Source organism: Nitrosospira sp. TNL300, from assembly GCF_055385915.1.
This window is the reverse complement of the sequence record NZ_AP041005.1, coordinates 230,686-287,566: the sequence shown is the minus strand read 5'-3', so window position 1 is coordinate 287,566 and position 56,881 is coordinate 230,686. Positions and strand designations below refer to the sequence as shown.

The following is a 56,881-nucleotide window of genomic DNA, read 5'->3' as shown; positions in this document are numbered from 1 at the left end:
TGCAACGAAGTTCTCGCCATACCTCCGAATTTTTTCATGTACTTTTACCTAGCGCCTCTTTAAAGTTTCAGGAAGAACACATTGCAGGGTGTGAATGTAACTATAAAAGCCATTAAAAGCATGATTTTACTCGATTCGGCCCTGAAATCGATACATCATCGAGATTCACGCAAGAATGTTTATTGCAGATGTAGCGCCCGCTGGATGAATGTGGAAGCAGCAGTTGAGATTTGATTAAAATCTCATCTCAACGGCTCGGACGTCGCCTCGTTCTGTACGGAACCCTCATCTGCGAATTCGTCCAGGCTCTCCGGCGGCGGGTCGCCATCATAGATCAAATGCTTGCGCTGCTGTAAAAAACCTTCGCGAACAAAAAGATAAGGGTCCAGCGCGGCTTGGTCCCGAATACGCATAGGGCCGGACAACCTCGCCCGCCTGTCAATGATACTTAAAACCGTGATTGGAGCTACAACTGCACTGCTGGCGACAGTACCCGCATAAAACAAAAGGTTGCTGAAAACGCTCACAGGAATGCCGGGCGCATCGCGATAACTGCTGGGGCCGATCAGAGGGACAAAAAGATAGGAGCCAGTACCAACGCCCCAGACACCGAGTGTCTGTCCGAAATCTTCATCATGTTGTGGCAACCCCATAGGACCTGCCATGTCGAAGAGTCCGCCCAGACCGATGGTCGAATTGACCGCAAAGCGAAGGGTGTCCTGGAATCCCTGCCGTACTTTACCTTGCAGGAAATCATTCAGAATAACATTGGGGTATGCAAGGTTGTCGTAGAAATTGCCGATCGAACGCTGCAGGGGGTCGGGCACATGCTTTATATAAGCATCAGCAACCGGGGCCAGAACGGCGCGGTCCACCCTGTCGGTAAAATTGTAAAACTGTCGATTGGCTCTTTCATTCGGATCGATTGTATCGATGTCCGCATCGTTCTTATGCAGCGTCGCGCAACCGGTAAACAGTGATATGCATGCCAACAACAGGAAGGAAGTTCGCATATTTGCCACCATCCGTAAAGGGAAGGCTATGTCCCTGTTAATCTGTCCGTCAGAATCAGAATCCGCATGGAATGGGAATGTCCACAAACCGCTACAGGTGCGAAGTATACAATTATTGCCGGACTAGCGCACAAATTGAGCCTTTGCCCCTGTTGCCGGCGCCCGCAGCAGTGCGGGCAGTATCACCAGTGTACAGATAAGCGTAAAAGCCAATCCCACGGTAAGCATTATTCCCATACTTGCAGTGCCCCTGTGCGACGAGAACATCAGGCTTGCGAAATCCACCAGCGCCGTCAGGGCGCTGTAAAAAATCGCACGCGCAGTGCTGGTGTGGATCAGAATCTCGCTTACCAGTTCACTATTCAGGCTGCGATGCACCATATGCAGGCTGCTATCGATCCCCAGGCCAAGCAAAAGCGGGAGAGCAATGATATTGGCAAAATTGAACGGAACATCCAGAAGGACTGTGAACGCAGCGGTGAACAGGCTGGATAGCAACAGCGGGAGCAGGACCAGCAGCGTGTACTTTACACTGCGCAACAACACCAGCAGGGCGACGATAATTCCAGCGAGCGCAAGCAAAAACGCCTGTACGAATGCGTGCACTACCGCCTCGCCTGCTTCAAGGGTCACCACTGGCGCTCCCGTCACCTCGGGCGCCACTTTCTGCACGCTTCGCACGAAACGCCGCAATGCATCATTGTCGTTCAGGTCTTCTGACGGATAAATTGCCAGGCGATATTCACCTGACTGGGCATGCCAGCGGCTGCTCAATGATGCCGGCAGATCCTGCTCGCCAAACAGATTGGCTTCCGTCGCGGTGCGAAGGTTCTCCAGCGCGGCAGGCAATGTAACCAGCAGATCTCCTTCCAGCGACCGCAGCAAGGCATCCTGCTCGGCTGGGCTGGCTGTATCAAGCTGTTCAAACAGGGAACTCAGGGATGACCTGAGCTTGCGTGCGGCCGGCACTGCCGCATGCTCCGGACGCGCGGCAATAAAACTGTCCAACGCGGCGGCCAATGCGGCGAGCGCCTCACGCTGTTTCCGGAGGGAACTGTCCACGCGGCGATCCTGCGCCACTATCTCGATCGGTCCCACGGTCAACGCCATTTCCTCGATGAGTTGCAGCTTTTCTTCCTGATCCGCCGGCACGAAATCGGGGAGACTGACCACCTTCTCCACTTCAGGAAGCTTGCTCAATGCATGCGTCAGACGCCCCAGTTCCTTCTGGTCTTCTGCCAACGCAACGGAATGCCACGGCGAAAGATCGGGCTCTGCAAGGAGCTCACGAAAGGCCTGTATCGCTTTTCCTTTCTGATCCTGCAAATTCAGGAGATTGTAGTCGAACCGCACTTGAGGCAGCAGAAGAAGAGCGCCAATCGACGCGGCAAGCGTGACGGCGTAGGTCAGCCTGTGCCATTTCAGGGATAACTCCAGCACTCTGCCAACCGACGCTTTCGGCGGAGCGATTGCTTTGGCTTCGCGCCGGGTTGGAAGGTAGCGCAACAGGGCGGGCGCAACCGTAAGAGTTACCAGAAGGCTGATAATCATGCCTGTGCCGGAAATTAACCCCAATTCCGCCACGCCGCTGTAATCCGTAGGGATGAACGCGTAGAAGCCGATTGCGTTAGTGATGGTGCAAGCGGTAAGGGCGGCACCAGCGTCCCCGCCAGAAACATGCAGGGCCTCGGTAGAGGGGTTGCCGCTTTCCAGAACTTCGCGATAACGCAGCAGAAAGTGAATTGCGAAGTCGGCCCCCAGACCGATGTACAACACGGCAAACGCAATGGAGATCAGGTTGACATGTCCCACCGCGGCGGTGGCAAATGTTGCCGTTAGAACCAGGCCCATGGTGAGACACACCAGTACGTTGATGATCAACCCAGCCGCTCGCATCGCAAAATAAAGAACCACGGCGACCAGGATGAAGGTGATTATTCCCGCGTATTCCATGCCGAGCAGCGAACTGCTCAGTTCGTCATGCGATAACGCCACTTCCCCGGTAATACGCAGGCGGACTGCTCCATCCTCCGTAATTCCGGCATCTCCTGCCGCAGCGGATAGCGCCTTGATGGCCTGCTCCCCGGGAAACATCTGATCATAATTGAGCTTCGGCTTGACCAGGATCAGTTCCCGGTATTTGCTTTTTTGCGGTTCACCGCTGAAGAGGGCTTGCCACGACAGCGCACGCGGCGACCCTTCCAGTCTCGCTCCCAGCGTGTCGCTCACTGCGCTCAGCACCGGGCTGAGCTCCATGGCGCGGCCCTTCTGTAATTCCTCTACCGCCCCCTTCAGCACATCGGCGAAAGCCGCGAGGGTAGGGTTTCCGGCAATATGGGCCATCAAAGGCTGCGCTGCAGCGACGCGATCGGTTACCTGCTGCAGTTCCGGAACGCTTTCATAGAGCAGGCCATTGCGCGTGAAGAAGTCGCCTCCCGTCGGGGGATAGACATCCTCGAAATTGAGAGTGTCTTTTTTCAGCCGCACGGCAAGGCGTTCGGTTGCCTGATGGACCTGCTCAGGCGCCGGTGCTTCCAGCACTACCAGAAGCGTGTCGGCATCCTGCGGAAATGTCTTGTTGTAGTGAGTGATATTGACACGAAACGGCAGATCCCTGGAGAGCATGTCGGTTGTGTCGGTATTGATGCCGAGATTGCGCGAGACGTAGACGCTGCATCCTGCGGAAATCAGCAGTGCTGCAAAAAGAACCCAGGCGCCATGACGATAGCAAACGGTGGCCCAAGCTGCAAAAATACGGTAAACGCGGCTTTCCGAATCGTTGTTTGTTGTGGTCATGCTTGGGAAGCAATGTCGGAGAATCGATCCGTGCTCAGAGGATGGTTTCGGGGGTTAGCAGCGAGGTAAAAAAGAATCCCGGGTCGTTGGCGAGACAGAATGCAAAAAGGGAAACCTGAAGTGGCGGTTTTTCCTCGGGCCCATCAAGATGCCGTCATACCCGTGAAAGCGGGTATCCAGTTTTTTCAATGTAATAATATTATAAATCAGTGGATTTCCGCTTTCACGGAAATGACGATCAAGGTTTTGCCCGAAGGTTTCCGCCCTTTATTACAAAACCGCCCTCTTTTGCCCATGCAGTTCTCTGGATTGTCACTGATTTTATTCCGGATGAAGTGGGTACGGACTCGAAGGCCGGCGGGACAGGCGGTTGATGGAAAAAGCTGGAAAAACCGGTTCAAAGATTTGTAGTGAGATTTGCAGTGTTCAGTCTTTTCCTGCCTGCTCGATCTTCTGCTTGAGCATGTCGACGAGCTTTGGAAAACCATCACGCTGAAGAATGGCACGATACTCGACACGCTTTAACGCCAGATCGCTGACACCGTCCGCCAGAATATTCACTATACGCCACCCGTCCTTTCCCTGCCGCAATATATAGTCGAACCGCACCGGTTCGCCGTTGGCCTGGATTAATTTGCTGCGTATCATTACCTGCTCCCGGGGCATGGATTGACGCTCGAGAAATTCAAACCGCTCGCCATCGTATTCCTTGAACTGACTTGCGTAAGTAGCTATGCTGAGCTTGCGGAAAGTACCTGTAAAGGTTCGCTGCTGTTCGGCATTCAATTGCGTCCAGTTCGCTCCCAGCGAGGTACGCGCAATGAAGTCAAGATCATGGGTCTGATTGATGATGGGAGCCAGCAATTCGTAGCGCCCCTCGTAGCCGAGCTCCGGGCCCTCACGCATCGCTTTGATGAGCGCTTCCTGCAACTGTTCGACGACTTGCTCCGGCGTTCCCGGCTCCTGGGTTTGGCCCCAGGATGGAGATGCCGCCAGAAGCATCAGGGTAATTATTTGAAGTTGCAACAGTGACTTCAGTGCACTCAGGATCTTCATGTTGATAATCTTATAGCAGTTTGTTCATGCACGTGACTGACAGGGCCGGACGGGTCCAGCCCTGATCCGATCGGCCCCGCTCCCGGTAAAGTTGTCAAGTTGTCTCGATCAAACCCAGCGCGCATTGACTTTTACGGTTGCTGATCAACGCAGTGTCGCCGTTTCGGCAACGTGCAACGCTATCGCTCTATCTTGACCGGAATTCCTGCAAGCGTCGCCGGGGTTTTCAGTTCCTCTCGCGCCCATTTCGGTGCAGGCTCCGCCACCATCGGTCCCGCTGTTTTCGGCCCCCTGATGGATGTGATCAATGCTTTCAGCGGATGCTGCAGCATATCTTCCACGGCCGTGGCTTCATAGCCGCAATGCGCCATGCATTGGGCGCACTTCGGATTGCTGCTATTGCCGTATTTATCCCACGGAGTATCATCCAGCAGTTCCTGGAAGCTGGATGCATATCCTTCATCCGGAAGCAGATAGCAAGGCTTTTGCCATCCGAAAATGTTGCGTGTCGGATTTCCCCAGGGCGTGCACTGATAGTTCTGGTTGCCCGCGAGAAAATCGAGATAAAGCGACGAGTGATTCAGCTTCCATTTACGGGTCTTGCCTATCTTGAAAATACCCCTGAAGAGATTCTTGGTATCCTTCCCCTTAATGAAGATATCCTGCCTGGGAGCACGCTCATAACTGAATCCGGGCGCGATCGTCGCACCCTCGACCCCCAGGTCCATCGCATAGTCGAGGAACTCCGCAACATCTTCCGGCGTTTCGCCCTGGAACAGGGTGCAGTTGACGGTAACCCTGAATCCCTTTGCAACCGCCAGTTTTATAGCCTCGACCGCACGGTCGAACACTCCGTCCTGACAGACAGAGGCGTCATGCCTTTCCTTCAGGCCATCCAGATGGATGGAAAAGGTCAAATAAGGAGAAGGGGTATAGTCGTCAATCTTCTTTTTTAACAAAAGCGCATTGGTACACAGATAAACATATTTCCTGCGCGCAATGATGCCTCTGACAATCTCCGGCATTTCCTTATGTATCAATGGCTCCCCACCCGGGATGGAAACCATGGGCGCTCCGCACTCATCGACCGCTTCCATACATTCATCATATGACATCCGTTTGTCGAGGATGTGATCGGGATAATCGATCTTACCGCAGCCGGCACAGGCCAGATTACACCGGAACAGGGGTTCCAGCATCAAGACCATAGGATATTTTTTTACTCCTCTCAACTTTTGCTTGAGCAGATAAGTGCCGACAGCTATCTGTTGACGTAAAGGAACTCCCATGTATAAATCCTCCAAAAAACTTCCGTAAACTTTATTAATGTCAGGTTGGGATCACCTGATTTCTTCCAGTTATTTTGCAGGTGCTGAAGTTGTCTGAAGTTGCACTTGGACACTTCAATCCTGATTCGTTTTTGCGAAATCTCGAAAAAAATAATCTGGGTTCGTCACTCGGGCCAAGGCAATCAGGCGATAAACCTTGCTGAAACTACCTGTACTTTTTCCTTCTGCTGCTTTCATCCTGTCTTTCGATCCGACAGTTACTTGTCATTCTTCCTGGTCGGATTGCTGTAACGTTTTATCCTGTAAGCATGTTAACACGTATGTTTCCCAAACTAAACTCACAACTCATCCAGGGTTAAACTGCATAGAGAACCATAATTTACGGCCACTTTTCCTGAGCGGAAAGAGGCCGCAACCCCAACAAGGCTGCTCAGCGGTTGGTCAATCGGGCTCGTCAGAAGTCGCGGTTCAATGCAGTTGGCATTTAATCGAAGGTGGAAAAAAAGGGCGCCGAAGCGCCCCTTTTTCCGTTGAACAACAATCAGAAATTGTGGCGAAGACCGATCGTGAAGGTGCTCCGGTTGGCGCCGGGAGGTGCATAACCGGGTGCGGTGTAGTTCACCGTTGCACCGGGAGCGGTAATCAGATCATTTACCGCGGCGGCATTCGGATTGGTTACATATACATGCTGATAACCACCGAACACGCTGGTACGCTTGCTCAGGTTGTGAATCGCACCGACGGTAAAGCTGTCCGCCTTGCGTGCAGCCGCGCTATTGACGCCGCCAGCATGGGCCTTGGTCATACCGCCCTGCGCCACCAGTGTGGTGTTGCCCCATCTGTATTGGGCGCTGGCAAACCAGAGATTGCCGTCTCCGCCCCAGTTCATGGCGGAGTTGCATTGACCGGAAACCTGTCCGGAATCGAGCGGATTCGCCGTCAGGGAGGCGGCGGTGCTACATGTGGCGGCCCCAAGCGCATTGTTGACGTTTTCATACTGGCCGCTCAGCTTGAAATTTTCCCAAGCCCAGGAAGCGCCCACGCGCCATATCTCTTCGGATCTGAGACCGATGCTTTTCTGGATGCCGTTGGCATTATCCCGCGAATAGCCGCCGAAGATATCGAGGCCCATGCCCATGAAATCCGCGTGGTACTTGGCTGCCGCCTGTCCATCGAATTCGCCGTTGCGGCCGCCAGTATTGCCATTGCTGCCCAGGCCGCCGGGAAGGAAGCCGGAAATGAGGCTTCCGTTCTGGAGGGGATTGAGAGTATTGGCATCACCGGGCATCAAGAGACCCGAGAAGGTGAATCCTTCGATGCTTGCGGAGTCATAACGAATGGCGCTGTTGACGAAAGTATTCGCCCCAGAACCCATACCATTAGCCGAACCGGTCATGGTACCGCCGGCGCCATTGGCTTGCAGGGTTGTGTAGGCGAAAGGATCGATTGTCATACCCCCGGCGAAGTCCTTGAAGGGGGACTGGAGACGGCCAAACCTGACATCGCCCCAGTGACTGTGGGAGAGGCCGACCCACTGCTCGCGAGGTGTGGTGGCAGAACCGGAGCCGGTGTTAAGTCCGAATTCGAGGCGGGCATTTGCTTTCAGGCCATTACCCAGATCTTCTGTAACCTGCAAACCCCAGCGGGAAGAGCGGGAATTGTCCTGGAGTGCCCCCTGGCTGGGCTGACTGGCAAAATCAACGAGGCTGTATTCGGCTTGTGCCCGACCAAAAAGCGTAACGTTTGTCCCCTGAGCGGATGCAACCACCGGGGCCGCGAGTGCACCGGCGACGGCCAGCGCAATCAGTTTCTTTTTCATGTGGAAAATCTCCTTTAAAGTTGAAACGGTGGGGCCTCGCACCGACCCTATTTCGGTGGGAGTTTATTCCCGCTGCCTGGACCTCCCTAAAATGAGAGGGTTGAGAGATTGTGCCTAACGTAACAACGCCTAGCAAGGAAATAAAGAGAGTTTGGGAACTGGATAAGAATATGTGTTGCTTTTTTGCAACAAAAGCAGGCGGAACCTATGTGGGTCAGATGCAACCCGGACGATTGATAGATTGCTCTACCCGAACAATCTCGCCAGCTCAGCCCCAGGATCAGGAGCACGCATGAAGGCTTCGCCTACGAGGAAGATGTCTACTCCGTGCCCGCGCATCAGTGCAACATCGTCAGGTGTGAGTACCCCGCTTTCGGTGATGGTCATGCGGTCTGCCGAAATGCGGTCGAGCAGATGCAGGGTCGTATCCAGGCGGGTTTCAAACGTATGCAGGTTGCGGTTATTGATACCGATCAGGGGAGACACCAGTTCCAGCGCGAGTTCCAGTTCCGCACCATCATGAACCTCGACCAGAACGGCCATCCCGAGCGCATGAGCCAGCGATTCCAGCTTGCGCATTTCCACTACTGCCTCTTCCTCCTGCCGGTGGCTCCCGACTGAAATGAAAGGATCTTGGAAGGCGGCGACAATGATGAGGATGCAATCCGCACCCATGAGCCGCGCCTCGGCCACCTGATATTCATCCAGCATAAAATCCTTGCGCAGGGCCGGCAGATCGCAGGCGCTTCTGGCCTGCTTCAGATATTCCGCGCTGCCACGGAAATATTGCTGGTCTGTCAGAACCGACAGGCAGGCCGCGCCATGCTGGGCATAGCTCACGGCGATAGCCGCGGGGTCGAACTGCTCGCGCAACACACCCTTGCTGGGACTGGCCTTCTTTATTTCCGCAATGACGGCCGGCAATCCCAGGGCAAGCTTCTTGCGAAGCGCGCCAACGAAATCCCTCGGCGGCGGTAACGCCTCCGCCTGGCGAAGAAGCACAGCAAGAGAACCTCGCGCTTTCAATGCCGCAATCTCCTGTCGCTTTGTCGCCAGAATCTCCTGAAGAATATTAGCCATGATCAAACAAGAGAAATCTCACCGCGGTTCTGCCGGTTTGAGAATTCCACCAGCTCCTGCAATTTTTCCCTCGCAGCACCGCTTTCTATAACGGCATGCGCTTTTTTTACACCTTGCGCGAGCGACTCTGCGACACCTGCCACATAAATCGTCGCACCTGCATTCAGCAATACGATATCCTGCGGCGGCCCAGGCTGATTATTCAATACCGCTCTCAGCATCTCCGCAGACTGAGCGGTGCCATGCGCTTGTATCGTTTCAATGGCAGCCGTTTTCATGCCGAAATCTTCCGGCCTGACGGTATATTCGAGGACCTCTCCGTGCCTGAGTTCGCCTACCAGCGTCTCGCCAGCTATCGTGATCTCATCCAGCCCGCCCTGGGTGCTGGTGCCATGAACCACCATGACGTGACGGCTCCCCAGACGATGCAAAACGCGGGTGATGATACCTACGAGATCGGGATGAAATACGCCCAGCAGTTGATTTTTTGCTCCAGCGGGATTAGTCAGCGGCCCGAGGATATTAAACAGGGTGCGGACCCCCAGCTCGCGTCGTACGGGGGCGGCATGTTTCATGGCACTGTGAAAATTGGGCGCGAACATGAAACCGAGACCGATTTCACTTATGTTCTCCGCTACTTGAGCCGGTGCCTGGTCGAGGTTGACGCCCAGCGCTTCGAGCACATCGGCACTTCCCGATTTGCTGGAAACAGAGCGTCCGCCATGTTTCGCCACCCGTGCGCCGGCAGCCGCGGCGACGAAAGCGGCGGTGGTGGAAATGTTGAAAGTATGCGCACTATCCCCTCCTGTTCCGCATGTATCGACGAGGCGGCGGTCATCCTGCACTTCCACGCGGGTGGCAAATTCGCGCATTACCTGTGCCGCAGCAGCGATCTCGCCCACGGTTTCCTTCTTCACACGCAACCCGGTGATAATCGCTGAAATCAGCGTGGGGGACAGCTCCCCGCGCATGATCTGTCGCATGAGCGACAGCATTTCATCATGAAAGATTTCACGGTGCTCGATGAGGCGCGTCAGTGCTTCCTGTGGATTCACAGTGGCCTGCTGCTGAATGATACTGCCCCATCAACCCTTTCAGCCCTCTGACTGGGATTCATGCCACCTCATTCAGTTTTCACTGTTCAGGAAATTCCCGAGCAATGTGTGTCCATGCTCGGTCAGAATGGATTCCGGGTGAAACTGCACGCCTTCGATGGGCAAGGTCTTGTGACGCACCCCCATGATTTCTCCATCTTCGGTCCAGGCGGTGATTTCCAGGCAGTCGGGCAGGGTTTCCCGTTCAATGACAAGAGAGTGGTAACGGATTGCGGTGAACGGATTGGGCAAACCGCGAAACACTCCTGCCCCGTCATGAAAGATAAGCGAGGTCTTGCCGTGCATGGGTTGCATCGCATGGACAATTTTGCCGCCGAAGGCCTGCCCTATGCTCTGATGACCGAGACAGACACCCAGCAGAGGAATCTGCTCATTGTAGCGCTCGATCAGGGGCATGGATATTCCAGCCTTGCTCGGCGTGCATGGGCCAGGCGAAATCACGATGCGCTCAGGCTTTAACTGTGCAACATCCTGAGGCGTGATTTCATCATTGCGAAACACTTTCACTTCCTCGCCCAGTTCGCCAAAATACTGGACCAGGTTATAAGTGAAGGAATCGTAATTATCGATCATCAACAGCATAGTAAGAAACCCACCCGATGAAGTCCGCCCTGAAAGACATACGCCCGCCCGCCTATATCTTATTTTACGCTGAAGCTGAGGGATACAACAGGATAGCGAAGAAACCTGTATTATCTCTTCTCCAAATCCGAGGGGCAAGGCCAACAGAATTCGATGGTCTCCTCTTCGCCCATCACAACCAGCTTGCCGTCTGGTCCCAGCGCGGCCTGAACCGCAATCCATTAGGCTGCCCGCACAAGCCCCGATACCTGCGCTTCGTCCATCTCACCCTTGAATCTTCTACCCAGCGTTACGCTGTCCGCAGGCAATCCCGTATCCCGGGCTTCGCCAGCTGCCTTGCCATCTATATATACAGGCGATTCGGCAAAATGATAGATCGCGCTGCTGGCATCGTACGTCCCCTTGGGATCGGCTGCCGATGTTGCATTTTCATTACCGTAATAAAGGAAAATTTCGGTTTGGACCGAGAGTCTGGGTACTTTCACCCAGATGAGCGCCAGCTCGTTTGCGACATCCCATTTTTCAAAATGGAACTTGATCTCGGTCTTGTCATCTCCCGCGACCAGGCGTACATCACCGCCATTATCGCTTGCCGAGAAAAAGTCGAAGTTGCCTGTATGCAGGCGGATCAATACGGGTACGTCCGCTACCTCGCCTGATGGGCCTGTCAGCGTGATTCTCTTGCGGCTTGTCCAGTCCTCATTCCACCACGCATTAACTGGAAAAAGACCATGTCAACACCACAAAGGCGAGCAGAAACGGCAGGAAACGCATGCAAATTAACCCCAATAAACAGGGGGGAATTATCTATGCATCTGATTACAGGCATTGGTAATGAACCGAGCCGAACGGATCATGTGACTGCCATGTGACTGCATGTGGGAAAAGAATGTGGAGGTCATGATCCAGGTTTAACAAATCTCTCATCAAAATGAAAAGGAAGGCGGCTAACGTTTGCGCAACTCATCCCGCGGCTGAGTCCATCCCCCGGAACAAAGGAGAAATGACATGATCCGCCGAACATCCTTCCATTCTGTGCTGACAATCTTATTTTTCTTCCTTGTCTTACTGGTTATTGCGCCTGCCCTGGCCAGCGAAAAAAATGGCGGCACGGAAAGTACCCGCTTCCATAACGCCTCTCCTGATAATTCCAGCGGCAATATCATCCCGTCCAGCTACGCCACGCAGGCCAGGGCCGCAGGACTGGACCTCATCACCTGGAGTCTGGAGCGCTCCGGAATACTGGCTGACGGCGATAACAGCTTTTATTACCGATGAGTAGCGTCCTCCATCCCGACAGGAAAAACAATCCCGATCGCACCAGCAGCAACGAATCCAGCAATGCATCCCTGCATGATCTGATCGAAGCCGGCAGGCTTTCCCGCCGGGCCTTCCTCCAACGCTCGCTGGGCCTTACGGCTGCCGCATTCGGTGGCTCCCTGCTCGATGGTCTGGTGCAGTTTGCTTACGCAGCACCGGCGCCTGTGAACGGCATCGGTTTCGATTCAGTGCCTGCCAACCTATATCTTTCACCCGCGGATGAGGCCGTTACCGTTCCCGCCGGCTATACCGCGCGCGTACTGGTCGCCTGGGGTGACTCCCTCACCCAGGCGCCGCACTGGAATCCGGGGAGCGCAATGACCGAGACGATACAGTTGCACACCTTCGGGGCCCATATCGATGGGATGCATCTGTTTCCCTTCCCTCCCATGGGATCATCCGGATCACCCGGCGTCGCCAATATCCGCGGTCTGCTGGTGACGAACCACGAGTATGTCGATCCTCCCCTGGTCAATAATATCACTCCCGCATCCAGCTATACGACCGCCTCGATCACTCTCGAGATGGTGCGCGCGCAGCAGGCCGCGCACGGCATCAGCGTGGTCGAGGTATGGAAAAAGAATGGCATGTGGGAAGTCAAGCGTACTTCCGCCTTCAACCGCCGCATTACCGGCAACTCTCTCTGCAAGCTGAGCGGACCCGCCGCCGGACATGATCTGATAAAAACAGCCGCCGACCCCAGCGGCATGAAAGTCCTGGGCACTCTCAACAACTGCGCCAACGGCCATACCCCCTGGGGCACTTATCTCACGTGTGAGGAAAACTGGAACGGCTATTTCTCCAATGAGACCGGAGATGTGGCAGGCGTAAACGATCCAGAGCAGAAGCGTCAGATTCTAGCCGGGCAAGCGCGTTATGGTATCGGCAAGGGCGGGTCCGGTTACCGCTGGCACGAAGTGGATGCGCGTTTCTGCGCCGACCTTAACCCGAATGAACCGCATCGCTTCGGCTGGGTCGTGGAAATCGACCCGTGGGATCCAAGAAGCACGCCGATGAAGCGCACCGCGCTGGGACGTTTCAAGCACGAAAACGCCAGTTGCGTCGTGGATTCAGATAATACGGTTGTGATATATATGGGGGATGATGAGCGCAACGAATATCTTTACAAGTTTGTCTGCACCAACAAATATAATCCCCGCAACCGCGCGGCCAACCGCGATCTATTGGATTCCGGCACGCTTTTCGTGGCAAGGTTCAATGCGGATGGCGGCGGGAAGTGGCTGCCACTGATCTGGAACCAGAATGGACTGACGCCGGAAAATGGTTTTGCCGATCAGGCCGAAGTATTGATCAAGGCGCGCCAGGCGGCGGATCGCGCAGGCGCCACGATGATGGATCGTCCGGAATGGATAGCAGCGCACCCCGCCTCGCGTGAAGTCTATATGACGCTTACCAACAACAACCGCCGTGGAAGCAACCCGCCGTCCGGCAACAGCATCAACGGAAGTACGCCCGCCGGCAGTGCGCGTCCTCCCGTAGATGCTGCGAACCCCAGGCTGGACAACCGTTACGGTCACATCATCCGTTGGCGCGAAAACATGGGCAAGGTCGACGCTCTGGATTTCGAATGGGGCATTTTCGTTGAATGCGGTGACAAGCTGGACCCGCAGCCGCATCATCGAGGCAATATTAACGGCGACGATTACGGCGCTCCGGACGGCCTCTGGTTCGATCAGGATGGCCGCCTGTGGATACAGACCGATCAGGCAGGCGATGCCAACGGCGACTGGGCCAATATCGGGGGAAATGTCATGCTGTGCGCTGATCCTTCCACGGGCGAGACGCGCAGGTTCCTCACTGCGCCGAAGTACTGCGAGGTTACCGGGGTTACAAGCTCCCCGGACAGCAAAACCCTGTTCGTCGGCATCCAGCACCCCGGGGAGGATTGGGAAACACATTTTACCCAGAACTCGACCTGGCCCGACAGCGGTCAAAACGGCCCCACTACGGCCAGCGGTTCACCTTCCAAGCCACGCTCCGCTGTGGTGGTCATCACTAAAGATGATGGCGGCGTGATTGGCACCTGAGTTGCCGCACGTCCGTGACCAGCGGCATCTGCAGCATTGCGGAGCGGAGCGCTTGTAAGCTGATCGATGCCGCCCTTCGTCCATGAAGAATCATTTGCTTGACCCCCTCGGCGAAAGTGCGGTATCGAACATATCTTTTACCTGAGGATTGTCAAAATGCCTCTCCACGTACAAGCGGTCCGAAGGCTTTATCGGAGATTCCTTTTCTGAAACCACAGTCCTCTCTGGTTGACATGTTTTCCATCTCGAAAGAAATACTGAATATGAAAAAACGAAGATATATTGATCTGTACGGTTACACCCAGGATGAGTTTGATCACTGGCTGGAAAAAGGTATTAACAAAAAGCTTCGTTCTGCCGGAAAATCCAGGTCGGAATTGGACATGCACACTATCTTTGCGGCTTATCACGACGAAACCCGCAAACTTCCCCGCCGCAGGCTCCGCGAAATGCGCACTGCCACCTGATCTCCGCTTTCCAAATCGCCTGTCAACCCGGTGGAGTTTCCGGGCGACTTTCAAGACATTCAGATTGACATCCTCCCCCGCCTGAAGTCGGGGGATTCCTGCGGCGCTAAGACGTGGCATTGAGCCACCCCTGAGACGCTTCGGTGGGTTCCTGCTGCTGGCGATCTTGCCGCATCGCTCACTTCACAGGCGAACCGGGCGTGTCCCGCCCTTAAAATGTTGATCGCGCCGACAACATCGGCGTTTCCCTCGAACCGCATTCGACGCACAGGAATCGCGCCTGCGTCTGCCGATTGTCCTTTGATACATGCCCACAGCACGGGCAGGTACGGCTCGTGTTCTGCGGCGGCACGGCGATGAGGTGGCCACCGTTCCACCCAGCTTGTAGTCCAGCTGGCGGCGAAACTCGAACCAGCCTTGATCGAGGATGGAGTTGTTCAGGCCAGACTTGGCCCGAACGTTTCTACCCGGATTCTCGATTGCTTTTGGCAGACTTGCTCATATTGCGAACCTGCAAGTCCTCGATGCACACCATCGCATGGTTTTGGCTGAGCTGTCGTGGCCTTGTGCAGGTAGTCGCGGCGGGCGTTGCCGATACGGGAATGGATGCTTTCGCCCGTCTCCAGTTGTTGCTGAACTTCTGTTTACGGCTTATGACCTGTTGCGCCTTGCGCAATGCCTTTTCGTGCCGCCTGAAACTGTTGAGCGGCGCAAGGTGACTGCCATCCGAGAGGTGGCGAACCGGATCACACCCATATCGATGCCAATGGCACTGTTGGACTTCGGTATGGGCTTTTCCACTTCACGCTCGGTCTGGATGGATACAAGCCACTTGCCGCATGACAGGCTGACAGTGACGTTCTTCACCGTACCCGACACCTTGCGGCTGTTGTAGTAACGCAACCAGCCCAGCTTGGGCAGGAAGAGGCGATTGTTGGCCTGGTCGAGTTTGATCTGTTTCGGGTCGGGATAACGAAAGCCCTCGCTTTGGCCTTTCTTCTTGAAGCGCGGGAAGTCCGCACGCCTGGCAAAGTTGCTGTAGGCACGCTCCAGATCCTTGAGCGACTTTGCAGCGAATGCACGGGCGCATCCTTCAACCACGGCGTCTCAGTGCCATTGCGCCATACGGTGAGCAGCTTGCACAGCCCGGCGTAGCCGAGCTTCTTCTCCCCCTGCTCAAAGCGCTCTTTTTGCAGCGCCAAAGCCTTGTTGAACACAAACCGGCACGACCCCGCGAAGCGGCGCATCTGGTGCTGCTGATCGCCGGTTGGCATCAACTCGTATTTGAAGGCTTGGAGGCGTTTCAAGGCTTAATGGCTCTGCTTATAAATAGTGTCAGCGACCGCCTGTGTCGGCCGCCCTTACATCAGATGCTCATCTCGGAAATTATTACATATAAATCCGAAAGTTATTTGATGGCATGATTTATGCTTACATATCTGATGCCCACTACACTTGTGCGGTGGAAACTACAACATGGAAATAAGTAAAAAAGAGGGAAACATGAATAGACTTATCACAGGCGCGCTCACTGGCGCTGTATTGATGACAGCTCCGTTAGCGGCTTCCGCACTCGTCATAGACATAAACACGTATCTCACCGGCAGTTCCGGCGGCAGCAATGTCACGGTTGCCACGCTGACACTGACTCAGAACGGGAACAACGTGGACTTCAGATTCGAGAATTCTATAGGGAACCTCGGGACAATCGCGAATAACGCGTTTATTGCCGGCCTTTTGTTCTCCTATGATGGCTCGCCTCTGCTTACGAGCAGCTCATTCGTAAATTTCGGCGGTACGCAACTGGTAGCGGCCGCTGATTTCGGAATAGATCCTTCGGGGAAAGACGCAGGTTACGATTTTTACCTGGACCTGGACTATCCCACCAGCAACAATAATTCAGCGCTCCGGTTTACCGATGGCGAATACAGCACGTGGACCGTCAGCGCAGCAGACGGGGTATCTGCTGTCCTGGTAAGCGATTTTACTACCTCGGTCACTGCTAATGGCAATGACAAACCTGCCTCGCTCGCGATGGTTCATATCCAGGGAACAGGAGGAGGTTCCTTGAAGTATGTTGGCAGTGAAGCTGTCCCTCCGCAGGAGGACCCGGGAACAGTTCCGGAACCAGCAACGCTAGCACTGCTGGGCCTGGGGATGGCCTCTCTTGCCTGGATGCGTAAACGCAAAAAGTAACTTCCCGTTTTTTGTACGCCACAAACCCGCGCAGGCGGGTTTGTATTTTGAAAGAAACTGGCTGGTCTGCGGATATCGCATGGGGCTGATTCATGGGACTGATTGCTGCCGCTGAATTCCACCACTTGAACCAGACAGTAACCTGTGGCCACCGTTAAAGGGGACACGCAGTCGCCCGTTCTTAAACCCGGCTTCCTTCTATACTTTTACCATAAGTTGAGAAACACCAGTGTTGAGAATCTCACGTTCGGAATTTCTCTGTCTCGCGCAATATGTCATGCACTCTCTTGCTTGTAAGCAAGGTCAGGAAGTTCTGGATTCGAGCCCCTGAACGCAGGCGTGCAAGCACAGCGACATAAATTCTTTTTACTTTTTCCGCAGGATGCCCTGTTTTCTGCGCCAGCTGATCAATAGCGTAAAGATCCTCGGATGCCAAGGGCAAGCGTTCAGTAGTGGCTATGAAATCTTCTTTCATCATCAGGCTCCATGGTTACCCTAAAGCCAGGATGTTCAAATGAGCTTTCGCACAGCCTATTGAGGAAATCCTGAGTTCTTTATAGACCCGTGTAATTACAGCTGCAAGCTCATGCTAAAAGAATGAAAGACGATTTCTGCCGCCAGAAACCGAGAGAAAAGTGCAGGGGGGCACAAACCTCTTCCCCCTCAAAAGCATTTGAGCAATAACTACAAATTTTCCGATGTTCTGATCAAGCAAGCTGTCGAGGAGGCTGCCCATTATTCCCCATGCCTGATCACCTCGGTCGAGATAAAGGCAGGCTTGAGTTTCTTCATCTCATCGGATGTTCGCGCTGCTTCCGACAGATTTTGCGATAAGGCAGCGGTTGCCTTGGAAACGTCGTCCCCTGCTGGGTAGCGCCGGAGGTGGTAGCCGTGACTGCGCTAGCATCGGCTACCGGAGTACCTGTGGAAGTGCCTGCCACCGCGATATTATCCGCACCCAGCACGACCTGTGCCGCAATATTGAGGTTATTGGGGCGAATGCCAGCATCTCCCGCGTTCACCGTTCCCCTGGGGGCGATCAGATCGATGTCGCCTGCCGGTAATTCAGCATTGTAGAGGTTTCCCCGGCTGACGATCCCCGCGGATGTAGCAAGATCAATATTGCGTCCCGCTGTCACCTCCAGCCACCCCAAACCCCCGACTCAGATTTTTGCCAGGCCCGCGCGGTCGTTTCCTGCGGCAAAAGCGATATCCCGCCCGGCCCGCTGTCACACGGCTGACGTCGGAAGGGCTGGCATGCTGCGCCAGGATGCCTACATCGCGCACGTCCTGCCCGGCCCTCACCCAGAGCGCCTTGGAGAGCTCGAAAGGATTGCCCTTGACACCCCCGGCTACCGCGTAAACACGCGCCGGTTGGGGGTGGCAGGAGGGAAAGCAGAGCCGGTTTGTAGCTTCCCGAACTGATGTTGAAGTTGAGCGACGTCCTGTATGCATTACCGGGCGGCTGGTCCGGACCACCGGCATCGTGACCTGGCGACAACGCCCTGGTACCGCCAGCGGCGTCATGTTCGTCATGCTGGAAGACGAAGCCGGGATAACGAACGTAGTGCTATGGAACCAGATCATCCTGAAGCACCGCCGCGAAGCCTTGAACTCAAAGCTTCTGACAGTGTACGGCGTATGGCAGTCCGAAAGTGGCGTCAAACACCTCATCGCCAAATGGCTGGTTGATCATAGCCACCTGCTCGGCAATCTCGTAGTGGAAAGCAGGGATTTTCATTAGGCCTCAATTAAGCCTCAATCTTGTGAAACTTTGTTGGGATCACCCAGGACGGAATATTTGCAAAAACATTTTTCACAGGATTTGCTATAAATCATATGCTACATTGCAAGTTGGAATATTTGGTTCAAATAATCCGGAGAAAAGTCCATGAATATTTTCAGACGTCATCCCTTGTTATTGAGTTGCGGCATTGGATTCGCCGTATTTTCGGGCGCCCTTGCAGCCCAGGGTTTCGATCAGTTGAAAGACATCACGGGAAGCGGTCTCGGCGGCGCAGCCTCGTCATTGGGACTGTCATCCATAACGTCCGGGAGCACGGGCAATGCTGCAGGAATCATTGAATACTGCATGAAAAACAACTATCTGGGTGGCGACAACGCTTCTTCGGTCAGGGATCAGTTGATGGGAAAGATTACCGGCGGCGGAGATCAATCAGCCCAAAATAATCCCGACTATATCAACGGCGCGCAGGGTATCGTGAGCGGCAGTGCTGGTCAGAACGTGGATTTGAGCATGGCCGGCATGAAGGCTTCCGCAGTGAAAAAGGTGTGCGAGACGATCCTTGAACAGGGCAAGTCCATGCTTTGAAAATCTGATCCGGATGGTTTCAGTCTCCCATAAAGGCTCTCGCCGCTTCACTCTCTAGTTTGCCCACCAGCACCTGCTGGCGGAAGTTACCGCCAGCAGGCTGCAAGGCGACCAAGACTGCCAGATGATCGACAGCAAAACGGGGTATCGCTCATCCCTTGCTTGCGGCACAGTCCGGGTACCTGAGTCCGCTCTCCCTGAGAGATTTCGTCTCGTTCTCTTGTTCATGTTCTTGCTCCTGTATTCGGTCCTGCGACCCGAATTGTGGAGTACAGTGCGGAATTTCTGACCCCACTTCCATGAATGAAAATCGCGCCGGAACACCGTCTCGCGTCGCTTATCTGTTCCGTCCAGAGTGATTGTAAATATATATTTCGCTAGATTTCACTATTCGATTCAACATACCAAACCGCTGCACACTTGTGCCAGCAAAATTTGCATTACTTTTCAGTTTTCCGGTTAGTAGTAAATCCCCGACCGGGTAAGGCAAAGTGTCTCGGCTTATCGTCCCAGTCCCTGACCTTCAAGACAGTTCTAGCTCCTATCCGACTTATGACATAAAATCATTGGCGAACCAACTTGTAAGAAATTTTCATGAAAATATAGTCCGATGGAAAGCACCTCCAGGACGCACGAAGGCAACCAACGTCAATGAGTTACTAACTTAGCCCTCTGCACTGCTACCGCTATCTCATTCGCATCAATCAGAGGCGACCCATTTTTATTTGAGGAATGACAATGGATCATATAAAGAATGAAGAGCAGTCTCTTGAAAATGTCGGCACGCTTTTATCCAGCGAATCCATTCTCGGCGAACCTGAGCCCTGGGAAAGCTGGGAAACCCAACTGTGCTTGTGGAGCATAGGTATCGGTATTGCCGGGCTTGTCATCCTGGGCGTGCTGGTCGACTTGTTCCTGCTCCCCAAATAAGACGGATGCAAGCTGATCTCGAAGTTCGATTGACACATGACGGCAGCAGATGGATCGCACATCACCCCGCCTTCGAAGCACGCGGAAACACGTTGCTCGAGCTGGACCAGGATGTGACGAGATGCCTGCTGGATCGGCAACTATTCCAGCAGAATAATCAGGTCATGGTCTTCATGGCTTTTGATTACACCTGCATTCCAGCCTGGATACGGCAATACGCCTATCACTATTTCAATCGCTACATCCGGTTGGATCTGAAATCACCCACGCAGAAAGCGCAATAACAAGGGAATCAAGGGCAAACAAGGGGAATAAGCGAAATGAACAGAAAGTGGTATTCCGGGATGGCAAGCACGGAAGACTGGTGGGCTGTGTGGCTGGGGCTGATCATGTTTCTTGCAAGCGTGAGTTCCCTCTGGGGATGGGATCTCACTGGCTGGATGGCGAAAACCAGCACCTGGGTTTGGGGAAAATTCTCGATTGAAACGGCATTGAAACCCAGCGGCAAGGTAGCGCTGCATCCCGCAATGTCGTTGCTGGTCACCTATCTGGTATTCACCACGTTGACCTGCATTGCCGCATGGGCGATGAAACTCGATGTAAAGCGATTCTTCGCCGCATGGACCGTGCTTTTTATGCTGACCTGGATTGTCTGGATCATCGGGCAGGAAGCCCATTTCAAGGTGCCGGTTCATGAGTTCGCCAAGCATGACCTGTCCTGGGGATTGTCCCTTGGCGGCGGTTTCTCCTACCTGCTCGCCCTCGTGATCGGACTGATTATCGGAAATTTCTTCAAGGGAACAGCTGCTTTCCTGAGTGAAGCCGCGAAACCGGAATGGTTCATCAAGACCGCCATCGTGTTTCTCGGCATCAAGATCGGCGTTATGTCCATGGAGGCGGCGGGCTTTGTCCAGGAACTGGTCTTGACGGGTATTGCCGCCACCTTTGTCGCCTACATGCTGTTCTGGCCTATCGTCTATGCGCTCGCCCGCAAAGGGTTCAAGCTGTCGCGCGAGGCCTCGGCCGTACTCTCTTCCGGCATTTCCATTTGCGGCGTCTCGGCGGCAATTGCCACCGCCGGCGCGATCCGCGCCCGTCCCGTCATTCCCGTCGTCGTCTCGATACTGGTCGTGATTTTTGCCATGTTCGAGCTCATCATCCTCCCAGGGTTTTATGCTGCCGTAGTTCCCGGCCAGCCCATCGTCAACGGGTCTGCCCTAGGGCTGACGGTGAAAACCGATGGTGCCGATGCAGCTGCCGGGGCGATACTCGATGAACTGATGCGGGCGAATGCTCAGGCTAATGGCATAGTGTGGAAGGAAGGCTGGATCCTGATGGCCTCGCTCACTACCAAAATCTGGATCGATGTGTTCATCGGCGTCTGGGCGTTTCTGCTGGCGCTGGTATGGGTATACAAGGTGGAGCGCCGGCCGGGGCAATCCAAGATTGGGCTTTCGGAAATCTGGCATCGGTTTCCCAAATTCGTGCTGGGCTACCTGATCGTGTGGTTTTCGTATATCGCGCTTGCTTCCAGCGGACCGGAAATTGCCAAGACCTTGCATACGGCTGCCACGCCGGTGGAAGGTTCCATGCGTACCATGATGTTCATGCTGACCTTCCTCAGCATCGGCACCATCACCGATTTCAGCAAGCTCAAGGGGATGGGTAGATTGGCGCTACTGTATGCAATTGCCCTGTTCGGGATCATTGCACCGATTGCTTATGGGGTAGCGTGGATATTTCATCGGGGAATGGTGCCGCCGGTTCTATGACGACGATGAGGAAACTTCGTCCGGCTCCAATTTTTGAATAGCCAGCCGGGATGAAGCCAGGAGCTTTGTATACTATTCCTCTACGCTGATACCGGAGCCACCCATTTCCTTTGGAAGGTCCTTCATCTTCGGCAACCCGTCCTTGATGCGCAGTACCGTTTCCTGATAGTTGACATGAATGCCAGGACGGTATGGAAAATCAGGAATGGCTGCTGCGTACACATCCGTAAGTCCCATGCCCGGATGCTCGGTGAAGAGATGACCGCCGCAGGTTTTGCACCATTTGCGATAGCTGCGCGGCGTCTTGTTGTAGGTGCCGATGTTTTCCGCTCCTGATATGACCTGCACCGCTTCCGGTTTCCATAAGGTGAAGGCGTTGACAGGCGAGGCCGACCAATGGCGACACGATTCGCAGTGGCAATAACCCATCGCTTCCGGCTTGCCGCTGACGGTAAGCTGAACCGCGCCACAAAAACAACTGCCTTTGTAGGTTTTTTCGTTGTTCATCGTAACAATCCATGTGCTGTAGCAGTCACATGATAATCTCAATTTGTCGATTATTCCCTTACTGCAGTCATGCAAAACGCTTTCGCTGATGGGTGAATCGAAATTGAAGCTGGCGAAGCGCGAAGAAATGCTATTGTCTTGTGCGGGGGTGCAGACGATGGCGGGACGAGTGCAGGTGCGCTGGGAATCCGGGAGTGCGGCCACGCCGATAGGACAACTGGCCTACTTCATTGAATTTCTCACACTCACCGGGCTGTGGTCACGCTGGCAGGAGAGTTGCCCACTGTCCTACGCCAGTCCCAATGCGCCGGGCAAAGCCGATGTGTTGGGTACCTGGATGCTCTCGATGCTCTCTGGTCACAAGCGCTATGCCCACGTCACTGCTATTCGGTGCGATGGGGTCAACCCCGGGCCTTTGGGCATGAACAAGGTAATCTCGGAAGATGCCCTGCGCAATGCCATAAAGCGCATCCCGGAAGCGGCGGGATGCACCTGGCTGGATGAGCATCTTGCTGTCAGCGTCGCCCCGCTGCTGGATGCTGCCTGGATTCTGGATACCGACACCACCATCAAACCGCTCTACGGCGAGCAGGAAGGGGCGGTTGTTTCCTACAACCCGAAGAAACCTGGTCTCCCTTCGCATAGCTACCATACTTACCTCATGGCGGGCCTGCGTCAGGTGCTGGGTGTCGAAGTGCGTGCCGGCAACGAGCATGCAGCGAAGCACACCCAGCCAGGACTGCTGAAGATCCTTGATGATCTGCCACCGGGCCGCAAGCCGAAGCTGGTGCGCGGCGACAACGCCTTTGGCAACGACTCGCTGATGAGCGCGCTGGAGGAACGTGAGCAATCCTACCTCTTCAAGCTCAAGCTCTCGAAGAATGTCAAGCGTCACATCGGCAGTCTTTTTCATCAGGCAGGCTGGACGGATGCCGGCCAGGGTTGGGAGGGCAAAGGACGGTCAGCTTGCGCTCACCGGTTGGGAAACGAAACGGCGGGTTGTCGTGCTGCGCCGCGCGCTCAAGGGCGAGATCATGATCGCTGGGGAAGATGACGGCCAGCAGTGGCTGGGCTTTGTCGAAGCCGACCGCAAGGCTGGCCGGCAGATCACCGGCTATGAGTATGCGGTGCTGGTGACCAACACGGACTATGAGATTCTCAGTCTGGGCCAGCTCTACCGAGACCGGGCGGATGCCGAGAATGCCTTTGACGAGTTGAAGAACCAATGGGGCTGGGGCGGCTTCACCACGCACGATCTGCACCGCTGCCAGCTTGCCGCCCGGATGGTGGCGCTGGTCTATAACTGGTGGAGCCTCTTCGTGCGGCTGACAAATCCCAAGGCCAGGTGTGAAGCGATCACCAGTCGTCCGTGGCTGATGTCTTCGGTGGGACGCCGCACAGAACACGCCGGGCAGACGACCATCACCCTGACCGGGCTGCATGCCGATTTCGACAAGGCCCGGGTAGCCCTGATGCGTGTCTCCGCCTTGCTTCAAGGATGGAGGACTCATGCTGCAGAGCAGTTGAATCCGACGACCGTCTAGAACCTCGTCTGTGATCACCTCAAGCAGGTCATCGCCAGTATGGGCCACCTCCAGCGCATCGACTCCTTCAAAATAATGCCGATAGCATCGCGCAACTGCGGTTTTTAGGATGATGGAATACGTAAGCTCCACAGTTAAATAGAAGTCTGACCGGTTATGTTTCTTCTGCAGCCTGGTCCAGATATCTCGCTCCTTCCACCGGTTTGAGGAATTACCAGAATCTGTGTGCTGATGCGCTCCTTGAGAGTCGGTACATGCGAGATCACGCCGATCAACTTACCGTCCTGCTGCAGGCTCGCAAGAGTTTCCAGAGCAGTATCCAGTGCCTCTTCGTCCAATGTGCCGAAGCCTTCATCCAGAAAAAGCGAGTCCACGCGAACATTTCTGCTGGCCATATGAGACAACCCCAACGCCAGCGACAAACTGACGATGAAACTCTCGCCACCTGAAAGGTTTTTCGTGGATCGAATCTCACCCGCTTGATAGTTGTCAACCACGTTGAGTTCCAAGGGCTGCGTATCGTCGCGAATCAGCAGGTAGCGATCGGTCATTTTCTGCAGTTGCCGGTTAGCATGACCAATCATCATCTCGAAGGTCAGCCCTTGGGCAAAATTCCGGTATTTCTTTCCGTCCGCTGAGCCAATTAATTCGTGCAGATTTTCCCATCGGCGGCACTCTATTTTTTGGGCCTCGATAGCGGTTTGCTTTGCCTCTAACCGTTCCTTGGCAGCAGCATTCTCGTTCAGTTTGTGTTTGAGACGGGTAGTAGTATCCCATAGCTGTTTCAGGGACTCCTCGTAATCCTTGAATTGCGGTTCCAGTTCCTCAAGAGATTTGTCGGTAATCTTCTTGGCAGCTTCCGTAGCCAAGCGCGATTCTCGATCCTTTTGTCTGGCCTTGAGATCTATTTGGTGATCGTCCAGATTCTTTGCCTTTGCAGATAGCGCATCCCTTTGCCCAACAGTGAGTCTAGCTTCAAGAAACTGTTTTTCATCCGAAAAACCGGCTAATCCAAGTGCTTCTGTAAATTCGGCTTCCAGTTCCTTCAGTTCCGGGTTTCTTTGACCAATGCGCCTTTTCAGAGATTCAATTTGAGTCTTCGCAGTATTCAATTTCTGCTGAAGATCAGCATACAGACCTCTGGCTTTCTTTTCGGCCTCCTCTGAAACGGAAATACTCTTGTTCAAACGCCGTTCTTCATCATCAGGATTTTTATCACCGTACAATTCTTTCCGCTCATCACATCCAGTGGCGTAATCCTTTTTGAGGGATTCCAGATATTCCCGTTTTTCATTCAATGCATTGCTTTGAGTTTCAATAACTGCGTCCAACCGTTTCAACTCGCTACCGAAATCTCCAATCTGTTTCTCAATATCAGTCTTTTTCTTGACCTGTGTCTGCCATGTTTTAACGCGCTCTCGAAGTGATTCCAGCAGTGACAAAACATTGGAATCTGGAATTTCCGCAATGCCGAGCGGTTGGAGTTTGGCTGATACAGTCTGTTTCAGTCCGGTAATATCAGTTTTGAGTTTTTCCAAATATTCCTTCAGCTCGGCAAGGGCTTGCTCGGCAGTTTTTTTGTCATTAATCGCTGTTATTTCCTGTTTTTCACCGTCCATCAAATTTTTACGGGCTGTGACTTCAGCTTCCTCAAAATTTCTGATGGCGGTTTCATGATCCTCAGCCTTGCTTATCAGTTCAGTGAGCCCCTCAATCCTCTGTTCGATTTCATCGGGAATGGGAACGTTGCCTTCTGCAAATGGGTGCTCCGTTGCACCACAAAGCGGGCATGGTTTCCCATCTTCCAATTTAGTTCGGTGATCTTCAAGTTCCGCTATTTTTTTCAGAAAAACCATTTCTCGAAGCAAGGTTTCCTTTTCTGTGCGGTATTCACGCAACCACCGGTCGCCCAATAACTGGTTTAGTTTATCTTTGCCTTGCTGGAGATTCTTTGATGTGTTCTCCAGTTCCTGTTTCCGAGCCTCACATTGCTTCTGGCAGTCAGCGAGTTTTTTTGTTGCCTGTTCCAGAGCCGTCACTGCCTTCTCTTTATCGGCCTCTTTTTTAGCTATTTCTTTTTGCCTGGAGAGCAAATTGTCCAGTTGTTCCTCAACACCGGTTAGGCCGCTTATCAGCCACTCATCCTGGGCATGCTCCTTGAGATAATCTTCAGCAACCTTCAGATTCTTTTCAGCATCGGTGCGTTTTACCTGTTCTTTCAGCTTGGCCTGTTTGTCAACATCGATCTTTATCGCGTCCTTTCTGCAGCTGTCTTCATCTTTCGAAATAGCCTTTTTCTGGTCAGAAAGCGTCTGATCGAGGGAACGGACCTTCCTGATGAGCGATGTAGCAGCTTCCAGCTCCGCTTTGGCTCCAATGAACTGCTGCTCAGCCGATTTCAGTGATTCGGCCTGTTCCTTGGCAGAGGATGCCAGTTCAGGAAGGACTGCTTCCTCAGCTTTCAGTGCCTTCTGCTCATCCGCATGTTGCATTCGGATTGCTGTCAGCGTCGCATAGGAACCCTCCAGTGACGCTGCCTGAATTGCCAGGCTGAGTTTGTCACGCTCTGGTCTAAAAATGTCGATGTCGGCTTGCAGTTTGCTCGCTTCCGCTGTCAGGTTGTCGATTTCCTTCCTCAGTCCATCTACGGCCTTCACCCACGTAATGGCTTTGTCCGTATCCATTAATTTTCTGGTCAGATCGAGCTCTTCTTTCTGTTTTGACTCGAGTTCCTGCTGAATATCTTTTTCCTGTTCCTGCTCCAGAATCACGATACCTGCTGTTTCAGCCTGAAGCAGGTTCAGTTTTTCCCGCTCTTCACGCTGGCGCTCATGGACGCGGATGGATATTTTGCTATAAATCTCCGTGCCCGTTATCTGCTCCAGGATCGGCGCCCGCTCATCAGGTAACGCCTGCAGGAATGCGGCAAAGCCTCCCTGAGCCAGCAACATGGATCGGGTGAATTGGTCAAAATCCATACCGGTAGCCACCTCGATCTGTTCGGCGACCCCCTTGATCCTGGATTCGAAAATCGCACCTGAATCGGCATGAGCAATCTCATGCTTCGGAGCCTGAAGTTCACCATCCGGTTTTTTACGTACCCGGTGCTGGCTCCAGTGGCAACGAAAACGACCAGTCTGCGTTTCAAACGTTACTTCAGCAAAGCATTCGCCGATCTGACGAGACATTATCTCGTTTCCGCTTTTGGTGACCTTGCTCAGCCGAGGCGTCCGCCCGTAGAGAGCGAGGCAAATGGCATCGAGGATGGTTGTCTTCCCGGCACCCGTCGGACCAGCGATGGCAAAGATACCGTCGGAGGTAAAGGCCGGGTGCGTCAGGTCGATTTCCCATTCACCCACCAGCGAGTTCAGATTCTTGAATCTTACCTGCAATATCTTCATCGACAGCCTCTCTATTCCGCTTGCATGTCGTCCTCATAGAGAGACGAAAGCGCTTCCTGATAAGCACGAAGTAATTCCGGTCGCTGGTCTTCAGGCACTTCATGTACGGTCAGGCATCGCTCGAATACGTCGTTCACACTGAGATCGTCCAGTGTTTCTTCTTCATGGATTTTTCCAAGGACACGATCGATAATATAATTGTTCTTCACCCGCAGAATTTCCATTTGAGTGCCGGTAATGGCGATTTCCAGACGCTCGCGCAGATCGCCGATTACTTCTTCACCTTCGTAGATGACTTCGAGCCATGCTTGAGAGCCGGTCGCTGACAGTTTACGAATCTGGGTGGAGATACTGCCCCAGTCTCCCTTGATACGTTCGAGCTTCTGAAACACCGGCACATTGATCAATTGAACAGACGCTGCGGTACTGTGGAATTCAACCTGGCAAAAGCTCTTCTGTTGTTTAGCCTCCCCGAACCCCATGGGTAGAGGAGAGCCGCTATATCGTATGATTTCGGAACCGTTTACCTTCTGTGGGACATGGAGGTGGCCAAGCGCCAGGTAGTTGAAGGATGCAGGAAAAATCCCGGCACTCACATGCGCCAGGGAGCCGACATAAAGATCCCGCACGCCGTCACCCTCGACAGTTTGCCCTCCAGCGGCGAAAAGGTGGCCCGTGGCAATGATGGGAATATCGATTCCAAGCTCCACGCGCTTCCGTTCGGCCAGGGCGGCTATGGCAGCGTAATGATTGCGAATACCGACGAGCAGCTTCCGTTCCTTATCTTCGACACTCTCACCGGCTTCCGCCACGCGGATGTCTTTGTCACGAAGATATGGCACAGCGCAGACAATCAGTTCGGGCACATCTTGCTCATTTCGGAGCACCAGTACTTCATCTTCAAGGGATTCGGACGTGCTACCGATGACATGGACATCAAGGGCTTTGAGCAGCTCCTTGGGTGCATTGAGAAATGAGGGGGAATCGTGGTTACCCGCGACGATGATCACATGTCGACATGATGAAGCTGCCACCTTCCAGAGGAAACGATAATAGAGTTCCTGGGCACGATTGCTTGGAGCGCTGGTATCAAAGATATCACCGGCTACCAGAAGGGCATCAATTTCGTTCCTCTGAATCGTCTTTGTCAGCCAGGTCAGAAATGCCTCGAATTCCTCGTACCGCTTTCTGCCATATAAGGTCCGGCCAATATGCCAGTCGGATGTATGGAGGAGTTTCATACTGTTATCCAGCCGTCGTCGTCGCAGGGACGGAGCGTTCCATGTATTCCTCACGCCAGTTTTTTAATGCCATCATATCGACCAGAAGATTGTCTGGCTCAGGTGCGGTTTTAATATCACTCTGTGACAGAGGGATAGAAGCTGGTTCACCGGTCCCCTGGATTCTAACTTATACAGCTTGTACTTCAGTCGGATGCACAAACCGCTCAAACTGATCTAATGGCAGAGGCCGGCTGAACAGATAACCCTGGTAAGCAGTACAACCGTGGCTAGCAAGAAAATCTTTTTGTGCTCCGGTTTCTACTCCCTCGGCAATTACCGCCAACCCCATACTTTTTGCAAGGAGCAGAATCGCACGGACGATCGTTGCGTCGTTATTATCGGTTAGCATGTCTCTTACAAAAGACTGATCAATTTTTACCCAATCCAGCGGCAGACGTTTCAGATAGTAGAGTGAGGAATAGCCGATGCCAAAGTCATCCAGGGAGAAGCCCACGCCCTTGGCTTTGAGTGCCATCATTTTTGCAATGGTATCGTCCATGTCGTGGACCAGGATGCTTTCGGTAAGCTCAAGCTTGAGTCTTTGTGGATTGGCACCGGTATGGTCGAGTATTGAAATTATTTGCTCGACAAAATCGGGCTGACAAAACTGGAGAGAACTGACATTCACCGAGAGATTAAGTTGTGCTGTCTCCGGCTGAAATGCCCAGCTTGCCAGTTGGCTGCATGCGGTTTCCAGCACCCACTCGCCCAAAGGAAGAATCAGGCCGGTTTCCTCTGCCTGCGGAATGAATTCGGACGGGGGCAAAAGACCCCGGCGTGGATGCTGCCACCGCACCAGCGCTTCAGCACCGATAATCCCGCGGCTGTCCACCTGCAGCTGATAGTGGAGAACGAACTCGTTTCTCTCCCAGCTTTTGTATAACTCCGACTCCAGAGTAGCTCGCGCATTCATTTCCGCTTGCATCTCTGGATCGAAAAAATGCATGGCGTTGCGGCCTGATGCTTTTGCTTGATACATCGCGAGATCCGCTCGTTTCAGCAGTTCGTTTGTTGTGTGCGACTGATCGCTAAACAGCGCAATACCGATGCTGGGGGTAATGTGATGTATGTATGGATCGAGATTAAATGGCTGAATGAAGGCGCTGCGTATCCTTTCACAAATGGTCCTTATCTGAGCAAGGGCCTCATCATGATCTTCGCTAAAGTCACCCATCAATATCACCACAAACTCGTCGCCCCCCAAGCGAGCTACTGTATCGTTTTCGCGCACGCAAAAGGACAGGCGGGACGCGACCTGCCGAAGCAGCAGGTCACCCATGTCATGGCCGAGCGTGTCATTCAGCAGCTTAAAGTTATCGAGGTCGATAAACAGTAACGCACCCATGCGGTGGTTACGAGCACTGGCTGCTAATGCATGCCCGAGACGATCCAGCAAGAGCCGTCTATTGGGCAAACCCGTCAAGGAATCGTAGAAGGCGAGGTGCAGGATTTCGTTCTCAGCGCTCTTGCGCTGGGTAATATCTGTATTGATCGCGAAGATAGACTGAGGCTCTCCATCGTCATTTCTGACCAGCGTCCAGTGTGCTTCCACGATCAGCGTACTTTGGTCCTTGCGTCGCTGCCTAAGTTCTCCTCTCCATTCGCCAGCACTGAGTAGCGACCGGTTTGCCTCATCAAAAACGGCAACATTGTCATATAACATGTCAGCCGCTCTTCCCATCACCTCTTCTGACATCCATCCATAGAACCGTTCCGCACCCTGGTTCCAGAACTGAATACGATGATCAATGCCGCACACAATGATTGCATCTGTCGCCTTGTCGAGCAGAGAAGCTTGTTGGCGAATGCGGGCATGGGCTTCCTGCCGCGCCTGCTCAGACTCTTTGCGTTCGGTAATATCGCGGAAATAAACAGTCAAGCCTTCTTCGGACGGATAAGCGTGTACCTCGAACCATCCATCCAGTGGAACGTAGAATTCCTCAAACGTCACTGTCTTGTTTTCTATGAGCGCCCGATGGTATTCGCGATCGAAAGTTGTTCCTGCTGCCTCTTTGAATTCTTCCCAGATCACCCTTTCCAGAAGATCCTCGCGATTACGCTGTAGCAGATTCTCCGCTTCCTTATTCACGTAAGTGAAGCGCCATTCCCTATCCAGGGTATAAAACGCATCAGTAATACTTTCCAGAATCCTCTCTGTGCGAAGCTTCGCATTTGAAAGCTCGCGTGTTGTTGCCTTCTGCTCCTCCATGGCCAACAGCAGTTTTTTATTTACACGTCCCAGTGCCGCAGCCTTCTCTTTGTTCCCCGAAAGGACAAAGGAAACCATGGCAGTCAACATACTGACCACGATTCCGCTCAGCAGAACGAGAAGTGCCTCGTAATTTTTTATTGCTTTTTCAAATGCAGGACGGGAGGATGCTTCGATCGCCCATGTTTGACCATATAAAGATACAGGTATGACGCGTTTAAATTTAGATACGAGCAACGGTCCAGATCGATGTTTTACGCTGTCGAAAAGAAGAGAATCTTCTGCCATTGCTTCCCCGTCGAAAATTCTTAAGTCGAGGATATCAAGCTCCCTCCGAAGGGTGGCGCGTACGAAGTCATCCATTCTGAACGGGGCATATACATAGCCACCAAGTGATGCGCGCCTTTCTTCCACCGTTTTCGGCAGATTTGCAGCACTATAGTAGGGGAGATACATAAGGACGCCTGCCTGGATATCTTCACCGGTTTCCTGTACGAGCTTCACCTTGCCGGTAAGTGCGGCTTCTCCGGTATCGCGCGCGCGGGACATGGCGGCGCGTCGAACAGCATTTGAAAACATGTCGTATCCAAATGCGCGCAGATTTGATCCCGTAAAGGGTTCGAGATATATAATCGATGTATACTCTTGCCGTGGGGTTTCAGGCCAGATTTTATAGGATGGGAAGCCTTCCGCACGCACTTCTTCAGTATTGGCGGCAAGCCGTGACGGTGGGATATATTTGGCGAAACCGATACCGTGAATGCCTGGATATCGATCGTTTATTCGGAGCGCATTCACGTATGTGCGCCATTCTTTTCGCGAAACAGAGGGGGAGGCAAGCAGATGGCCGAGTCCGCCTTTCAACACCTGCTCATACCCTGAAAAGTGATGCTCGATCTTATGGATAGCTTCTGCTATCACCTTATCGAATCGAGAATTTTCATGCCGTTCCTCTAGATCCTGTACGACAGACCAACTCACCAGGGTAAGCGACATAAAAATCACAAAGGTGAGAGTGGCGATAGCCGGTCGGGAGAACGTACGGCCGCCAGGGATATGTGTTTTGTGGATTTCTGTATCCATCGCTCAGGGCTGATGCTTCAATGGTCACGCTGAAATTCCTCAAGCTGGCAATCTAACCGACATCAGGTTTTACGGATAAATGGATAAGGGATACTAAAAATGCCAAGTTTTCCGTTTTGCGCGGCCCGTCAATTTGCTAGAAATGTTTAGATAGAGAGTATTTTGCGACAGTTACTGTCGCTCGAGGCGGAGGTAATAGCGAGCGAAAGAACAGTATCTCTAAATCTCCACTCTCGCCCCTAGTTCAAGTACACGGTTTGCCGGCAGTTTGAAGTATTCGGCAGCGTTGCTGGCGTTGCGCACCATTGCCGCGAATAGGCGTTCACGCCACAGGGACATGCCGGCGCCCGGACTGGGTACCACGATCTCGCGGCTCAGGAAGTAGGAGGTCCTCAAGGGTTCGAACACGAGGCCATGCGGTTCACACAATTCGAGTGCGTACGGCAGATTCGTTTCATCCTTGTAGCCGTACCGCACTGTGATCTGATAACAATTTTCCATCAGGGGTTTTATGGAGACGCGTTGCTCTACCGGAACCCAGGGAGTTTCCTGGTAGGCGACCGTGAGGAAAACCACGCGCTCGTGCAGGACCTGGTTATGGGCAAGATTATGTAGCAGCGCGTGCGGCACACCCTCCGGATTGGCCGTCAAGAAAACCGAGGTACCCGCGACCCGTGTGGGAGGATGTGCGATAAGCGATTCGAGGAAGGATTGGAGCGGTATGGCGACGGAACGCAGGTGCTCGACCAGAATTTGCCGCCCACGATTCCAGGTGATCATAATGAAAAAAATGACGGACCCGATTGCGAGCGGGAACCAGCCTCCCTGGGCAACTTTCAGTATGGTGGCGGAGAAGAACGCGCTGTCGATCATCAGGAAAAACGCGGTTACCAGGATGCCCAGGAGGAATGGATAATTCCAGGCATAGCGGAGCACGAAAAAAGTAAGCGTAGTTTCGATAACCATCGTGGTCGTGACTGCTACGCCATATGCCGAGGCAAGATTGGAGGATGACCCGAATCCAACGACCGCCATGAGGACGACTGCCAGCAGAGTCCAGTTGACAAACGGGATGTATATCTGCCCGATTTTCCGTTCGGAGGTGTGCCGGATCTGCATGCGCGGCAGAAAGCCCAACTGGATGGCTTGCCTCGTCACCGAGAAAACACCGGAGATGACGGATTGCGAGGCAATCACGGTGGCCGCGGTCGCGAGCCCTACCGCGCCATAGAGTGCCCAGGAAGGAAACAATAGAAAGAAAGGATTGGAAATTGCGGATGGATTGGCGAGCAGCAGCGCGCCTTGTCCCAGATAATTCAAAGTCAGGGCGGGAAGGACTCCCCCATACCAGGCCAGCCGGATCGGCTTCGCGCCGAAGTGTCCCATGTCTGCATAGAGCGCCTCGCCGCCTGTCACTGCCAGTACCACCGCGCCCAGGGCAATAAATGCCAGCCAGCCATTACTGATGCAAAAGGCAAAGGCATGCATGGGGTTGAACGCGGCGACAATCTGAGGCGCGCCCGCGATATTGATCAAACCCACAAGTCCGAGGCTGACGAACCATATCACCATGACGGGCCCGAACAAGGCGCCGATTCCCCCCGTTCCTCGCTGCTGCAACATGAAAAGCGCGATCAGCACAGCCATGGTGATGGGCAGCACGTAAGGCTGAAGCAGCGGTGTTGCAACTTCAAGACCCTCGACTGCGCTCAATACCGAAATGGCAGGCGTGATAACGCCGTCGCCAAAGAACAGCGCTGCCCCGAATGCGCCGATCAGAAACAGAACGTTGTGCAAGCGCGGACGGTCTGTAACGGATGAGCTGGCCAGCGATAGCAACGCCATGATCCCGCCTTCACCGTGATTGTCGGCCCTCAGGATCAACGTCACGTATTTGAGCGACACCACGATCATGATCGTCCAGAAAATGAGCGAAATGATACCGATCACGTTGCTCTCGGTGACAGCAAGTCCGTGAATGGGGTCGAAAACCGTCTTCATGACGTATAACGGGCTTGTTCCGATATCGCCGTAAACCACTCCCAGCGCGGCAAGGCACAGCAGACCCAGAGGCTGGCGCTCGAGAGGATGTCCCGATGGCATCTGTTGATTCGTCATGTTGATTAACGTTGATTCAGCCCTTGCCTTGGGGCAAGCAGCTGGAAGAAAGGATAAATACTTCGCGGTTGGCAAAACCACGAGCTTCTTCTTTCGGCCTTTAGCAAGGAGGCCAGGAGTCGATATCCTTTAACGTGAGCATTTACTATCTTTCCGACAGCCTTGATACCGCATTTGCAATTGACAGGAAACAGCTTTGCGCACATTTTACACGACCTGCACATGCTGATGGCAAAAGCAGCTTTGACGGCGTCCTGCCGATTCCCCGCAGCCACCTCTTTTTGGCTACCTCTTTTTGTTGGCTACCGAACCGACCCGAACCGCTCTCTTCCTTATTATTCGAACCATCGTTTTCCGGATTGCGATTCCCGCAGATCATGAAACTGGATTAATTATAGGAGAGAACCATGGGCTACACAGATCGTGACACCTACGGCATGTACAAAAACTATGGCAAGGAAGGCAAGGGACCTGGTCCCCATCTGATGGGCGCCGACACCCTGATCGGAGAGGACGTATACAACACAAGGGACGAAGACCTTGGCGACATCAAGGAAATCATGCTCGATATGAACAACGGCAAAATCGCCTACGCAGTGTTGTCCTTCGGCGGACTGATGGGAATGGGAGACAAGCTCTTCGCCGTGCCCTGGAGCGCGCTGACGCTCGATCCAGAGAACAAGCGCTTCATCCTCAACGTGGACAAGGAACGCCTCAACTCCGCTCCGGGATTCAATAAGGACGACTGGCCCGACATGGCGGATACATCCTGGCAGAATACGATCAATTCCTACTACGGAACGAAGACTTATACCGAGTCTTCCCGTATGAAACAGCCGACGGACAGCCCCGACACGCCGTATGAGCAGACGCCTTATACGACAACTCAGACCTCGGGCAAGGATTCGGGCAGGGTCAGGTAAACAAGAGCCAGACAATTGTATCCGCTGATGCTCCTTCAATGCCTCATCACTGCCTGAATTCCAGTTCCCATTGAACGGCACTTTCCGCCCCTCTCCGTATTGTATCTGTGGAGAATAGGGCGGAAAGTGCGACGCCTACCCGTGGTTTAGCGTTGCATCGTTTATCAGATGAAAGGCATGACCAGCGTAGCAGCGCTACCTTTTGCTTTTAGCTCGATTGCTTCCAGAAACTGTATGGAAAAGCGAGAATCCAGCGAAAAACCTCTGATCCTCATCACCGGTTCTGAAGGCAGGATCGGCAGGGCGATTGCAGCCGAGCTTGGCGACAAATTCAGGATTATCGGCTTCGAGCAGAAATGCGACACTGATGTTGACTGCATCGGTGTCGATATATCTTCCGATGCGGCAGTATCGCGCGCGTTTCAGCAGCTGCGGAAAGACTACGGGCAGCGGATTGCGTCCGTCATCCATCTTGCTGCCTTTTATGATTTTTCGGACGAACCCAATCCCTTGTACGAGGAGGTCAATATAAGAGGGACGCGTCGGCTATTGAAGGCGCTTGAATCGTTCGAAGTGGAGCAATTTATCTACGCGAGCACCATGCTGGTGCATGCGCCAACGCAGCCTGGCCTGCCCATCAACGAGGAGTCACCGCTCGCGCCAAAATGGCCCTACCCGGAATCCAAGGTAGCGGCAGAAAAGGAAGTGCGCGCGTATCATGGACGCATACCGTTTGTGATATTCCGTCTTGCCGGCGTCTACACCGACTGGTGCGAAGTACCCTCGCTCAGCACCCAGTTCCAGCGTATCTACGAACGCCAGTTGCAAAGCCATGTATTTCCCGGAGATTCTTCGCATGGCCAATCTTTTTCGCATATCGATGACATTGCTCTCGCTTTCCGGCTGGCAGTGGAGCGGCGCTTGCAGTTGCCCGAAGAAACCACGCTCCTGCTCGGCGAGTCGGCGACCGAAAGTTACGAGAGCCTGCAGAACCTGATCGGTCAGTTGATTCACGGGACGCCGTGGGTCACGCATCAGATTCCGAAGTCCATGGCCGTTGCTGGCGCCTGGCTCCAGCTCCGGATCGAGGATATCGTGCCGGATGCCATCGACCGCGGGATTGAACCCTTTGTCCAGCCATTCATGGTGGCATTATCCGATGATCATTTCGAGCTCGATTGTTCGCGCGCGAAAAAGCTGCTGAGCTGGAGCCCGCAGCATATGCTGCGCGAGTGCCTGCCGAGGATGATTGCCCGGCTGAAACACAATCCGGCCAACTGGTACAAGCGCAACAAATTGCCGCTGCCCGCATGGCTGGAAGAAATGGAAAAAAGCAATCTGCCGAGCGCAACGCTGATTACCCAGAGCCGTGAACAGGAAAGGAACGAGCACAGGCAAAGCCTGTGGTGCCACTTTGCAAACGTCGCCCTGGGGTTATGGTTGATTGCGAGCCCGTTTACTTTCGGGCTGACGGAGTCCTGGATGATAAGTGAGGACATCGTAACGCCGAGCCAGCGGGGATCAGCGATGTCTGCAACCTGGATGACGGCAAGCGATGTGACTACCGGTCTGCTGGTCGTGATATTCGGCTTTCTATCGCTGGCGCGTGACTACGGCTGGGCGCGCTGGATCACAGCGTTGCTGGGGGTCTGGTTGCTGTTTGCACCGCTCGTCTTCTGGACTCCGAGCGCGGCAGTTTATGCCAATGATACGCTGGTAGGTGCCTTTATCATTTTATTTGCGGTGATCGTGTCACCCCCATCGGGTATCGGGGCGCTTGCGCGCACTACTGGGCCAGATACTCCGCCGGGCTGGAGTTATAATCCTTCCGGAATGACCAATCGTTTTCCCATCGTGGCACTGGCGTTCGTGGGGTTGTTTCTTTCGCGCTATATGGCTGCCTTTCAATTAGGTCATATTGAAGATGTGTGGGATCCGTTTTTTGGCGATGGTACCGCCCGTATCATTACTTCCTATATTTCGGAAGTATGGCCAGTCGCGGATGCGGGTCTCGGTGCGGCAGTCTACGTGCTGGAAATCCTCACAGGAGTGATCGGCGACAAGCGCAGGTGGCGGACCATGCCCTGGATGGTGCTATTCTTCGGGATATTGATTGTCCCACTCGGGGCGGTCAGTATCTATTTCATCATCATCCAGCCGATTCTGCTGGACACCTGGTGCACGCTTTGCCTTATTGCCGCGGCTGCGATGCTGCTACAGATTCCGTATTCCTTCGATGAGATTCTTGCCACGCTGCAATTCCTCAAGGATCGAAGAAGGAAAGGTAAATCGTTATGGCACGTATTGTGGCACGGGGATACGATGGAAGGCGGTGGAGCGGATTACTCGGGCGGTTTCGAAGGGCCACCGCTGGCTGTGCTGCATGAAATCATGGCTAGCGGCGTGAGCTTCACCTGGGGCATGTGGGCAAGCGTCCTCATCGGTGTCGCGCTGATGTTTTCCCGCATCACCTTTGATACCGCTGGGGCCGCAGCCAATGGCGATCATCTGATCGGTGCTCTCGTTGTCACCTTCTCGATCATGGCCCTGAGCGAAGTGGGACGTCTGCTGCGTTTGGTCAACATCATATTCGGCGCCTGGTTGATTCCGGCGCCCCTTCTGCTAGCTGGCTATACCGGACTGGGGGCTGCAGCCAGCGTCACAGCGGGCGTATTGCTGATTCTGCTCGCGCTGCCGGTTGGCCAGATCAGAAGCCATTATGGGGCGTGGGATCGCTGGAATTCTATCGGAGCAGTACGACGCAATTGATAAGGCTGAGCCGATACCGGGCAGGATACCGAAACCTTAAAAAGACGGCGCGCCTATCGGTCTCCTGCTTGCAGCATGTCGGGAGAAACGACGGCCTGGAGCAGTAACTCCCCGGGGTTATGGTTCCCTTTTTTCTGGGCGAACCACCATATCGAACCTTTCCGGATGGTCCATTGCGCGGGATCGCCTGACATGAGCAAAGCGACGACTTCTCCCAGCGTAGGCTGATGACCTACCACCAGCACCGCACCTTTCGCATCTGGCCATCCTGCTGCATTCAGAACTGTCTTCGGGGAAACACCGGGACCGATTTCTCTGACCGTCTCGAAATCTTTGTCGAGTGCGGAAGCCGTCTGCTGGGTGCGCCGGGTTGGGCTGACGATGATGCGCGTATTTTTCGGAAGCCTGGGCCTGAGCCAGGCGGCCACGAGGTCAGCCTGTTTTCGCCCTTTATCGGTAAGTTCCCGTGCACTATCGGGAATGCCGTCCTCAGCCTCGGCATGACGCCATAGTATAAGCTCCATGATCTTCTCCTGAGAGCTGTTGGTAATATTTGGAAGTATAGAGGAGATTCAGCGCTTGTCGCGTTTGCAATCATGAGTAGGACCTGGAACAGGATGAGGTGAGGGTCCTGTTACCGTCATCCCTATGCGCGGTACCAAGCGGTATGCTATGCGCGAAGTGGGCCGGTTATTTGACGAGTCGGTTGTGAGGCGGTGAATGCAGCGGATCGAAACCAGGCCAGGCAGACCCGGTAATGGCGGAATTACTCCCTGGGTCACCCGATGGTTACAGGGCAGGCGGGTTGTAGGCGGGCATCATGCCCGCCACTTTATTGATTAGGACTTCAACGCCGACATGGGGGCGCCAAAGTTGATGTGGAAAGGTGCTCCGTTGATTACCAGCGCCGGAACAGACTTAACGCCAGCCGCTTCGGCAGCCGGGATCCTGTCCTTTTGCTCGCCGAGATGTACGAGTTCAACCTCGTAGCGATCGGGATCCAGGGCTTCAGCAATCTGATGCTCGGCCTCGACACATACGGGACAGCCAGCGTGATAGTAGGTAGCAGGTGTTTTCATAGTCGATCTCTCCAAAAAAATAAATATCTATGGGGAACTGCCCCCTCTCGCACTACCAATGATGATGGCCATGCGAGCCCGACATTATAAACGCGGGCTCATCCTTGTGCCAGCGCTCCTCCATTGAGGAACCGGAGGCAACTGCACCATATCGATCTTTCAGGAACCTGGATGAGGCTGAAGTGAGAGTGCCAGTGAATAAAGCCTGTTTTTACTTTCGCCGCTGATTTCCGCAGCCAGCTTCACCGCCTGCTTGAGGGGCAATTCGTGCATCAACAGTTGGAGTGTATGGCGAGCCTGTTCGCTCAACCCGGCTTCTTTCGGACGATCGGCCCCCGACAGAATGAGTACGAACTCGCCCTTGCGGCGATCGGAATCAGCCTCCAGCCAGGCAAGCGCATCACCCAGTGCACAGTCATGAATGGTTTCGAACATCTTTGTCAGCTCCCTGGCAAATGTGATTCTGCGATCACTTCCGAACACCTCCGTCATATCCGCTATACACTCGAGAATACGGTGTGGCGCTTCGTAAAATATGAGGCTGTAGGGATGCGGCTTCAGGTTGACAAGCGCCCCGCGCCGCGGGCCGCTGCTGGTCGGGAGAAAACCGTAAAACAGAAAATGCGGATTGGATATGCCGGCAACGGACAGGGCGCATACCGCCGCGTTGGGACCCGGAATCGGCACAACTTTGAAACCCTGCTCCCGCACAAATCTGACGATAAGCCCACCGGGGTCCGAGATTGCCGGAGTGCCCGCGTCGGTGACCATGGCGACTGTTTTGCCTTGCGAAAGAAGTCCGGCAATTTTTGTAAACAACGCGCTTTCGTTGTGGCGGTGCAGGGCGAATAGCGTTTTTGAGATGGCGTAGCGTGTAAGCAGATGCTTTGTCGTACGGGTGTCCTCCGCTGCAATGACGTCAACCGCTGCAAGCACATCAAGGGCTCTCAATGTGATGTCGCGCAGATTGCCTATGGGTGTGGCGACGACGTATAACGTGGCGGGGATTACGGTTGCTTTAGATTGGTCCATGCAAGCGATTTTCACAGGTTCTGTTCTGAGGATGATTACCAGCGACTGGATTTTAAAATATCCCTGGCGTTTGATTCCCCAGGCAAAAATGAGGTTGAAGCTGATGCGTTTTACAAGGATAACGGGAATGAACCCCAGGTTGAAGGGGAACCAAGCTGAGCGGTACGCGGAAGCGTTTCTTGCAAGGCACAAGCTTGTGCTGGTACAGAGAAACTACTGGTGCCGTTTTGGTGAAATCGATCTCATCATGCGCGATGGGGAAACTCTCGTGTTTGTCGAAGTGCGGATGCGTGCGAACCGGAATTTTGGGGGCGCAGGCTCCAGTATCACTTTATCGAAACAACGCAAGGTGGTGCGTGCGGCCCGGCATTATCTGCTCTCGCTGAGAACCGAGCCCTGTTGCCGCTTTGACGCCGTGCTGTTATCCGGCAATGATGGGAGCGACATCGAATGGATCAGGAACGCTTTTGATGGTAACTATCCGTAATACTGGTTGCAACGTTGGACTGACGCATGACCTCGCTGGCATGGGTGCTCATTCCATTTGAAATATTCTTTTTTTAAAGGCATCATTTTACTGGTTTCCCGAGATGCCTGTGGTGTGACTCTGAGCTTTCAACGCGCTGCTTGCCGTAGCCGGATCCTGATATATCTTTAGCGCATATGCATATTATTATACATTTATCGTTTATTGGGGGAATCGATGCAATATCTTCATTTAAGATCGCTCTTGCTGGTTTTTTTCCTGCTTCCGTTTTTGTCTGGTTGCGGCCTGCTGGTCGCCGGAGGAATGGCGGCCGGAGTGGGAACAGGGATTGCAATGTCGCAGGACCGCCGTACAAGTGGCATGTTTGTAGAAGATGAGAGTATCGAGTTTAGAAGCAATTGGCGTATCAGTGAGAGATTCAGTTCGGACGTTCACGTGAATGTCACCAGTTTCAATCGGAACGTCCTGCTCACCGGCGAGGCACCTTCTGAAACAATAAAAGAAGAAATTGGCAATCTTGTGAGCAGCGTTGAAAACGTGCGTAATGTAACCAATGAAATTACCGTCGGCAACCCAAGCTCATTTACCGCCCGCGGCAATGACACCCTGATCACTTCTCTGGTCAAGGGGCGTTTTATGGACTCGGGCCGGTTTCAGGCCAACCACGTCAAGGTTGTCACCGAGGACAGCACTGTCTATTTGCTTGGACTTGTAAAGGAAGAGGAGGCGGAGAATGCTGAAGATCTTGCCAGGCGGGCCGACGGTGTCAAGAAGGTGGTGAAGGTGTTCGAGTACATGGAGTAAGCTTCTGGCCTTGCGTTTGTTGAAGAAGACGAGTCGATTTTCCAGTTCCGCATCCGTGGAATGATCTGTCTTTTCGCACATCCTTGATGCTTTCTGCCACCCATATTGCGCAGCTTGGCAAGCTGTTTCCACCAGATCGAGTCTATACCGATCCGGTGGATTGTTATGCGTATGCGTACGATAATACTCGGAAGGTTTTTCCGCCCGATGCCGTGGTATTTCCGTTGTCCGCCCTGGAAGTTCAGGCAGCAGTAAAATTCTGTAACGAGACCAGGATCCCGCTCGTACCTCGGGGGCGAGGCACCGGCACCTCTGGTGGCAGCCTCCCGGAATCCGGTGGAATTGCGTTATCGCTGGAACGGATGGTGCGCGTCGTCAAGGTTGATCCTGCCAATCGCGTACTCGTTGCTGAGCCGGGGGTCATAAACCAGACAGTCCAGGATATTGCAAGAACGCATGGTTTCTTCTGGCCTCCTGATCCCTCCAGTGCGGCTTTTTCCAGTATAGGGGGAAACCTTGCCACCTCGGCCGGCGGGCCGCACGCGGTAAAGTATGGAACCACCCGCGATCATGTGCTGGGAGTAAAGGCGGTTACCGGTAAGGGTGAAGTAATCCGAACGGGTTGCTATACGACCAAGGGCGTCGTGGGGTACGACCTCACCCGGCTTCTGATAGGCTCCGAAGGTACACTGGCAGTTATTACCGAGGCAACCCTCAAGCTCACCCCGCTTCCCCAGGCACTGGGAGGCGTGACAGCCTATTATAGCGACCTTGCCGGCTGCACCGACGCCATTGTCCGGATCATGGCGCTTCCCCAGACTCCCAGCGCGCTGGAGTTTCTCGATGCCGGATCCCTGAACCTGATCAGGGGGCGCTTCCCCGGTATGCTTCCTGCCGATGCGCGGGCCATGCTGATGATCGAGGTGGATGGTACCGAGCACTCTGTCGCAGAGTCACGCGACGCTGTTCTCAAGGCTTGCGGCGGTAGCGCATTGATTCACGCAGCGCCCACAGCAGATGCTGCCGCATTATGGCGAGCGAGAAAGACTTTATCGCCGCTGCTGCGGGATATAGCGCCAAAAAAAATCAATGAGGACGTAGTCGTGCCGGTTTCGGCTCTGCCAGAGTTTCTGCTGGGGCTCACCAGGGTGAGCGCGAAGCATCGCCTTTCCAACGTCAATTTTGGTCATGCCGGCAACGGCAATATTCATGTCAACTTGCTGGTGAACCCAGAGTCCGCGGATGAAATGCAGCGAGCGGAAATGTGCCTGAACGAGATATTCGACCTTGTAATCGAACTCAATGGCACCTTGTCAGGAGAGCATGGTGTGGGCAGCGAAAAAAGAGCGTATATCGGAAAAGAAATCGATCCTGCCACCATGGAGCTCATGAAGGAAATCAAACGCGTGTTTGATCCCAACAATATTTTGAATCCCGGGAAACTGTTTCCATAGACATCAATGTCCGGCTTGCGAATCTGCTAACCTGAAGTTTTCAGGAGTTGGGAGATATCGTGCGCGAAGACATCAGCGCCTTTGTCATTGCTGACGTATAGCCGGAGCTTTCCCTCTGTATCGTAAATGTAGGTTCCGGTGGAGTGGTCCACGCTGTCATGCTGGTGGGCTCCCCCTTGTTGTTTCTGGTAGACGACGTTAAATTCTTTGGCAGTCTTCTTTATCGCACGTTCGTCGCCATACAAGCCGAGAAAGCTGGAATTGAAGGCAGACAGGTATGCCTTGAGGACTTCAGGGCGGTCGCGCTCGGGATCGACTGTAATAAACAGCACCTGCACACGCGCTGCATCAGCGCCCAGAATATCCATCGCCGCCGCAAGATTGCCCATAGTCGCAGGGCAGGCATCGGGGCAATGAGTGTAGCCGAAAAATACCGTGACGACCTGGCCCTTGAAGTCGGCAAGGGTTCGCATCTTCCCGTTGTGATCGGTGAGATTGAAATCCTTGCCGAAATCGGCGCCGGTGATGTCCGTCGAAAGAAACGCCGGCTTTTCCGTCTTGCTACATGCTGAAAGGAGCGGTGCCATCAGTAGCGCCGCTGCCAACCATACTACAAGTTTGTAATAGTGCGGCCAATGCCTCACGCATGCCCCTTAGAAACGTATGTAATGGTCTACCAGCAATACGGCAAACAACGCTGCCAGATAAATGATCGAGTAGCGAAACGCGCTTCGGGCCAGTTGATCACTATAGCTGAGGTAGATTTTTACTGCATAGTATAAAAATATCGCATCTAGCACTATTGCGCCGACCAGATAGATAAGCCCGCTCATTTGGGTGGCATAAGGCATCAATGTCACCGCGATGAGTATCAGCGTGTATAGCAGAACATGCAGGCGCGTAAATTTGTCGCCGTGGGTTACCGGCAGCATCGGCATGCCGACCTTTGCGTATTCCAGTTTCCGATAGAGTGCAAGCGCCCAGAAATGAGGCGGCGTCCATGCAAAGATGATCAGAAATAAAAGCAGCGCGTCAGCCGACACTTCGCCCGTCATCGCAGCCCAACCCAGAACTGGCGGCATTGCGCCGGAAGCGCCACCGATGACGATATTTTGCGGCGTCATCGGTTTCAAGATCACAGTGTAGATAATCGCATAGCCGACAAAGGTTCCAAGCGTGAGCCACATGGTCAGCGGATTGACCAGTTGATGCAGTATCAGCAGACCCGCGCCGCCGACAAGCGCCAGGAACACAAAGGTTTCAGGCGAGGTAACGGTGCCGCGAGGGAGAGGACGGCCACGCGTGCGGGCCATGACGGCATCGATTTTCTGCTCGACGAGGCAGTTGACGGCTGCAGCGGCCCCCGCGACAAACGCTATTCCCACCGTGGCAAAGATGAGCGTATCCAAGGGTACAACGCCTGGTACGGACAGAAACATGCCTATAACGGCAGTAAAAACAATAAGCGATACAACTCGCGGCTTGGTTAACCGGTAAAACTGCTGCACGCGCGAAGCAGTTTGCTGCCAAGCAATACTCGTTGTAGTCATAACGTTTCGTCTCCTAATTATCGCGGGGCCTGTGCCCGCCGTTTCGACAAATCAATGTGAATCACGACTAGTCTATTTGCAAGAGCAGCCCCGCTGCTCACATCCAATCCAGTTGCCGTATCTTTCAGTGTTTCATATCCGTACCCATTGCGTGTTCCAGCTGGGATACCTTGAGCAGCCGCTTGATGTCTTTCGCCATCTTTCCAGGGTCAGGATCCTTTGGAAACCGCATCATCAGGTTTCCGATGGGGTCTATCAGATAAATATGATCATGCTGTGAACCATTGGGCGGGACGTCCTTGAGCAATTCACTGTTTTTCGCCAGGATGACATGCATTCCCTCGTAGCCGCTCAGTACTTCGGGGGAAGGCTTCTGCTCGTCATCGATCAGCCACAACCGCTCGATGCGATCCATTTCAGCATTTTGATAGGTACGCACCTGACGCATGTAATAGAGCTTCTTCTGGCATTGCTCGTCACATGCACCCGAGTCGATCGACATCAGCACCCACTTGCCGCGAAGGTCGCGCATGCGGAAAATTGTCTGATCCGCGTCGTTCAACCCCGTGCCTTTCAGTTGCCTGACCTCGATCAGATCCCCGTAATTTACGGGTTGAGGCCGCACATTCCAGAAATACAATGTATAGGAGGCTATAAAGGGCGCGCTAAATACCAGCGCCAACAGTATCAGCGTCCGTCTACTCTTTCTAATAACGCTCTCGTTTGACACTTAGCACCAGATAAATAATCAATACAGCGAGAGCCATCGCAAACCATTGGAAGGCATACCCGATATTCTTGGCCGAGCCGGAACCTGGCCGAATCCATTCCCGCACCAGACCATCATTCGTTTGATCTTTCTGCAGGATCATCACCGGCTGTAGCTTCAGGCCAGTGCTGCTTCGATAACGTTCGAGGTCCAGATTTTCCCATACCTGGCCGGATATCTGATCCGGAGACAATTCCAGGGTTTTTTGCATCGCTGTCGTCGCAATGCCCGAAACGACAATCTTCCCGCCTGGTGTAGCTACTTCCGGCAATTTACTCCGATCGCGGCTTGCCGCTATCCATCCCCTGTTTACCAGAACGTGCATTTCACTGTTGCCAATTCTCAATGGAGTTACAATCTGGTAGCCGGCGACTCCCTTGTATATCTTGTTATCGAGATAGATCGTGTGTCCCGGCACGTATTCGCCCCGTGCTTCAACCTGATGATATTGAAAATCTTCAAGCTTTACCGGGTGAGCAGGGAGCATAATTGCCGGCTCCTGTGAAAGACGGTCGAGCCGCTCCTGCCGTGACTCCTTTTCCTGCGCTCGCGAGAGCTGCCAGTTACCAAGTTGCACCATAACCGTTATCACAGCTATTGCAGCCACTGTTGACCATAATCGTGGCGTAAAACGCCAGCCTGAAATAGTCATTGGATAGGATGCGAAACTCGGCTAAACTTCTTCCTGAAGACCTAACAATTCCGGGATCAAGCCTTGAAAATCGTTATCGTACTGCTTCTGTTTCTCATATTTGCCAGCCTGGGATCCGCGCTCTACTATCTGATCAAGGACAAGGGAAATGACACACGTGTTGTAAAGTCCCTGACCTTGCGTATTGGATTGTCGCTTTTTCTGTTCACCCTTCTGATGGTTGGAACTTACTTCGGCTTTATTCCACTTTGAACCAGGATGGTTCCCCATCCTGGTTATCTGGCTGCCCTTCTTCTTATATCAGCCAGTATACAAAGATGAACAGGCCCAGCCAGACCACGTCCACGAAGTGCCAGTACCAGGCGACCCCTTCGAAGCCGAAGTGATTCTCGGGTGAAAAGTGGCCCTTCAGCACACGGCACCAGATGACGAACAGCATGATGGAACCCAGCGTTACATGAAAACCGTGGAAACCGGTCAGCATGAAAAACGAGGCGCCATAGGCTCCGGTGGAGAGCTTGAGGTTCATCTCCGAATAGGCGTGGCCGTACTCATAAGCCTGCAGGCCCACGAACAGAAACCCCAGGGCGAACGTGAGGAACAATCCCAGTTTGAGTTGCCCGCGCTTGTTCAGCTTCAGTGCCCAGTGCGCCCAGGTGACGGTCACGCCCGAGGTCAGCAGGATCAGGGTATTGAGTGCAGGCAGACCCCAGGGCCCCATCGGCATGAATTTTTCCTTGATGCCGGGACCTGCGGTGGGCCAGTCGGCGGTGAAGTCCGGCCACAGAATTTTGTTGTCCAGGTCGCCGAGGTCGGGGATGGAGTGCATGCGCATGTAGTACAGCGCGCCAAAAAAAGCTCCGAAAAACATGACTTCCGAGAAGATGAACCAGCTCATCCCCCAGCGGAAGGATTTATCGACCTGCTTGTTGAATTTGCCGCTCTCGCTTTCACCGGCCACGGTGCCAAACCAACCGAAAAGCATGTAGATCAATATGGCAAAACCTGTGGCAAGCAATCCATAACCCAGGGGAAGCCGGTTGACCGAAAAGGCCGCACCGAATCCCATGAATAACAGCGCTAGTGACCCCGTAATGGGCCAGGTCGACGGCGCTGGAACGTAGTAGTGACCTCCTCCTTGTTGGCTCATGCTCTTTCTCCTGCGTATATAAAGTTGATTCTAAGTAACTATTTTAACCACTAATATCAAGCTCATGACAAACAGGGCGGCACCTATGAGCCCTCCGATGATTACCTGCGCCGGCGTCAATGAACTCGCATCGCTGTCGAGGTCACTCTGCTTGCGCACTCCAAAAAAAGCCCAGAATACCGCTTTTGCTATCTGTAGCCACGTTCCTTTGGGCGGTTGCTTGTTATCGTCTTTCAAAGCTGGTTCACATTGATATCCAAGCTGGCAGTATTATCGTTACCCAACTCGAAAAAGGTGTACGAGATGGTAACCGTATTGATATCGGCTGGCAGGCCTGGTTCGATCAGGAACTGAACTGGCATTTGCCGTACCTCTCTCGGTTTCAATACCTGCTTGCTGAAACAGAAACACTCGAGTTTTTTCAGGTGCTTTCCCAGTAACTGAGGGCTGTAGCTGGGTATCGCCTGACCGTTGATCTCCCGGTCGGAGTTATTTCTCACCTCATAGACCACTTGTGTCAACTCGCCCGGGTGCACACGCACGCTGGACTGCAGAGGCTTGAACTGCCAGGGCAGTCCACGTGTGTTGGCATCCAACTCCACCGTTACCCATCGAGCCGTATCAACCTGGGTGTTTTCCACCAGCGTATCCGCCTGTAACAGATTGTTGAGGCCCGTAACTTCGCAAATCTTCTCGTAAAACGGAACGAGCGCGAAGCCGAAACCAAACATGATTACAGTAAAGATCAACAGCTTCCTGAGTACGACGGAATTCGCTTCAGTTACGTTCATCACCAGTTTTTTACAATAACCCCAACAAAGATTGCTATTACAGTCGCGAGCAGAAAGAGGGCTGTTCTGATTGCGGCACGCCTTCTTTCTGCATCGTCCTTCATGTTATTCCCCAATTCTTAACGAATAACGGGAGGAGTTTCGAAACTGTGGTAGGGAGGGGGCGACGGCAAGGTCCACTCCAGAGTCTTCGCACCTTCCCAGGTCTTGGCAGGCGCTTTTGCACCACCACGAATGCACTTCAGCACCACATACAGGAACAACAACTGGCTCAAGCCGAATCCAAAGGCGCCGATGCTGGAAATCATGTTGAAGTCCGCAAATTGCAGCGCATAGTCGGGAATACGGCGCGGCATGCCGGCAAGCCCCAGGAAGTGCTGTACGAAGAAGGCGAGATTGAAGAAGATCATGGACAGCCAGAAATGCCACTTGCCCAAAGTCTCGTCGTACATGTGACCCGTCCACTTCGGCAACCAGTAGTAGGCGCCGCCAAATATCCCGAACAGCGCGCCGGACACCAGCACATAATGGAAGTGGGCAATAACGTAGTAGGTATCCTGCACCTGAATATCGATCGGGACAATGGCACACACTACACCGCTGAATCCACCGAGCGTAAACAGGAAGATGAAGCCGATGGCAAACAGCATGGGCGTCTCGAAAGTCATGGAGCCGCGCCACATCGTAGCGGTCCAGTTGAACACCTTCACACCCGTCGGCACCGCGATCAGCATGGTTGCATACATGAAGAACAACTGACCCGTTGCTGGCATGCCCGCGGTGAACATATGATGCGCCCAGACGATGCAGGAAAGTATCGCGATGGAGGCAGTTGCATACACCATCGAGGAATACCCGAACAGCGGTTTGCGCGCGAAGGTTGGGATGATTTCAGAGACAATACCAAACGCCGGCAGAATCATGATGTAGACTTCCGGGTGCCCGAAGAACCAGAAGATATGCTGGAACATCACGGGGTCACCACCGCCCGCGGCATTGAAGAAATTGGTACCGAAATTGCGGTCGGTCAGCAGCATGGTCACCGCACCGGCGAGTACCGGCATGACCATCACCAGCAGATACGCAGTGATCAGCCAGGTCCATACGAACAGCGGCATCTTCATCAGGGTCATGCCCGGCGCGCGCATGTTGAGAATGGTGGTGATGATATTGATCGAGCCCATGATCGAGGAAGCACCGAGAATATGGATGGCAAAGATCGCCATGTCCATTCCCATGCCCATCTGCACCGACAGCGGCGGATAGATTGTCCACCCTCCAGCTGGCGCTCCACCCGGAGCAAAGAAGGAACCGAGCAGCAGCAGCGCCGCAGGCGGCAGCAGCCAGAAGCTCCAGTTATTCATTCGCGCGAAGGCCATGTCGGGAGCACCGACCATCATCGGTATCTGCCAGTTGGCAAAACCGACGAAGGCCGGCATGATGGCGCCGAAAATCATTACCAGTCCGTGCATGGTGGTGAGCTGGTTGAAAAATTCGGGATTGACGATCTGCAAGCCCGGCTGAAAAAGTTCGGCTCGAATGGTCAGTGCCATCACGCCCCCCATCAGGAACATGATGAAGCTGAACCAGAGGTACAGTGTGCCGATATCCTTGTGGTTCGTGGTGGTCAGCCAACGCATCAAGCCGGTGGGATGATGATCGTGGGCATGCGCAATGTCGTGATCGTGTACTGCTGCCATGGTTTCCTCCTTGAGGCTATTATCTGTGTTGATTGATTTCGGATGGCTGGACGGCATCGCCTGTCGAGTTGCCGAAGGAATTGCGCTGGTAGGTGATCACCGAGGCAATATCCACGTCCGACAGGTGCTTGAAGGGCGCCATTGCCGTGCCGCTCTTGCCATTCATGACGATGTTGATGTGGCCTTCCTTAGGGCCGGTGGCAACTTTCGATCCGGCGATAGCAGGGAAAGTCCCGGGTACACCCTGCCCATTGGCCTGATGACAGGCAGCGCAGTTCGCGTTATACACGGCTTCGCCCTTGGCCTTGAGCTCGTCCGGCGTGAACTCCTTGTTGATGTCCACAGCCACTGCCGCCAGCTTGGTTTTCTGCTCCGCCACCCAGGCAGCGTATTTCTCAGGCTCCACCGCCTCTACCACGATCGGCATGAAACCATGCTCCTTGCCGCACAACTCGGCGCACTGGCCGCGATAGGTACCGGGCTTCTCGATGTTGAACCACACGTCACGGATGAAGCCGGGGATGGCATCCTGCTTGACGCCCAGCGCCGGCACCCACCAGGCATGCAGCACGTCATTGGCGGTGATCAGCACGCGCACTTTCTTGCCTGTGGGAACGACCAGCGGATTGTCCACTTCCAGGAGATAGTTCTCGCCCTTGGGTGCCGCGTTGTCGATCTGTGGCTTGGGCGTGGAGAGGGCACTCAGGAAACCGATGCCTTCGCCTTCACCCGTCAGGTAGTCGTAACCCCATTTCCACTGATAACCAGTCGCCTTGACGGTGATGTCCGGGTTGGACGTATCCTTCATGGCAATGATGGTCTTGGTTGCGGGAAAGGCCATGCCCACCAAGATCAGGAACGGGATCGCCGTCCAGATGATCTCGACCGTGGTGCTGTGATGGAAGTTGGCGGCCTCATAGTCCTTCGATTTGCGATGCTTGACTACGGAATAGAACATCGTGCCGAACACGCCGATGAATATCGCCAGGCAAATCCACAGAACCATCGTGTGCTGGTCGTAGATCTGCTGGGCAATGACTGTCTGCGGCTCGGGCAGATTTAACTGGTAGGGGTCGGCTGCCGCCATCGCCAATCCGGAATTCCATGCGACCGCCACAACCCCCGCTACACCTGCTGCTGCTTTACTGCTCATATTTCCCCCCACTTGATTACTGATTACAGTACGAGCCAATCTTCCAAAATCTCACAATGTTCGACTCATTACGCAATGCTTCCAGACAGAACATCTCCATGTGAGCCCGCTAGATCGGCCGGCGACAAACTGGTGAATATCTGATCTGTCCGGCATAATATCCATATTGCGAATGTCGGTAATTGTGTTATTCTATGGCTTATGCGAATTCAAACATTAAGAACAACGGCATGTCGATAAGTTCAAAGTTTCGGTTCGAAGTTTCAACTGAATTTTCCGCAATCATATCGAATCCGAAATCGCTTTCTGACTCACATTGATAACGCATCACGAAACCCGGAACGACAGGAGCAGCGCGACATTCTTGCGCGCTTTAAGCTCATGTCATGATTCCCCAGACATTCCATTCATTCTGCTTATTCCATCCGGCTTGACTCAAGCAGGATGAATGAGCGGAAAAATGATTCAAACGCCCGTTTCATACGGATTTCGTCAGTCGCTCCCGTTCTGCTCATTTGAGTCGATCTGATTTCTTCCGAAATCCCTTGGCACCCGCCCTATTATTCGCATTGCATATCCGCGAAAGAACTGCTCTAAAGAGCGGCTCCTGAAACGCGCAAATTCTACCACAGCAAAATGAGGCGTACAAGGAAGAAACATGATGCTGGCAAATAAAACCAATAATGACCCTATACTAAAAATCGTTATTTTCCCCTCCTGCAATTGTGGTAATTTTACCCTATTGGAATTGTGGAAATACTTCGCGGCGGAGGTGAAATATATTACGATGTCATCTCTCCGGTTTTTTCTCCTTATGCTGATCGGGTAGCATTCGGCAATCTGAGCGTAACCCCTGACAAGTGGCTGGAGAAGGCTGAAAACCCGATTTGCGAGGCAGAGGCCCGTGGAAAAACATGAAGGGGAAATGCGGATTCCCCTTTCGGAAGGATCCATGGCGAACGTCGGTAGGACCGTCGATGTGACTCATGCGCCGGTTCCCTTATAATGCGTTATTTTCAACCCGCTATTTCGAGGTACAGAATGGCTGAGACAAGTACCAACATCAGGGCAGGCATGGCGCCCGAACTGCAAACCTCCGGCTGGCTTAATACGCCGCACCCCCTGACGCTCGCTTCCCTCCGGGGTAAGGTGGTTGTACTCCACACCTTCCAGATTTTCTGTCCCGGTTGCGTGCAGATGGGCATACCGCAAGCGCAACGAATACACCAGGAGTTTGACCCGAACCGTGTTGCAGTGATAGGACTGCATACTGTTTTCGAGCATCACGAAGTTATGGGGCGCGAGGCGCTCGAAGTGTTTGCCTATGAATACCGGCTGCGCTTTCCGATCGGGATAGACAAATATGAGGGAGCCGCGACGGGGGTTCCGATGACCATGCGCGCATATCAGATGCAGGGGACGCCCACTCTCATCCTGATCGATAAAACAGGACACATTCGCTTGCATAAATTCGGCCATGTGAGCGATCTGACCGTAGGATTTTCGATTGGGGCGCTGCTGGCCGAAGAATTCGATGAGTCTGTCGTGACGGAATCGTCTGCGCAGGGTGGGGAAAATCTCACTTGCGATACGGACGGATGCAAGGCCTGAGCGGGTCCTGTATCTGAATTTGCGCCAGATCGCAGTCCCGTGCCACCTTTGGGTGGCGCGTACGAACTCATGGAGAGGCGCCCCGCCCTGGAGAATACCGGAGCGCCTGGCTGAAACCGATTCCTATCCGTGATGTCCCCTGGGTTTGTCGCTGGGCTTGACCCGCTCCGCAACCTCGGTAAGAACATTCGCGGCGGCCTGCCGGAGGGTGTCCGTGATGGCCTGAGTGAGATGAATGCCTGCCTCGAACTGGCTATGGGTGGTCGATTTCAACTGATGGTTGAGCGCCTCGAGCGCGTCTTTCAACTGAGAGCCTACCGCGGTGCCGTTTCGCTTTGCATGGAGAATAATATCCCGCAAGGTAACCTCCACCAGGTCCTGCGCGGCCGAGGCCGACTCCTGCAAAGTTTCGAAAAAAAGATTCTCAATACTTTCAAGGTTGTCACGCAGGCGCGTCAACTCCTCTTTTGAAAACGTTTGCGCGCGGCCCGCGGCTTCTTCGAGTGTCAGTTTGGAAGCCGCCGCAAGTTGAGCCAGTGCCGAATCCAGGCCGGCCACAGCGTCCCTCACGGGGGACAAAGCCGTTTGCGCCTGGATAGAGGAAGATTGCAACTTCTGCTGTGCTCCTTCACGTACACCTTTCAGTACCGCACCCATGACATGACGCAGTGAATCCTGGTCGTGTCCTTGCCTGCTCAAAGCTTTTACCGTCAGATCCCGCACTTCTTGTTCTATATTCTCTCCTTGCGTCATCCTGCTGCGTACTTCAGCTTCGAGAGCCGATGTATCCTCGGTTGCCGCATGAACGTTTTCACTGCCAGGTACATTTTGCATGGTTAGCGAGCCTCTCCAATAGTAACAATGGTAAAAAGATATTCTGATTGTTTTATGCGTTGCGTGGGACAAGCCGCTCGGTCCCGCCCATATAGCCTTGCAAAACTTGGGGAATCGATACGCTGCCGTCTGCATTCTGGAAATTTTCCAGTATCGCCACCAGCGTCCGTCCCACCGCCAGACCCGACCCGTTGAGTGTATGCAACAGCTCCGGCTTGCCTTTCTCATTGCGAAAGCGTGCCTGCATGCGGCGTGCCTGAAATGCTTCACAGTTACTGCATGAGGAAATTTCCCGATAAGCGCCTTGCTGCGGCAACCATACTTCGATGTCGTACGTTTTGGCGGCGGCAAACCCCATGTCGGCCGTGCACAATGCCATCACCCGGTAAGGCAGTTTCAGCTTCTGAAGAATTGTTTCGGCATGGCCGGTCAGCTCTTCCAGCGCTTTATAGGAGTGTGCAGGATGAACGATTTGCACCAGTTCCACCTTCTCGAACTGATGCTGGCGGATCATTCCGCGGGTATCCCTGCCGTAGCTTCCCGCTTCGGAGCGGAAACAGGGGGTATGCGCCGTAAGCTTGATAGGCAGCAATTCAGGATCGACGATACGGTCACGCACGATGTTGCTCAGCGGAACCTCGGAAGTGGGAATCAGGTATAAGTCATCATTGTCATGTTCCTCTTGCGGGCTATTCCATGGCAACGTTGCAGCAGCCGGCTGGTTTTCCAGGAGAAGTTCGGCTGTTTTTCTTCGTGGAACCTCGAACAAATCTTCCTTGAACTTCGGCAATTGGCCGGTACCCCGCAAACTTTCGGCGTTGACCAGATAAGGCACGTATGCCTCCGTATAGCCATGTTCACGTATATGGACGTCGAGCATGAATTGAGCCAGCGCGCGATGCAGGTGCGCAAGCGGACCTGTCAGCAGGCTGAAGCGGGCGCCGCTGATCTTCGCGGCAGTGGGAAAATCCAGTAATCCCAGTCGCTCGCCTATGCTCACATGATCGGCCGGGCTGAAATCAAATTCGCATGGAGTTCCCCAACGTCGCACCTCCCTGTTATCCGATTCGTTTCTGCCCTCCGGCACGCTGCTGTGCGCCAGGTTGGGAATTTGCAGCAGGGTGTGCTGCAACGCAGCCTGTATCTGATCCAGCCGGGATTCCACCTGCTTCAATTCGTCGCCCAGATGGGCGACCTCTGCGAGAATCGCGCTGGCGTCTTCTCCCCTGCTCTTGGCATTGCCAATCTGCTTCGACGCGGCATTGCGGCGCGCCTGCAATTCCTGGGTGCAGGTCTGAAGATTCTTTCGTTCCGCTTCCAGGGCACTGAATTCAGCAAGGGGAAAAACGTAGTTACGTGCGGCAAGAAGCCTGGCAATGTGGTCCGGTTGCGTACGTAACAGATGAATATCTAACATCTCGACTCCAAATCGACGCAGATTTTATCTTATGATTCTTTTTTTGCCTGTTTGTCCAGCTCGCGCAGATGCGCCAGTCTTTCGGATATCTTACTTTCGAATCCACGGCTGGTCGGCTGGTAAAATTCAATCTCTGGCATTCCTTCCGGAAAATAACGTTCTCCCGCGGCATATGCATCGGGATCATCATGCGCATAGCGGTAGTCGCGCCCGAATCCCATCTCCTTCATCAGTTGCGTGGGCGCGTTGCGCAAGTGTTCCGGTACCCGTCGCGATTTGTCCTCTCCGATAAAAGAGCGGGTTTTATTATACGCAAGATAAGCAGCATTGCTCTTGGGAACGCAGGCAAGGTACAGGGCAGCCTGCGCCAAGGCCAGTTCACCCTCGGGACTGCCCAGCCGTTCGTAAGTCTCGGAAGCATCCAGCGCGATACGCAGGGCGCGCGGATCGGCCAGCCCGATATCTTCCACGGATGCACGGATGAGACGCCGGGCAATATAGCGCGGGTCTGCGCCGGCATCCAGCATCCGGCACATCCAGTAAAGCGTGGCATGCGGATTGGAGCCTCTCAGGGATTTATGCAACGCCGAAATCTGGTCGTAAAATTCGTCGCCGCCCTTATCAAACCGGCGCGCAGCGCGAGGTAGCCTTTCGCGCGCGTAATGGACGTCTATTCTTGATATTCCTTCAGCCGCCGCCGCGGTTTTTAGCTGTTCCAGAAGATTGAGCAAGCGCCGCGCATCACCGTCGGCATATTCGATCAATAATGATCGCGCATCAGCGGTGAAATCCAGCTCAGCCAACGCCAGCTTCTTTACTCGATCAAACAGGGTGGCCAGTTCGGTCGTGGACAAGGCAGTAAGCACATACACCTGGGCACGCGATAACAGCGCGCTGTTCACCTCGAATGAAGGGTTCTCGGTCGTGGCGCCGATAAATGTCACCAATCCTTGTTCGACGAAGGGCAGAAATGCATCCTGCTGCGACTTGTTGAAGCGATGAACCTCATCCACGAACAGGATGGTATGGCGGCCGGACTGGTGCAAAACTGCGCGCGCCCGTTCGACTGCGTCACGAATATCCTTTACCCCCGATAACACGGCGGACAGCGCAATGAATTCAGCATCGAACGCCGAGGCCATGAGACGAGCCAGCGTGGTCTTGCCTGAACCGGGTGGGCCCCACAGTATCATTGAATGAGGCTTGCCGGACTCGAACGCAAGACGCAGCGGTTTGCCGGGGCCCAGCAAATGAGGCTGGCCCACCACGTCTTTCAATTCATGCGGACGCAACCGTTCCGCCAGCGGTACAGCAGGTTGAGGCTGCTCGAACAGATCACTCACTGATCACGTCCACGCCCGCCGGTGGACTGAATTTGAACAATTCCGGGGGAAGCTTGCGGTTTTGTTCCACATCCGAAAATTCGAATACGGTAGCCTGGCCGAAATTATCGTGCAATTCCATGGCTCTCAGTATCCCCTCCAGGGTAAATCCGAGAAGCATCCGCTCAAATGTGCTTTCCCGGGTTTTGGGCGTAGCCTCCACCCACTCGATGCTACCCTGTAAACCGATTTCCAGAAGATGGAAATTCTTTTCGATATCATTGCTTCCGGCAAGCAGTGCGGCAGGGCTGCTGCCGATGGCGGCATCGAGCTTTCGCACGGTTACCTGATCAAGATCGCGATCGTAAAACCAGACGCGCTCACCGTCCCCGACAATCAATTGTTCGTAAGGCTTCTCGTATATCCAGCGGAATTTTCCGGGACGCTCGAATTGCATGGCACCGCTTGCTGTCTGCACTATATTGCGGCTTTTATCGATAACGGTTTGCGAGAAATCTGCGCGGACAGTGCGCGCATTCCGCATGAAGCTCTTGAGGCTGTCGATTCCGGTTGCATTGGATATGGAAGTAAATAAAAAGAAAAAAAGGAACACGCAGAACTTTTCGGATAGCTTCATGATTTTGACTATGGATTGGACCGGGCAAAGAACAGGATCACGGTAATTATAAATAAGCCACTCCGCTTCGGCGGGCAATTTAAGGCGTCTCTCGAGGTTCCACAATCAATGTCAGGCAACGAAGCATGAATAATGGACCGTCACCGGGAACCAATAGTAAAGTGAAAAAGTCTATACTTCGCTGGCGGTGGGGTTTCTGGTTCCAGTTTTCACTCCACGCCAACGGAATGTGTAATGTTATCTCCAACATGTATTTGTAATAGGAGGAAACGACATGGCAACAACGATGGAAACGTCGAGTCAGGCCAAAACGAGCGGCCGGAACTACGACATGTCGCTGTGGTATGACTCGAAGTGGTACAAGTTTGGTCTGATCACGATGCTGGCGGTAGCGATATTCTGGATCTGGTACCAGCGCACGTTTGCCTACTCGCACGGGATGGACTCGATGGAACCTGAGTTCGAGAAAGTGTGGATGGGCTTGTGGCGTGTGCATATGATCGTGATGCCGCTGTTTGCGCTCATCACCTGGGGGTGGATCTGGAAGACGCGCGACACCAAGGAGCAGTTGGACAATCTTGATCCGAAGCTTGAAGTCAAGCGCTACTTCTACTGGATGATGTGGCTGGGCGTATACCTGTTTGGGGTGTACTGGGGCGGCAGCTTCTTTACCGAACAGGACGCCTCCTGGCACCAGGTCATCATCCGTGACACGAGCTTCACGCCAAGTCACGTGGTAGTGTTCTACGGCTCCTTCCCGATGTACATCGTCTGCGGGGTGGCAAGC

Annotated in this window: 56 protein-coding genes (2 of these 56 running past the window's edge); 20 read left to right on the top strand and 36 right to left on the bottom strand. The window is 53.7% G+C overall.

Annotated elements, in window-relative coordinates; genetic code table 11:
- From shc to ACZ5BW_RS01340, 3 genes are all read right to left on the bottom strand, one after another.
- Positions 1-38, bottom strand: the start of a protein-coding gene (shc, locus tag ACZ5BW_RS01350; protein WP_464541783.1) for a squalene--hopene cyclase. 1,924 nt of this gene lie to the left of the window's left edge; the window shows 38 of its 1,962 coding nt (coding positions 1-38); it begins with the start codon at positions 36-38; its stop codon lies beyond the left edge, outside the window.
- A gap of 204 nt (positions 39-242) precedes the next feature.
- A complete protein-coding gene (locus ACZ5BW_RS01345; protein WP_464541781.1) occupies positions 243-1,013 on the bottom strand; it encodes an MlaA family lipoprotein in 771 nt (256 codons plus the stop codon).
- A 123-nt stretch (positions 1,014-1,136) separates the two neighbouring features.
- Positions 1,137-3,809, bottom strand: coding sequence for an MMPL family transporter (locus ACZ5BW_RS01340; protein ID WP_464541779.1), 2,673 nt, complete (start codon positions 3,807-3,809; stop codon positions 1,137-1,139).
- 99 nt (positions 3,810-3,908) lie between these two features.
- Here ACZ5BW_RS01340 and ACZ5BW_RS01335 point away from each other — a divergent pair, with 99 nt between their 5' ends.
- Positions 3,909-4,220 (top strand): hypothetical protein, encoded by a 312-nt coding sequence (locus ACZ5BW_RS01335; protein ID WP_464541777.1) that lies wholly within the window; start codon positions 3,909-3,911, stop codon positions 4,218-4,220.
- A gap of 15 nt (positions 4,221-4,235) precedes the next feature.
- On the opposite strand, the gene ACZ5BW_RS01330 is transcribed toward ACZ5BW_RS01335, so the two are convergent.
- The 7 genes from ACZ5BW_RS01330 to ACZ5BW_RS01300 form a co-directional block, all read right to left on the bottom strand.
- A complete protein-coding gene (locus tag ACZ5BW_RS01330; RefSeq protein WP_464541775.1) occupies positions 4,236-4,865 on the bottom strand; it encodes an HpnM family protein in 630 nt (209 codons plus the stop codon).
- A 179-nt stretch (positions 4,866-5,044) separates the two neighbouring features.
- Positions 5,045-6,154, bottom strand: coding sequence for an adenosyl-hopene transferase HpnH (gene hpnH, locus ACZ5BW_RS01325; RefSeq protein WP_464541771.1), 1,110 nt, complete (start codon positions 6,152-6,154; stop codon positions 5,045-5,047).
- 541 nt (positions 6,155-6,695) lie between these two features.
- Positions 6,696-7,973: a porin gene (locus tag ACZ5BW_RS01320; RefSeq protein WP_464541768.1), complete on the bottom strand. Its 1,278-nt coding sequence runs from the start codon at positions 7,971-7,973 to the stop codon at positions 6,696-6,698.
- Positions 7,974-8,219: 246 nt separating this feature from the next.
- The gene (gene trpC / locus ACZ5BW_RS01315) at positions 8,220-9,053 is read right to left on the bottom strand and encodes an indole-3-glycerol phosphate synthase TrpC (RefSeq protein WP_464541766.1); all 834 of its coding nucleotides are present in this window, start codon (positions 9,051-9,053) and stop codon (positions 8,220-8,222) included.
- A 2-nt stretch (positions 9,054-9,055) separates the two neighbouring features.
- Complete coding sequence (gene trpD / locus ACZ5BW_RS01310) at positions 9,056-10,108, bottom strand: anthranilate phosphoribosyltransferase (protein WP_464541764.1); 1,053 nt, start codon at positions 10,106-10,108, stop codon at positions 9,056-9,058.
- Between the two features lie 72 nt (positions 10,109-10,180).
- Complete coding sequence (locus ACZ5BW_RS01305; protein ID WP_464541762.1) at positions 10,181-10,750, bottom strand: anthranilate synthase component II; 570 nt, start codon at positions 10,748-10,750, stop codon at positions 10,181-10,183.
- 221 nt (positions 10,751-10,971) lie between these two features.
- A complete protein-coding gene (locus ACZ5BW_RS01300; RefSeq protein WP_464541760.1) occupies positions 10,972-11,382 on the bottom strand; it encodes a DUF2341 domain-containing protein in 411 nt (136 codons plus the stop codon).
- A gap of 376 nt (positions 11,383-11,758) precedes the next feature.
- Between ACZ5BW_RS01300 and ACZ5BW_RS01295 the strand changes: the two genes are divergently transcribed.
- From ACZ5BW_RS01295 to ACZ5BW_RS01285, 3 genes are all read left to right on the top strand, one after another.
- On the top strand, positions 11,759-12,028 hold the full coding sequence (locus tag ACZ5BW_RS01295) for a hypothetical protein (RefSeq protein WP_464541758.1): 270 nt from the start codon (positions 11,759-11,761) through the stop codon (positions 12,026-12,028).
- A complete protein-coding gene (locus tag ACZ5BW_RS01290; protein ID WP_464541756.1) occupies positions 12,025-14,118 on the top strand; it encodes a PhoX family protein in 2,094 nt (697 codons plus the stop codon). The genes ACZ5BW_RS01295 and ACZ5BW_RS01290 overlap by 4 nt, the downstream gene beginning before the upstream one ends.
- Positions 14,119-14,381: 263 nt before the next feature.
- Entirely contained in the window at positions 14,382-14,585 is a 204-nt protein-coding gene (locus ACZ5BW_RS01285) for a hypothetical protein (RefSeq protein WP_464541754.1), read from the top strand.
- 211 nt (positions 14,586-14,796) lie between these two features.
- On the opposite strand, the gene ACZ5BW_RS01280 is transcribed toward ACZ5BW_RS01285, so the two are convergent.
- Both ACZ5BW_RS01280 and ACZ5BW_RS01275 read right to left on the bottom strand, forming a co-directional pair.
- Positions 14,797-14,937 carry a zinc ribbon domain-containing protein gene (locus ACZ5BW_RS01280; RefSeq protein ID WP_464541752.1) on the bottom strand — a complete coding sequence of 47 codons (141 nt, stop codon included), beginning with the start codon at positions 14,935-14,937 and terminating at the stop codon, positions 14,797-14,799.
- Between the two features lie 299 nt (positions 14,938-15,236).
- Positions 15,237-15,686, bottom strand: a complete 450-nt coding sequence (locus tag ACZ5BW_RS01275) for a hypothetical protein (RefSeq protein ID WP_464543757.1) — start codon at positions 15,684-15,686, stop codon at positions 15,237-15,239.
- A gap of 402 nt (positions 15,687-16,088) precedes the next feature.
- Between ACZ5BW_RS01275 and ACZ5BW_RS01270 the strand changes: the two genes are divergently transcribed.
- On the top strand, positions 16,089-16,781 hold the full coding sequence (locus ACZ5BW_RS01270; RefSeq protein ID WP_464541750.1) for a PEP-CTERM sorting domain-containing protein: 693 nt from the start codon (positions 16,089-16,091) through the stop codon (positions 16,779-16,781).
- A 241-nt stretch (positions 16,782-17,022) separates the two neighbouring features.
- Here ACZ5BW_RS01270 and ACZ5BW_RS01265 read toward each other — a convergent pair whose 3' ends face one another.
- The 3 genes from ACZ5BW_RS01265 to ACZ5BW_RS01255 form a co-directional block, all read right to left on the bottom strand.
- Positions 17,023-17,259, bottom strand: a complete 237-nt coding sequence (locus ACZ5BW_RS01265; protein ID WP_464541748.1) for a DUF3562 domain-containing protein — start codon at positions 17,257-17,259, stop codon at positions 17,023-17,025.
- Between the two features lie 310 nt (positions 17,260-17,569).
- On the bottom strand, positions 17,570-17,920 hold the full coding sequence (locus ACZ5BW_RS01260) for a filamentous haemagglutinin family protein (RefSeq protein WP_464574178.1): 351 nt from the start codon (positions 17,918-17,920) through the stop codon (positions 17,570-17,572).
- Positions 17,898-18,236, bottom strand: coding sequence for a hypothetical protein (locus ACZ5BW_RS01255; protein WP_464541744.1), 339 nt, complete (start codon positions 18,234-18,236; stop codon positions 17,898-17,900). The genes ACZ5BW_RS01260 and ACZ5BW_RS01255 overlap by 23 nt, the downstream gene beginning before the upstream one ends.
- 31 nt (positions 18,237-18,267) lie before the next feature.
- On the opposite strand from ACZ5BW_RS01255, the gene ACZ5BW_RS01250 reads away from it, so the two are divergent.
- The 5 genes from ACZ5BW_RS01250 (at position 18,268) to ACZ5BW_RS01230 (ending at position 21,815) form a co-directional block, all read left to right on the top strand.
- Complete coding sequence (locus ACZ5BW_RS01250) at positions 18,268-18,525, top strand: hypothetical protein (protein ID WP_464541742.1); 258 nt, start codon at positions 18,268-18,270, stop codon at positions 18,523-18,525.
- 147 nt (positions 18,526-18,672) lie between these two features.
- Entirely contained in the window at positions 18,673-19,113 is a 441-nt protein-coding gene (locus ACZ5BW_RS01245) for a YjjA family protein (RefSeq protein ID WP_464541740.1), read from the top strand.
- A 738-nt stretch (positions 19,114-19,851) separates the two neighbouring features.
- Entirely contained in the window at positions 19,852-20,043 is a 192-nt protein-coding gene (locus ACZ5BW_RS01240) for a hypothetical protein (RefSeq protein ID WP_074705913.1), read from the top strand.
- Positions 20,044-20,048: 5 nt separating this feature from the next.
- The gene (locus ACZ5BW_RS01235; RefSeq protein WP_464541738.1) at positions 20,049-20,327 is read left to right on the top strand and encodes a DUF5395 domain-containing protein; all 279 of its coding nucleotides are present in this window, start codon (positions 20,049-20,051) and stop codon (positions 20,325-20,327) included.
- Between the two features lie 36 nt (positions 20,328-20,363).
- Complete coding sequence (locus tag ACZ5BW_RS01230) at positions 20,364-21,815, top strand: putative sulfate exporter family transporter (RefSeq protein ID WP_464541736.1); 1,452 nt, start codon at positions 20,364-20,366, stop codon at positions 21,813-21,815.
- Between the two features lie 72 nt (positions 21,816-21,887).
- Here the strand turns inward: ACZ5BW_RS01230 and ACZ5BW_RS01225 are convergent, their stop codons facing one another.
- Positions 21,888-22,322 carry a GFA family protein gene (locus ACZ5BW_RS01225; protein WP_464541734.1) on the bottom strand — a complete coding sequence of 145 codons (435 nt, stop codon included), beginning with the start codon at positions 22,320-22,322 and terminating at the stop codon, positions 21,888-21,890.
- 88 nt (positions 22,323-22,410) lie between these two features.
- On the opposite strand from ACZ5BW_RS01225, the gene ACZ5BW_RS01220 reads away from it, so the two are divergent.
- Positions 22,411-23,376 (top strand): transposase, encoded by a 966-nt coding sequence (locus ACZ5BW_RS01220; protein ID WP_464541732.1) that lies wholly within the window; start codon positions 22,411-22,413, stop codon positions 23,374-23,376.
- The gene (locus tag ACZ5BW_RS01215) at positions 23,327-23,866 is read left to right on the top strand and encodes a transposase (protein WP_464541730.1); all 540 of its coding nucleotides are present in this window, start codon (positions 23,327-23,329) and stop codon (positions 23,864-23,866) included. Before ACZ5BW_RS01220 ends, ACZ5BW_RS01215 begins: the two co-directional genes overlap by 50 nt.
- 134 nt (positions 23,867-24,000) lie before the next feature.
- On the opposite strand, the gene ACZ5BW_RS01210 is transcribed toward ACZ5BW_RS01215, so the two are convergent.
- The 4 genes from ACZ5BW_RS01210 to ACZ5BW_RS01195 form a co-directional block, all read right to left on the bottom strand.
- Positions 24,001-27,267, bottom strand: a complete 3,267-nt coding sequence (locus ACZ5BW_RS01210) for an AAA family ATPase (RefSeq protein WP_464541728.1) — start codon at positions 27,265-27,267, stop codon at positions 24,001-24,003.
- 11 nt (positions 27,268-27,278) lie between these two features.
- Complete coding sequence (locus ACZ5BW_RS01205; RefSeq protein WP_464541726.1) at positions 27,279-28,508, bottom strand: exonuclease SbcCD subunit D C-terminal domain-containing protein; 1,230 nt, start codon at positions 28,506-28,508, stop codon at positions 27,279-27,281.
- Positions 28,509-28,677: 169 nt separating this feature from the next.
- On the bottom strand, positions 28,678-31,842 hold the full coding sequence (locus ACZ5BW_RS01200; protein ID WP_464541724.1) for a bifunctional diguanylate cyclase/phosphodiesterase: 3,165 nt from the start codon (positions 31,840-31,842) through the stop codon (positions 28,678-28,680).
- A 219-nt stretch (positions 31,843-32,061) separates the two neighbouring features.
- Positions 32,062-33,960 (bottom strand): potassium transporter Kup, encoded by a 1,899-nt coding sequence (locus ACZ5BW_RS01195; protein ID WP_464541722.1) that lies wholly within the window; start codon positions 33,958-33,960, stop codon positions 32,062-32,064.
- Between the two features lie 407 nt (positions 33,961-34,367).
- On the opposite strand from ACZ5BW_RS01195, the gene ACZ5BW_RS01190 reads away from it, so the two are divergent.
- Both ACZ5BW_RS01190 and ACZ5BW_RS01185 read left to right on the top strand, forming a co-directional pair.
- Positions 34,368-34,883 carry a PRC-barrel domain-containing protein gene (locus ACZ5BW_RS01190; protein WP_464541720.1) on the top strand — a complete coding sequence of 172 codons (516 nt, stop codon included), beginning with the start codon at positions 34,368-34,370 and terminating at the stop codon, positions 34,881-34,883.
- 234 nt (positions 34,884-35,117) lie between these two features.
- Positions 35,118-37,652 carry an NAD-dependent epimerase/dehydratase family protein gene (locus tag ACZ5BW_RS01185; RefSeq protein ID WP_464541718.1) on the top strand — a complete coding sequence of 845 codons (2,535 nt, stop codon included), beginning with the start codon at positions 35,118-35,120 and terminating at the stop codon, positions 37,650-37,652.
- A gap of 53 nt (positions 37,653-37,705) precedes the next feature.
- Here the strand turns inward: ACZ5BW_RS01185 and sixA are convergent, their stop codons facing one another.
- From sixA to rsmI, 3 genes are all read right to left on the bottom strand, one after another.
- Positions 37,706-38,176 (bottom strand): phosphohistidine phosphatase SixA, encoded by a 471-nt coding sequence (gene sixA / locus ACZ5BW_RS01180; RefSeq protein WP_464541716.1) that lies wholly within the window; start codon positions 38,174-38,176, stop codon positions 37,706-37,708.
- Between the two features lie 315 nt (positions 38,177-38,491).
- Complete coding sequence (locus tag ACZ5BW_RS01175) at positions 38,492-38,731, bottom strand: thioredoxin family protein (RefSeq protein WP_464541714.1); 240 nt, start codon at positions 38,729-38,731, stop codon at positions 38,492-38,494.
- A gap of 159 nt (positions 38,732-38,890) precedes the next feature.
- Positions 38,891-39,763 carry a 16S rRNA (cytidine(1402)-2'-O)-methyltransferase gene (gene rsmI / locus ACZ5BW_RS01170; protein ID WP_464541712.1) on the bottom strand — a complete coding sequence of 291 codons (873 nt, stop codon included), beginning with the start codon at positions 39,761-39,763 and terminating at the stop codon, positions 38,891-38,893.
- A gap of 127 nt (positions 39,764-39,890) precedes the next feature.
- On the opposite strand from rsmI, the gene ACZ5BW_RS01165 reads away from it, so the two are divergent.
- The 3 genes from ACZ5BW_RS01165 to ACZ5BW_RS01155 all read left to right on the top strand — a co-directional run bounded on the left by ACZ5BW_RS01165 (position 39,891) and on the right by ACZ5BW_RS01155 (position 42,508).
- Complete coding sequence (locus tag ACZ5BW_RS01165) at positions 39,891-40,250, top strand: YraN family protein (RefSeq protein WP_464541710.1); 360 nt, start codon at positions 39,891-39,893, stop codon at positions 40,248-40,250.
- 216 nt (positions 40,251-40,466) lie between these two features.
- Positions 40,467-41,054: a BON domain-containing protein gene (locus tag ACZ5BW_RS01160; RefSeq protein WP_464541708.1), complete on the top strand. Its 588-nt coding sequence runs from the start codon at positions 40,467-40,469 to the stop codon at positions 41,052-41,054.
- A gap of 86 nt (positions 41,055-41,140) precedes the next feature.
- Positions 41,141-42,508: an FAD-binding oxidoreductase gene (locus ACZ5BW_RS01155; RefSeq protein WP_464541706.1), complete on the top strand. Its 1,368-nt coding sequence runs from the start codon at positions 41,141-41,143 to the stop codon at positions 42,506-42,508.
- 26 nt (positions 42,509-42,534) lie between these two features.
- Here ACZ5BW_RS01155 and ACZ5BW_RS01150 read toward each other — a convergent pair whose 3' ends face one another.
- The 4 genes from ACZ5BW_RS01150 to ACZ5BW_RS01135 form a co-directional block, all read right to left on the bottom strand.
- Positions 42,535-43,152, bottom strand: a complete 618-nt coding sequence (locus ACZ5BW_RS01150) for an SCO family protein (RefSeq protein ID WP_464574177.1) — start codon at positions 43,150-43,152, stop codon at positions 42,535-42,537.
- Between the two features lie 9 nt (positions 43,153-43,161).
- Positions 43,162-44,058, bottom strand: a complete 897-nt coding sequence (gene cyoE, locus ACZ5BW_RS01145; protein ID WP_464541702.1) for a heme o synthase — start codon at positions 44,056-44,058, stop codon at positions 43,162-43,164.
- 124 nt (positions 44,059-44,182) lie between these two features.
- Positions 44,183-44,683, bottom strand: coding sequence for an SCO family protein (locus ACZ5BW_RS01140; RefSeq protein ID WP_464574176.1), 501 nt, complete (start codon positions 44,681-44,683; stop codon positions 44,183-44,185).
- An 82-nt stretch (positions 44,684-44,765) separates the two neighbouring features.
- Positions 44,766-45,479 (bottom strand): SURF1 family protein, encoded by a 714-nt coding sequence (locus ACZ5BW_RS01135; RefSeq protein WP_464541698.1) that lies wholly within the window; start codon positions 45,477-45,479, stop codon positions 44,766-44,768.
- Between the two features lie 63 nt (positions 45,480-45,542).
- Here ACZ5BW_RS01135 and ACZ5BW_RS01130 point away from each other — a divergent pair, with 63 nt between their 5' ends.
- Positions 45,543-45,731 (top strand): twin transmembrane helix small protein, encoded by a 189-nt coding sequence (locus ACZ5BW_RS01130; protein ID WP_464541696.1) that lies wholly within the window; start codon positions 45,543-45,545, stop codon positions 45,729-45,731.
- Between the two features lie 43 nt (positions 45,732-45,774).
- On the opposite strand, the gene ACZ5BW_RS01125 is transcribed toward ACZ5BW_RS01130, so the two are convergent.
- From ACZ5BW_RS01125 to coxB, 5 genes are all read right to left on the bottom strand, one after another.
- Positions 45,775-46,629, bottom strand: coding sequence for a cytochrome c oxidase subunit 3 (locus tag ACZ5BW_RS01125; RefSeq protein WP_464541694.1), 855 nt, complete (start codon positions 46,627-46,629; stop codon positions 45,775-45,777).
- A gap of 30 nt (positions 46,630-46,659) precedes the next feature.
- A complete protein-coding gene (locus ACZ5BW_RS01120) occupies positions 46,660-46,866 on the bottom strand; it encodes a DUF2970 domain-containing protein (protein WP_464541692.1) in 207 nt (68 codons plus the stop codon).
- Entirely contained in the window at positions 46,863-47,420 is a 558-nt protein-coding gene (locus ACZ5BW_RS01115) for a cytochrome c oxidase assembly protein (RefSeq protein ID WP_464541690.1), read from the bottom strand. The genes ACZ5BW_RS01120 and ACZ5BW_RS01115 overlap by 4 nt, the downstream gene beginning before the upstream one ends.
- 119 nt (positions 47,421-47,539) lie before the next feature.
- The gene (gene ctaD, locus ACZ5BW_RS01110; RefSeq protein WP_464541688.1) at positions 47,540-49,120 is read right to left on the bottom strand and encodes a cytochrome c oxidase subunit I; all 1,581 of its coding nucleotides are present in this window, start codon (positions 49,118-49,120) and stop codon (positions 47,540-47,542) included.
- 19 nt (positions 49,121-49,139) lie between these two features.
- A complete protein-coding gene (gene coxB, locus ACZ5BW_RS01105; protein WP_464541686.1) occupies positions 49,140-50,273 on the bottom strand; it encodes a cytochrome c oxidase subunit II in 1,134 nt (377 codons plus the stop codon).
- Positions 50,274-51,314: 1,041 nt separating this feature from the next.
- On the opposite strand from coxB, the gene ACZ5BW_RS01100 reads away from it, so the two are divergent.
- On the top strand, positions 51,315-51,884 hold the full coding sequence (locus ACZ5BW_RS01100; protein WP_464541682.1) for a peroxiredoxin family protein: 570 nt from the start codon (positions 51,315-51,317) through the stop codon (positions 51,882-51,884).
- A gap of 123 nt (positions 51,885-52,007) precedes the next feature.
- Here the strand turns inward: ACZ5BW_RS01100 and ACZ5BW_RS01095 are convergent, their stop codons facing one another.
- From ACZ5BW_RS01095 to lolA, 4 genes are read right to left on the bottom strand one after another with little or no spacing between them, the layout of a single operon-like run.
- Positions 52,008-52,718, bottom strand: coding sequence for a DUF6781 family protein (locus ACZ5BW_RS01095; RefSeq protein WP_464541680.1), 711 nt, complete (start codon positions 52,716-52,718; stop codon positions 52,008-52,010).
- Between the two features lie 52 nt (positions 52,719-52,770).
- Positions 52,771-54,135 carry a serine--tRNA ligase gene (gene serS / locus ACZ5BW_RS01090; RefSeq protein ID WP_464541678.1) on the bottom strand — a complete coding sequence of 455 codons (1,365 nt, stop codon included), beginning with the start codon at positions 54,133-54,135 and terminating at the stop codon, positions 52,771-52,773.
- 29 nt (positions 54,136-54,164) lie between these two features.
- Positions 54,165-55,478 (bottom strand): replication-associated recombination protein A, encoded by a 1,314-nt coding sequence (locus ACZ5BW_RS01085; protein ID WP_464541676.1) that lies wholly within the window; start codon positions 55,476-55,478, stop codon positions 54,165-54,167.
- Positions 55,471-56,094: an outer membrane lipoprotein periplasmic chaperone LolA gene (gene lolA / locus ACZ5BW_RS01080; protein WP_464541674.1), complete on the bottom strand. Its 624-nt coding sequence runs from the start codon at positions 56,092-56,094 to the stop codon at positions 55,471-55,473. Before lolA ends, ACZ5BW_RS01085 begins: the two co-directional genes overlap by 8 nt.
- A 274-nt stretch (positions 56,095-56,368) precedes the next feature.
- On the opposite strand from lolA, the gene ACZ5BW_RS01075 reads away from it, so the two are divergent.
- Positions 56,369-56,881 carry the 5' portion of a methane monooxygenase/ammonia monooxygenase subunit C gene (locus tag ACZ5BW_RS01075; protein ID WP_464541672.1) on the top strand. The gene runs 318 nt beyond the window's last position, so the window shows 513 of its 831 coding nt (coding positions 1-513); it begins with the start codon at positions 56,369-56,371; its stop codon lies beyond the right edge, outside the window.

Excerpts from the sequence above, each read along its gene's own strand:
- hpnH (WP_464541771.1), bottom strand. The coding sequence starts at position 6,154 with ATGGGAGTTCCTTTACGTCAACAGATAGCTGTCGGCACTTATCTGCTC.
- ACZ5BW_RS01295 (WP_464541758.1), top strand. The coding sequence starts at position 11,759 with ATGATCCGCCGAACATCCTTCCATTCTGTGCTGACAATCTTATTTTTC.
- lolA (WP_464541674.1), bottom strand. The coding sequence starts at position 56,094 with ATGAAGCTATCCGAAAAGTTCTGCGTGTTCCTTTTTTTCTTTTTATTT.
- ACZ5BW_RS01210 (WP_464541728.1), bottom strand. The coding sequence starts at position 27,267 with ATGAAGATATTGCAGGTAAGATTCAAGAATCTGAACTCGCTGGTGGGT.
- ACZ5BW_RS01320 (WP_464541768.1), bottom strand. The coding sequence starts at position 7,973 with ATGAAAAAGAAACTGATTGCGCTGGCCGTCGCCGGTGCACTCGCGGCC.
- ACZ5BW_RS01100 (WP_464541682.1), top strand. The coding sequence starts at position 51,315 with ATGGCTGAGACAAGTACCAACATCAGGGCAGGCATGGCGCCCGAACTG.
- ACZ5BW_RS01175 (WP_464541714.1), bottom strand. The coding sequence starts at position 38,731 with ATGAAAACACCTGCTACCTACTATCACGCTGGCTGTCCCGTATGTGTC.
- ACZ5BW_RS01345 (WP_464541781.1), bottom strand. The coding sequence starts at position 1,013 with ATGCGAACTTCCTTCCTGTTGTTGGCATGCATATCACTGTTTACCGGT.
- ACZ5BW_RS01160 (WP_464541708.1), top strand. The coding sequence starts at position 40,467 with ATGCAATATCTTCATTTAAGATCGCTCTTGCTGGTTTTTTTCCTGCTT.
- ACZ5BW_RS01125 (WP_464541694.1), bottom strand. The coding sequence starts at position 46,629 with ATGAGCCAACAAGGAGGAGGTCACTACTACGTTCCAGCGCCGTCGACC.
- ACZ5BW_RS01235 (WP_464541738.1), top strand. The coding sequence starts at position 20,049 with ATGCAAGCTGATCTCGAAGTTCGATTGACACATGACGGCAGCAGATGG.
- ACZ5BW_RS01205 (WP_464541726.1), bottom strand. The coding sequence starts at position 28,508 with ATGAAACTCCTCCATACATCCGACTGGCATATTGGCCGGACCTTATAT.
- ACZ5BW_RS01340 (WP_464541779.1), bottom strand. The coding sequence starts at position 3,809 with ATGACCACAACAAACAACGATTCGGAAAGCCGCGTTTACCGTATTTTT.
- ACZ5BW_RS01195 (WP_464541722.1), bottom strand. The coding sequence starts at position 33,960 with ATGACGAATCAACAGATGCCATCGGGACATCCTCTCGAGCGCCAGCCT.
- ACZ5BW_RS01230 (WP_464541736.1), top strand. The coding sequence starts at position 20,364 with ATGAACAGAAAGTGGTATTCCGGGATGGCAAGCACGGAAGACTGGTGG.
- ACZ5BW_RS01135 (WP_464541698.1), bottom strand. The coding sequence starts at position 45,479 with ATGACTATTTCAGGCTGGCGTTTTACGCCACGATTATGGTCAACAGTG.
- ACZ5BW_RS01155 (WP_464541706.1), top strand. The coding sequence starts at position 41,141 with ATGCTTTCTGCCACCCATATTGCGCAGCTTGGCAAGCTGTTTCCACCA.
- ACZ5BW_RS01285 (WP_464541754.1), top strand. The coding sequence starts at position 14,382 with ATGAAAAAACGAAGATATATTGATCTGTACGGTTACACCCAGGATGAG.
- ACZ5BW_RS01265 (WP_464541748.1), bottom strand. The coding sequence starts at position 17,259 with ATGATGAAAGAAGATTTCATAGCCACTACTGAACGCTTGCCCTTGGCA.
- ACZ5BW_RS01225 (WP_464541734.1), bottom strand. The coding sequence starts at position 22,322 with ATGAACAACGAAAAAACCTACAAAGGCAGTTGTTTTTGTGGCGCGGTT.
- ACZ5BW_RS01330 (WP_464541775.1), bottom strand. The coding sequence starts at position 4,865 with ATGAAGATCCTGAGTGCACTGAAGTCACTGTTGCAACTTCAAATAATT.
- ACZ5BW_RS01185 (WP_464541718.1), top strand. The coding sequence starts at position 35,118 with ATGGAAAAGCGAGAATCCAGCGAAAAACCTCTGATCCTCATCACCGGT.
- ctaD (WP_464541688.1), bottom strand. The coding sequence starts at position 49,120 with ATGGCAGCAGTACACGATCACGACATTGCGCATGCCCACGATCATCAT.
- ACZ5BW_RS01190 (WP_464541720.1), top strand. The coding sequence starts at position 34,368 with ATGGGCTACACAGATCGTGACACCTACGGCATGTACAAAAACTATGGC.
- rsmI (WP_464541712.1), bottom strand. The coding sequence starts at position 39,763 with ATGGACCAATCTAAAGCAACCGTAATCCCCGCCACGTTATACGTCGTC.
- cyoE (WP_464541702.1), bottom strand. The coding sequence starts at position 44,058 with ATGACTACAACGAGTATTGCTTGGCAGCAAACTGCTTCGCGCGTGCAG.
- serS (WP_464541678.1), bottom strand. The coding sequence starts at position 54,135 with ATGTTAGATATTCATCTGTTACGTACGCAACCGGACCACATTGCCAGG.
- ACZ5BW_RS01335 (WP_464541777.1), top strand. The coding sequence starts at position 3,909 with ATGCAAAAAGGGAAACCTGAAGTGGCGGTTTTTCCTCGGGCCCATCAA.
- ACZ5BW_RS01240 (WP_074705913.1), top strand. The coding sequence starts at position 19,852 with ATGGATCATATAAAGAATGAAGAGCAGTCTCTTGAAAATGTCGGCACG.
- ACZ5BW_RS01245 (WP_464541740.1), top strand. The coding sequence starts at position 18,673 with ATGAATATTTTCAGACGTCATCCCTTGTTATTGAGTTGCGGCATTGGA.
- ACZ5BW_RS01220 (WP_464541732.1), top strand. The coding sequence starts at position 22,411 with ATGGGTGAATCGAAATTGAAGCTGGCGAAGCGCGAAGAAATGCTATTG.
- trpC (WP_464541766.1), bottom strand. The coding sequence starts at position 9,053 with ATGGCTAATATTCTTCAGGAGATTCTGGCGACAAAGCGACAGGAGATT.
- ACZ5BW_RS01115 (WP_464541690.1), bottom strand. The coding sequence starts at position 47,420 with ATGAACGTAACTGAAGCGAATTCCGTCGTACTCAGGAAGCTGTTGATC.
- sixA (WP_464541716.1), bottom strand. The coding sequence starts at position 38,176 with ATGGAGCTTATACTATGGCGTCATGCCGAGGCTGAGGACGGCATTCCC.
- ACZ5BW_RS01255 (WP_464541744.1), bottom strand. The coding sequence starts at position 18,236 with ATGCATACAGGACGTCGCTCAACTTCAACATCAGTTCGGGAAGCTACA.
- coxB (WP_464541686.1), bottom strand. The coding sequence starts at position 50,273 with ATGAGCAGTAAAGCAGCAGCAGGTGTAGCGGGGGTTGTGGCGGTCGCA.
- ACZ5BW_RS01290 (WP_464541756.1), top strand. The coding sequence starts at position 12,025 with ATGAGTAGCGTCCTCCATCCCGACAGGAAAAACAATCCCGATCGCACC.
- ACZ5BW_RS01165 (WP_464541710.1), top strand. The coding sequence starts at position 39,891 with ATGAACCCCAGGTTGAAGGGGAACCAAGCTGAGCGGTACGCGGAAGCG.
- ACZ5BW_RS01200 (WP_464541724.1), bottom strand. The coding sequence starts at position 31,842 with ATGGATACAGAAATCCACAAAACACATATCCCTGGCGGCCGTACGTTC.
- ACZ5BW_RS01270 (WP_464541750.1), top strand. The coding sequence starts at position 16,089 with ATGAATAGACTTATCACAGGCGCGCTCACTGGCGCTGTATTGATGACA.
- ACZ5BW_RS01305 (WP_464541762.1), bottom strand. The coding sequence starts at position 10,750 with ATGCTGTTGATGATCGATAATTACGATTCCTTCACTTATAACCTGGTC.
- ACZ5BW_RS01095 (WP_464541680.1), bottom strand. The coding sequence starts at position 52,718 with ATGCAAAATGTACCTGGCAGTGAAAACGTTCATGCGGCAACCGAGGAT.